Source organism: Dyella solisilvae, assembly GCF_003351225.1.
Taxonomy (GTDB): Bacteria; Pseudomonadota; Gammaproteobacteria; order Xanthomonadales; family Rhodanobacteraceae; genus Dyella; species Dyella solisilvae.
The window spans coordinates 137,051-191,456 of the sequence record NZ_QQSY01000004.1; the positions used below are offsets into that span (position 1 = coordinate 137,051).

The 54,406-nt window shown below is 67.1% G+C and carries 57 protein-coding genes; 30 read left to right on the forward strand and 27 right to left on the reverse strand.

Annotated elements, in window-relative coordinates; all coding sequences use genetic code 11:
* The coding region (locus DVT68_RS15195; protein ID WP_233523504.1) for a DUF3418 domain-containing protein at positions 1–2,093 on the forward strand (2,093 nt) is incomplete at its 5' end.
* An 88-nt stretch (positions 2,094–2,181) separates the two neighbouring features.
* On the opposite strand, the gene DVT68_RS15200 is transcribed toward DVT68_RS15195, so the two are convergent.
* Positions 2,182–2,670: a hypothetical protein gene (locus tag DVT68_RS15200; RefSeq protein WP_114825955.1), complete on the reverse strand. Its 489-nt coding sequence runs from the start codon at positions 2,668–2,670 to the stop codon at positions 2,182–2,184.
* A gap of 112 nt (positions 2,671–2,782) precedes the next feature.
* Between DVT68_RS15200 and DVT68_RS15205 the strand changes: the two genes are divergently transcribed.
* From DVT68_RS15205 to DVT68_RS15225, 5 genes are all read left to right on the forward strand, one after another.
* Positions 2,783–4,918, forward strand: coding sequence for a bifunctional (p)ppGpp synthetase/guanosine-3',5'-bis(diphosphate) 3'-pyrophosphohydrolase (locus tag DVT68_RS15205; RefSeq protein ID WP_114825956.1), 2,136 nt, complete (start codon positions 2,783–2,785; stop codon positions 4,916–4,918).
* Between the two features lie 77 nt (positions 4,919–4,995).
* Positions 4,996–6,741: a hypothetical protein gene (locus tag DVT68_RS15210; protein ID WP_114825957.1), complete on the forward strand. Its 1,746-nt coding sequence runs from the start codon at positions 4,996–4,998 to the stop codon at positions 6,739–6,741.
* A gap of 10 nt (positions 6,742–6,751) precedes the next feature.
* Positions 6,752–7,594: an SDR family oxidoreductase gene (locus DVT68_RS15215; protein ID WP_114825958.1), complete on the forward strand. Its 843-nt coding sequence runs from the start codon at positions 6,752–6,754 to the stop codon at positions 7,592–7,594.
* A 227-nt stretch (positions 7,595–7,821) separates the two neighbouring features.
* Positions 7,822–10,149 carry a penicillin-binding protein 1B gene (mrcB, locus tag DVT68_RS15220; RefSeq protein WP_425477514.1) on the forward strand — a complete coding sequence of 776 codons (2,328 nt, stop codon included), beginning with the start codon at positions 7,822–7,824 and terminating at the stop codon, positions 10,147–10,149.
* 2 nt (positions 10,150–10,151) lie between these two features.
* Positions 10,152–10,682 carry a tetratricopeptide repeat protein gene (locus DVT68_RS15225; protein WP_114825959.1) on the forward strand — a complete coding sequence of 177 codons (531 nt, stop codon included), beginning with the start codon at positions 10,152–10,154 and terminating at the stop codon, positions 10,680–10,682.
* A gap of 68 nt (positions 10,683–10,750) precedes the next feature.
* On the opposite strand, the gene DVT68_RS15230 is transcribed toward DVT68_RS15225, so the two are convergent.
* Entirely contained in the window at positions 10,751–11,128 is a 378-nt protein-coding gene (locus DVT68_RS15230; RefSeq protein ID WP_114825960.1) for a VOC family protein, read from the reverse strand.
* Positions 11,129–11,202: 74 nt separating this feature from the next.
* Between DVT68_RS15230 and yoaA the strand changes: the two genes are divergently transcribed.
* The 5 genes from yoaA to DVT68_RS15255 all read left to right on the forward strand — a co-directional run bounded on the left by yoaA (position 11,203) and on the right by DVT68_RS15255 (position 16,171).
* Positions 11,203–13,137 carry a DNA repair helicase YoaA gene (yoaA, locus tag DVT68_RS15235; RefSeq protein ID WP_114825961.1) on the forward strand — a complete coding sequence of 645 codons (1,935 nt, stop codon included), beginning with the start codon at positions 11,203–11,205 and terminating at the stop codon, positions 13,135–13,137.
* A 105-nt stretch (positions 13,138–13,242) separates the two neighbouring features.
* Positions 13,243–13,611 (forward strand): VOC family protein, encoded by a 369-nt coding sequence (locus DVT68_RS15240; RefSeq protein ID WP_114825962.1) that lies wholly within the window; start codon positions 13,243–13,245, stop codon positions 13,609–13,611.
* A gap of 214 nt (positions 13,612–13,825) precedes the next feature.
* Positions 13,826–15,175 carry a cell envelope integrity protein CreD gene (gene creD / locus DVT68_RS15245; protein WP_114825963.1) on the forward strand — a complete coding sequence of 450 codons (1,350 nt, stop codon included), beginning with the start codon at positions 13,826–13,828 and terminating at the stop codon, positions 15,173–15,175.
* The gene (tsaB, locus tag DVT68_RS15250) at positions 15,172–15,861 is read left to right on the forward strand and encodes a tRNA (adenosine(37)-N6)-threonylcarbamoyltransferase complex dimerization subunit type 1 TsaB (RefSeq protein WP_114825964.1); all 690 of its coding nucleotides are present in this window, start codon (positions 15,172–15,174) and stop codon (positions 15,859–15,861) included. The genes creD and tsaB overlap by 4 nt, the downstream gene beginning before the upstream one ends.
* A 61-nt stretch (positions 15,862–15,922) precedes the next feature.
* A complete protein-coding gene (locus DVT68_RS15255) occupies positions 15,923–16,171 on the forward strand; it encodes a dodecin (protein ID WP_233523505.1) in 249 nt (82 codons plus the stop codon).
* Positions 16,172–16,199: 28 nt separating this feature from the next.
* Here the strand turns inward: DVT68_RS15255 and DVT68_RS15260 are convergent, their stop codons facing one another.
* The gene (locus DVT68_RS15260; protein ID WP_114826134.1) at positions 16,200–16,577 is read right to left on the reverse strand and encodes an ArsR/SmtB family transcription factor; all 378 of its coding nucleotides are present in this window, start codon (positions 16,575–16,577) and stop codon (positions 16,200–16,202) included.
* Between the two features lie 114 nt (positions 16,578–16,691).
* Between DVT68_RS15260 and DVT68_RS15265 the strand changes: the two genes are divergently transcribed.
* Together DVT68_RS15265 and DVT68_RS15270 are read left to right on the forward strand one after the other, a co-directional pair.
* A complete protein-coding gene (locus DVT68_RS15265) occupies positions 16,692–17,438 on the forward strand; it encodes a glucose 1-dehydrogenase (RefSeq protein WP_114825965.1) in 747 nt (248 codons plus the stop codon).
* Between the two features lie 123 nt (positions 17,439–17,561).
* The gene (locus tag DVT68_RS15270; RefSeq protein ID WP_114825966.1) at positions 17,562–17,978 is read left to right on the forward strand and encodes a DUF302 domain-containing protein; all 417 of its coding nucleotides are present in this window, start codon (positions 17,562–17,564) and stop codon (positions 17,976–17,978) included.
* 53 nt (positions 17,979–18,031) lie between these two features.
* Here DVT68_RS15270 and DVT68_RS15275 read toward each other — a convergent pair whose 3' ends face one another.
* The 3 genes from DVT68_RS15275 to DVT68_RS15285 form a co-directional block, all read right to left on the reverse strand.
* Positions 18,032–18,451 carry a GFA family protein gene (locus DVT68_RS15275; RefSeq protein ID WP_114825967.1) on the reverse strand — a complete coding sequence of 140 codons (420 nt, stop codon included), beginning with the start codon at positions 18,449–18,451 and terminating at the stop codon, positions 18,032–18,034.
* Positions 18,452–18,572: 121 nt separating this feature from the next.
* Positions 18,573–18,842: a hypothetical protein gene (locus DVT68_RS15280; protein WP_114825968.1), complete on the reverse strand. Its 270-nt coding sequence runs from the start codon at positions 18,840–18,842 to the stop codon at positions 18,573–18,575.
* Between the two features lie 83 nt (positions 18,843–18,925).
* On the reverse strand, positions 18,926–19,951 hold the full coding sequence (locus DVT68_RS15285) for a YeiH family protein (RefSeq protein ID WP_114825969.1): 1,026 nt from the start codon (positions 19,949–19,951) through the stop codon (positions 18,926–18,928).
* 87 nt (positions 19,952–20,038) lie between these two features.
* On the opposite strand from DVT68_RS15285, the gene DVT68_RS15290 reads away from it, so the two are divergent.
* Positions 20,039–20,926, forward strand: a complete 888-nt coding sequence (locus tag DVT68_RS15290; protein ID WP_114825970.1) for a LysR family transcriptional regulator — start codon at positions 20,039–20,041, stop codon at positions 20,924–20,926.
* Positions 20,927–21,078: 152 nt separating this feature from the next.
* On the opposite strand, the gene ptsP is transcribed toward DVT68_RS15290, so the two are convergent.
* The 12 genes from ptsP to DVT68_RS15350 all read right to left on the reverse strand — a co-directional run bounded on the left by ptsP (position 21,079) and on the right by DVT68_RS15350 (position 31,474).
* The gene (ptsP, locus tag DVT68_RS15295) at positions 21,079–22,809 is read right to left on the reverse strand and encodes a phosphoenolpyruvate--protein phosphotransferase (RefSeq protein ID WP_114825971.1); all 1,731 of its coding nucleotides are present in this window, start codon (positions 22,807–22,809) and stop codon (positions 21,079–21,081) included.
* 155 nt (positions 22,810–22,964) lie between these two features.
* Positions 22,965–23,234, reverse strand: coding sequence for an HPr family phosphocarrier protein (locus DVT68_RS15300; RefSeq protein WP_114825972.1), 270 nt, complete (start codon positions 23,232–23,234; stop codon positions 22,965–22,967).
* Positions 23,227–23,619, reverse strand: coding sequence for a PTS sugar transporter subunit IIA (locus DVT68_RS15305; RefSeq protein ID WP_114826135.1), 393 nt, complete (start codon positions 23,617–23,619; stop codon positions 23,227–23,229). Before DVT68_RS15305 ends, DVT68_RS15300 begins: the two co-directional genes overlap by 8 nt.
* Positions 23,620–23,662: 43 nt before the next feature.
* Complete coding sequence (rapZ, locus tag DVT68_RS15310) at positions 23,663–24,562, reverse strand: RNase adapter RapZ (protein ID WP_114825973.1); 900 nt, start codon at positions 24,560–24,562, stop codon at positions 23,663–23,665.
* A gap of 3 nt (positions 24,563–24,565) precedes the next feature.
* Positions 24,566–25,516, reverse strand: coding sequence for an HPr(Ser) kinase/phosphatase (hprK, locus tag DVT68_RS15315; protein WP_114825974.1), 951 nt, complete (start codon positions 25,514–25,516; stop codon positions 24,566–24,568).
* 146 nt (positions 25,517–25,662) lie between these two features.
* Positions 25,663–25,986, reverse strand: a complete 324-nt coding sequence (gene hpf, locus DVT68_RS15320) for a ribosome hibernation-promoting factor, HPF/YfiA family (protein WP_114825975.1) — start codon at positions 25,984–25,986, stop codon at positions 25,663–25,665.
* Positions 25,987–26,267: 281 nt separating this feature from the next.
* The gene (locus tag DVT68_RS15325; protein ID WP_114825976.1) at positions 26,268–27,728 is read right to left on the reverse strand and encodes an RNA polymerase factor sigma-54; all 1,461 of its coding nucleotides are present in this window, start codon (positions 27,726–27,728) and stop codon (positions 26,268–26,270) included.
* Positions 27,729–27,923: 195 nt separating this feature from the next.
* On the reverse strand, positions 27,924–28,643 hold the full coding sequence (lptB, locus tag DVT68_RS15330; RefSeq protein WP_114825977.1) for an LPS export ABC transporter ATP-binding protein: 720 nt from the start codon (positions 28,641–28,643) through the stop codon (positions 27,924–27,926).
* A gap of 3 nt (positions 28,644–28,646) precedes the next feature.
* Positions 28,647–29,276, reverse strand: coding sequence for a lipopolysaccharide transport periplasmic protein LptA (gene lptA, locus DVT68_RS15335; RefSeq protein WP_114825978.1), 630 nt, complete (start codon positions 29,274–29,276; stop codon positions 28,647–28,649).
* Positions 29,233–29,835, reverse strand: a complete 603-nt coding sequence (gene lptC / locus DVT68_RS15340; protein WP_114825979.1) for an LPS export ABC transporter periplasmic protein LptC — start codon at positions 29,833–29,835, stop codon at positions 29,233–29,235. The genes lptA and lptC overlap by 44 nt, the downstream gene beginning before the upstream one ends.
* Positions 29,832–30,371 (reverse strand): KdsC family phosphatase, encoded by a 540-nt coding sequence (locus DVT68_RS15345; RefSeq protein ID WP_114825980.1) that lies wholly within the window; start codon positions 30,369–30,371, stop codon positions 29,832–29,834. The genes lptC and DVT68_RS15345 overlap by 4 nt, the downstream gene beginning before the upstream one ends.
* Positions 30,372–30,463: 92 nt before the next feature.
* On the reverse strand, positions 30,464–31,474 hold the full coding sequence (locus tag DVT68_RS15350; protein WP_114825981.1) for a KpsF/GutQ family sugar-phosphate isomerase: 1,011 nt from the start codon (positions 31,472–31,474) through the stop codon (positions 30,464–30,466).
* 254 nt (positions 31,475–31,728) lie between these two features.
* On the opposite strand from DVT68_RS15350, the gene DVT68_RS15355 reads away from it, so the two are divergent.
* The gene (locus tag DVT68_RS15355) at positions 31,729–31,968 is read left to right on the forward strand and encodes a BolA family protein (protein WP_114825982.1); all 240 of its coding nucleotides are present in this window, start codon (positions 31,729–31,731) and stop codon (positions 31,966–31,968) included.
* 45 nt (positions 31,969–32,013) lie between these two features.
* Positions 32,014–33,273, forward strand: coding sequence for a UDP-N-acetylglucosamine 1-carboxyvinyltransferase (gene murA / locus DVT68_RS15360; protein WP_114825983.1), 1,260 nt, complete (start codon positions 32,014–32,016; stop codon positions 33,271–33,273).
* 126 nt (positions 33,274–33,399) lie between these two features.
* Here murA and DVT68_RS15365 read toward each other — a convergent pair whose 3' ends face one another.
* The 3 genes from DVT68_RS15365 to purM form a co-directional block, all read right to left on the reverse strand.
* Positions 33,400–34,119 (reverse strand): DUF3108 domain-containing protein, encoded by a 720-nt coding sequence (locus tag DVT68_RS15365; protein ID WP_114825984.1) that lies wholly within the window; start codon positions 34,117–34,119, stop codon positions 33,400–33,402.
* 55 nt (positions 34,120–34,174) lie between these two features.
* On the reverse strand, positions 34,175–34,840 hold the full coding sequence (gene purN, locus DVT68_RS15370) for a phosphoribosylglycinamide formyltransferase (protein ID WP_114826136.1): 666 nt from the start codon (positions 34,838–34,840) through the stop codon (positions 34,175–34,177).
* Positions 34,841–34,961: 121 nt separating this feature from the next.
* Positions 34,962–35,990 (reverse strand): phosphoribosylformylglycinamidine cyclo-ligase, encoded by a 1,029-nt coding sequence (gene purM, locus DVT68_RS15375; RefSeq protein ID WP_114825985.1) that lies wholly within the window; start codon positions 35,988–35,990, stop codon positions 34,962–34,964.
* Between the two features lie 163 nt (positions 35,991–36,153).
* On the opposite strand from purM, the gene DVT68_RS15380 reads away from it, so the two are divergent.
* The 3 genes from DVT68_RS15380 (at position 36,154) to hda (ending at position 39,105) form a co-directional block, all read left to right on the forward strand.
* Positions 36,154–37,134 carry a DUF2066 domain-containing protein gene (locus DVT68_RS15380; protein ID WP_114825986.1) on the forward strand — a complete coding sequence of 327 codons (981 nt, stop codon included), beginning with the start codon at positions 36,154–36,156 and terminating at the stop codon, positions 37,132–37,134.
* Positions 37,135–37,228: 94 nt separating this feature from the next.
* Positions 37,229–38,410: an AI-2E family transporter gene (locus DVT68_RS15385; protein WP_114825987.1), complete on the forward strand. Its 1,182-nt coding sequence runs from the start codon at positions 37,229–37,231 to the stop codon at positions 38,408–38,410.
* Positions 38,407–39,105: a DnaA regulatory inactivator Hda gene (gene hda / locus DVT68_RS15390; RefSeq protein ID WP_114825988.1), complete on the forward strand. Its 699-nt coding sequence runs from the start codon at positions 38,407–38,409 to the stop codon at positions 39,103–39,105. Before DVT68_RS15385 ends, hda begins: the two co-directional genes overlap by 4 nt.
* An 89-nt stretch (positions 39,106–39,194) precedes the next feature.
* Here the strand turns inward: hda and DVT68_RS15395 are convergent, their stop codons facing one another.
* Positions 39,195–39,998 carry an inositol monophosphatase family protein gene (locus DVT68_RS15395; protein WP_114825989.1) on the reverse strand — a complete coding sequence of 268 codons (804 nt, stop codon included), beginning with the start codon at positions 39,996–39,998 and terminating at the stop codon, positions 39,195–39,197.
* Between the two features lie 146 nt (positions 39,999–40,144).
* Here DVT68_RS15395 and DVT68_RS15400 point away from each other — a divergent pair, with 146 nt between their 5' ends.
* Complete coding sequence (locus tag DVT68_RS15400) at positions 40,145–40,915, forward strand: RNA methyltransferase (protein WP_114825990.1); 771 nt, start codon at positions 40,145–40,147, stop codon at positions 40,913–40,915.
* An 85-nt stretch (positions 40,916–41,000) separates the two neighbouring features.
* Here DVT68_RS15400 and DVT68_RS15405 read toward each other — a convergent pair whose 3' ends face one another.
* Positions 41,001–42,323, reverse strand: coding sequence for a hemolysin family protein (locus DVT68_RS15405; protein WP_114825991.1), 1,323 nt, complete (start codon positions 42,321–42,323; stop codon positions 41,001–41,003).
* A gap of 173 nt (positions 42,324–42,496) precedes the next feature.
* Here DVT68_RS15405 and DVT68_RS15410 point away from each other — a divergent pair, with 173 nt between their 5' ends.
* Positions 42,497–43,126, forward strand: coding sequence for a DUF47 domain-containing protein (locus DVT68_RS15410; protein ID WP_114825992.1), 630 nt, complete (start codon positions 42,497–42,499; stop codon positions 43,124–43,126).
* 78 nt (positions 43,127–43,204) lie between these two features.
* Complete coding sequence (locus DVT68_RS15415; RefSeq protein ID WP_199536082.1) at positions 43,205–44,326, forward strand: inorganic phosphate transporter; 1,122 nt, start codon at positions 43,205–43,207, stop codon at positions 44,324–44,326.
* Positions 44,327–44,436: 110 nt separating this feature from the next.
* Here the strand turns inward: DVT68_RS15415 and DVT68_RS15420 are convergent, their stop codons facing one another.
* The gene (locus DVT68_RS15420) at positions 44,437–44,841 is read right to left on the reverse strand and encodes a type III secretion system chaperone family protein (RefSeq protein WP_114825993.1); all 405 of its coding nucleotides are present in this window, start codon (positions 44,839–44,841) and stop codon (positions 44,437–44,439) included.
* A gap of 76 nt (positions 44,842–44,917) precedes the next feature.
* On the opposite strand from DVT68_RS15420, the gene DVT68_RS15425 reads away from it, so the two are divergent.
* A complete protein-coding gene (locus DVT68_RS15425; protein ID WP_114826138.1) occupies positions 44,918–45,262 on the forward strand; it encodes an MGMT family protein in 345 nt (114 codons plus the stop codon).
* Positions 45,263–45,328: 66 nt separating this feature from the next.
* A complete protein-coding gene (gene recQ, locus DVT68_RS15430) occupies positions 45,329–47,143 on the forward strand; it encodes a DNA helicase RecQ (RefSeq protein ID WP_114825994.1) in 1,815 nt (604 codons plus the stop codon).
* Positions 47,144–47,317: 174 nt separating this feature from the next.
* Here the strand turns inward: recQ and DVT68_RS15435 are convergent, their stop codons facing one another.
* Together DVT68_RS15435 and DVT68_RS15440 are read right to left on the reverse strand one after the other, a co-directional pair.
* Positions 47,318–47,608 carry a hypothetical protein gene (locus DVT68_RS15435; protein ID WP_233523507.1) on the reverse strand — a complete coding sequence of 97 codons (291 nt, stop codon included), beginning with the start codon at positions 47,606–47,608 and terminating at the stop codon, positions 47,318–47,320.
* 202 nt (positions 47,609–47,810) lie between these two features.
* Positions 47,811–49,478, reverse strand: coding sequence for a M28 family metallopeptidase (locus DVT68_RS15440; RefSeq protein WP_114825995.1), 1,668 nt, complete (start codon positions 49,476–49,478; stop codon positions 47,811–47,813).
* 281 nt (positions 49,479–49,759) lie between these two features.
* Between DVT68_RS15440 and DVT68_RS15445 the strand changes: the two genes are divergently transcribed.
* The gene (locus DVT68_RS15445; protein ID WP_114825996.1) at positions 49,760–50,158 is read left to right on the forward strand and encodes an HU family DNA-binding protein; all 399 of its coding nucleotides are present in this window, start codon (positions 49,760–49,762) and stop codon (positions 50,156–50,158) included.
* A 122-nt stretch (positions 50,159–50,280) separates the two neighbouring features.
* On the opposite strand, the gene DVT68_RS15450 is transcribed toward DVT68_RS15445, so the two are convergent.
* Entirely contained in the window at positions 50,281–50,703 is a 423-nt protein-coding gene (locus DVT68_RS15450; protein ID WP_233523508.1) for a PepSY domain-containing protein, read from the reverse strand.
* Positions 50,704–51,409: 706 nt separating this feature from the next.
* On the opposite strand from DVT68_RS15450, the gene DVT68_RS20475 reads away from it, so the two are divergent.
* The 5 genes from DVT68_RS20475 to DVT68_RS15475 all read left to right on the forward strand — a co-directional run bounded on the left by DVT68_RS20475 (position 51,410) and on the right by DVT68_RS15475 (position 54,279).
* On the forward strand, positions 51,410–51,580 hold the full coding sequence (locus DVT68_RS20475; protein WP_158543518.1) for a hypothetical protein: 171 nt from the start codon (positions 51,410–51,412) through the stop codon (positions 51,578–51,580).
* A gap of 42 nt (positions 51,581–51,622) precedes the next feature.
* Positions 51,623–52,081: a phasin family protein gene (locus DVT68_RS15460; protein WP_114826140.1), complete on the forward strand. Its 459-nt coding sequence runs from the start codon at positions 51,623–51,625 to the stop codon at positions 52,079–52,081.
* A 384-nt stretch (positions 52,082–52,465) separates the two neighbouring features.
* Entirely contained in the window at positions 52,466–53,134 is a 669-nt protein-coding gene (locus DVT68_RS15465; RefSeq protein WP_114825999.1) for a DUF1045 domain-containing protein, read from the forward strand.
* Complete coding sequence (phnN, locus tag DVT68_RS15470; protein WP_114826000.1) at positions 53,131–53,679, forward strand: phosphonate metabolism protein/1,5-bisphosphokinase (PRPP-forming) PhnN; 549 nt, start codon at positions 53,131–53,133, stop codon at positions 53,677–53,679. The genes DVT68_RS15465 and phnN overlap by 4 nt, the downstream gene beginning before the upstream one ends.
* Positions 53,680–53,820: 141 nt before the next feature.
* The gene (locus DVT68_RS15475) at positions 53,821–54,279 is read left to right on the forward strand and encodes a host attachment protein (protein ID WP_158543519.1); all 459 of its coding nucleotides are present in this window, start codon (positions 53,821–53,823) and stop codon (positions 54,277–54,279) included.
* Positions 54,280–54,406: the final 127 nt, after the last annotated feature.

Genomic DNA, 54,406 nt, shown 5'->3' on the forward strand with positions numbered 1-54,406 from the left:
GTCCGGGCGAGCACCCGCCCCTCACCCCAGCCCTCTCCCCACAGGGGAGAGGGAGCGACGAGGACGAGGCCGCGCGCCAATACGAAGCCATTCACCGCAGCCTGCTCGCCGGACTGCCCACCCAGGTGGGCCACAAGGACGAGAAGGGCGTTTACCGCAGCACGCGTGAACGTCGCTTCCAGGTCTTCCCCGGCTCATCGCTCTCCAAGGTTCCGCCGAACTGGGTCTTCGCCGCGCAGATCCTCGACGTGGGCGGCCGCGTGTGGGGCATGATGTGCGCCCGCGTCGAGCCGCTGTGGATCGAACAGCAGGCGGCGCACCTGTTGCGTTCCTCATGCCGCGATGCGCACTGGTCGCGCAAGCGTGGCCACGTGGTGGCCTACGAGCAGGTGAGCCTGTTCGGCCTGACCCTGGTCGAACGTCGCCCGGTGACTTTCCAGCAGCAGGATCCGGTGCTGGCCCACGAGATCTTCCTGCGCGAGGCGCTGGTCCGTTGCGACATCGATGCGCGCGCCGATTTCGTGCGCGCCAACCAGCGTGTGCTGGAGGATGCGCGCGGCATCGAGGCCAAGCAGCGACGCGAAGGCCTGCTGCGTCATGAGGACGAACTGGTCCGCTTCTTCGAGGGCAAACTGCCGCAGGATGTGGCCGACAGTCGCGCGCTCGATGCGTGGTATCGCAAGGCGCGCCCCGCCGAGCAGGCCGCACTGCGCTGGTCGCTCGATGATGTGATGAGCGGCGGCGCCGGGCTCGATCCCAAGGCGTTCCCGGCGTCGCTCGATGTGCCCCCGCAAAAATATCGCCTCGAATACCGCTTCGTGCCGGGTGATGACGCTGATGGCGTGACGCTGCACCTGCCGTTGGCGATGTTGAACGCCTTGCCGGCTGCGCGTTCCGAGTGGCTGGTGCCGGGACTGCTGGCCGAGAAAGTGGCCGAGCTGATCCGCGGCCTGCCCAAGGTGCTGCGCCGCAACTTCGTGCCGGCGCCGGATTTCGCGCGCGCCTTCGCCGAGGCGGAAGCACCGCGCGACGAATCTCTCACCAAGGCGTTGGCTGCGTTCCTCAAGCGCGCCACCGGGGTGGAAGTGAGCGCCGCCGAGTTCGACGTGGTGGAACTGCCGGCGCATTTTCGCATGCGCTATCGCCTGCATGACGAACAGGGCAAGACGCTGGCAACGGGCCGTGATCTCGCCGCGATCCGCGCGCAATGGGAGGGGCAGGCGCGCGAGGCGTTCTCTCGCAAGACCGACATCGAGCTGACCCGCGAGGACATCGCCAGTTGGGATTTCGAGGAGATCCCTGCGCAGGTGCGCTCGGCCGGTGGCCTGCTGGCCTATCCCGCGCTGGTGGATCTCGGCGATGCGGTGGCGTTGCGCGTGTTCGAGCGCAGCGACGAGGCGCGTGAGGCGCATGTGCAGGGCGTGGTGCGCCTGCTGCGCAATGCGCTGGCCAGCGACATGAAGCAGGCGCGGCGACGCTTGCCGGTCGGCAATCCGCTGGCCCTGAAGTACGCGCCGCTCGGTGGCGTTGATGGGTTGCGTGAAGACCTGGTGGAAGGCGGCTTCAGCGACCTGCTGCAGCGCCATGCGCTCGACGTGCGCACTGCCGGCACGTTCCAGGCCTTGCACACGCAGGCGGCACGCGAGCTGTTCGGCGCGGCGGTGGAGCGGCTGAAACTGGCCGAGCCGATCATCGAGGCGCAGGCGGATCTGAAGTCCTGGCTGCAACCGCCGCTGATGGGCTTCGCACGCGCCAGCTACGACGACCTGCGCGAACAGTTTGACGCCTTGCTGACGCCAGGCTTCCTGCGCGAGTTGCCCACGTCACGCCTGGCCCACTATCCGCGTTACCTCAAGGCCATGCGGCTGCGCGCCGAGCGGCTGCGCCAGGACCCGGTCAAGGACCAGCAGCGCATGCTGCAGGTGCTGCCGTTCTGGCGCGACTACCTCAAGCATCGTGCGGCCGGCACGGAGGGGCTCGACGAACTGCGCTGGCTGATCGAGGAGTGGCGTGTGTCGCTGTTCGCGCAGGAGCTGAAGACGGCGGAGCCGGTGTCGGCGAAGCGACTTACCCGCGCGCTGGAAAACCTGTAGCAACTTCTCATTCAGCGTCATCCCTGCTTCCGCAGGGATGACGGTGAAGCTGGCGATAAAGCTGGCGATAAAGCGCCTTGCAGTGCGCTTACTTCACCCGCACCACGCTGGTCGTGTCATTGCAGCCATCGACCGCCATCATCCAGTTGCCCAGCAGCGAGCGACGGATCTGCACTTTCGGGTTGGTGCTGGTCATGCACGAGATGCGCGTAGAGTCGGCCTGCTTCCAGACCTGGCCGTTGTCGAGGGTGAATTCGCCATGGCCGTTGAAGCCTGCGAACTCACCCTGCACGCGCGCCTGCACCGGGCCGGCCTTCTCCTTGCTGGGGTAGAACACCGGCTTGCCGGACTCGTCGACCGTCTTGGTCACCTCCTTGGTCACTACCTTGGGGTGGCCGCTCAGCCAGGCGTCGAGGTTCTTGAGTTCGTCCGGGCTGAGCTTGTCCAAACCGGCCGCCTTGAATTCCTCCGGGCTCATGCGCTGCTGCAACGGCACGTACTGGTCGGCAGCGAAGGACAGCGCGGGAACGGCGAGGGCGGCACTTATCAGCAACGGCAGCAGGCGGACCAGACGCATGGGGCAATCCTCTCGAACGGGGAAGAAACGTCGCCGGCGCAGCATACACGGCATGAACCGCCGGTTCATGCGCGGGCGGGGGCAACTGCCCTGCCTGCACTAGAATGACGTCATGGTCCAGGCCGCCCTCACCACCAGCTCGGGTCTAACCCCATGGCGCGATCGTGCCGGCAGCGTGTCGCCCGTGCTGGGCGCAGCGCTGGAGGCGTGCGCCAGCGTGCCGGTGAACCAGGCGCAATGCGCGGACATCCTCGATCTGCTGGCCATGCTTGGCTGCGACGCGCAGACCCAGGCCGCCGCCCTGTGGTTCGAAGTGTCACGAGTGGATCCGGCGCTGTGGGCGCAGCGCGAGGCGAGTCTGCCGGCTGAACTGCAGCGCTTGGTCGCCGGTCAGGTGGCCGCCGAGCGGGTGTGGGCGCTGCACGCCCAGCATGGCGCCGACCGCGGAGCCGAAGGCCTGCGGCGCCTGCTGCTGGCGATCATCCGCGACCTGCGCGTGGTGTTCATCCTGCTGGCGCGCCAGCTCGCCCGCATGCGCGCGGCCAGCACGATGCCGGAAGCCGAGCGGCAGGCGCTGGCGCGGCTCACCCGCGACATCCATTCGCCGCTGGCCAACCGCCTCGGCATCTGGCAACTGAAGTGGGAGCTGGAGGACCTCAGCTTCCGCTACCTGCAACCGGACACCTACAAGCGCATCGCGCGCCTGCTCGACGAACGGCGTGTGGACCGCGAGGACTTCATCCGCGAGTCGGTCGACGTGCTGCGCACCGCGCTCGAGGCCGCCGGCATCCATGCGGATCTGGCCGGCCGCCCGAAGCACATCTATTCGATCTGGAAGAAGATGCAGCGCAAGTCGCTGGAGTTCTCCGATCTCTACGACATTCGCGCGGTGCGCGTGCTGGTGGGCAGCGTGGCCGACTGCTACGGCGCGCTTGGGGTGGTGCACACGCTGTGGCCGCACCTGCCGGGCGAGTTCGACGACTACATCGCGCGCCCCAAGGGCAACGACTACCGCTCGCTGCACACCGCGGTGATCGGCCCGCGCGGCAAGACGCTGGAAGTGCAGATCCGCACCCACGACATGCACCGCGTCAACGAGCTGGGCGTGGCCGCGCACTGGCGCTACAAGGAAGGTGGCAGTGGCGACAGCGAGTTCGAGGCGAAGATCGCCTGGATGCGTCGCCTGCTCGAACCACGTCCGGACAGCGAGGGCGACCTGGCCGCGGAGCTGCAGACCGAGCTGCTGGAAGACCGCGTCTACGTGCTCACCCCCAAGGGCGAGGTGGTCGACCTGCCGCATGGCGCCACCGTGCTGGATTTCGCCTACCACGTGCACACCGAGGTGGGGCACCGCTGCCGCGGCGCCAAGGTCAACGGGCGCATCGTCCCGCTGACTTTCCAGCCCAGCAGTGGTGATCGCGTCGAGGTGCTCACCGCCAAGGTGGCCGAACCCAGCCGCGACTGGCTGTCGGCACATCACGGTTACCTGCATACCTCCCGCGCGAAGGAGAAGGTTCGCACGTGGTTCCGGCGCATCGCGCACGACGCCAACCTGGCGGCGGGCCGCGCGATGTTCGAAAAGGAGATCAGGCGCCTGGCCCTGCCGGCGGCGGATATCGGCAAGCTGCCTGCGCATTTCCACCTGAAGACGCATGACGAGCTGCTGGTCGCTCTCGCGCTCGGTGAGGTGGCTCCCGGCCAGATCGCGCGCGTGCTGCAGGAGGCTGCTGCCCCCGCGCCGGCGGTCACGCAGTCGGCGACGCCGACGGCGCAACGGCATTCGGTGCGCGATCAAAGCGCACTGAGCATCGAGGGCGTCGGCAACCTGCTCACCACGCTGGCGCGCTGCTGCCAGCCGCTGCCTGGCGACGCCGTGCGCGGCTTCGTCACCAAGGGGCGCGGCGTATCCGTGCACCGCGCCGACTGCGCCAGCCTGGCCCGCCTGGCCAAGCGCGATCCCGATCGCGTGATCGAGGTGGAGTGGGGCAAGGCGGCCGCGCAGGCCTATGAGGTGGACATCGAACTGCGCGGCTACGACCGCAAGGGCCTGCAAAAGGACGTCACCAGCCTGATCAGCAACGCCAGCGTCCACATCATCGCCTCCTCCAGCCGGGTGTTCACCCGTACCGGTGAAGTGGAGATGCGCTTCACGCTGCGCGTGCGCGATTTCGAACAGCTTTCCGGCCTGCTGGCCCGGCTGGCTGCCTTGCCCAACGTGGTCGACGCCCGCCGCATCAGCGCCGGCTGAATACCGCGCGCAGACCGCACAGTGGCGGCCCTTCGCAATGCTAAGCTGCCGGCGATTGATCCCAACCCAGTGAACCCATGAACGGACGCAAAGACCAGCACGACCACGGTTCGCAGGGCCGCACTGAGCCCACGCTGGGTGACCTCGACCATCTCGAGACTCAGGCTCCGTCATCCAGGCCGGCGCCGTCATCCAGGCCGGACCCTTCCGCCAAAGAAGACAATGGCCTGCCCAGGTTCACGCTCGAACCGGAGCTGCGCCGAAAGACGACGGCGCGCCCGACGGCCACGCGTCCGCGCCGCCGCGGATGGCTGATCCCGGTGGCGCTGCTGGTGGTGATCGGCGTCGGCACCTCGCTATGGCTTGGGCAGGACCGGCTGCGCGGTCTCGTGCCCAGCACCGAACTCGACGGCGTGCTCGGTCGCGCCGAATCCGCGTTGCAGGAAGGCCATCTGGACGGCAATGACGGCACCAGCGCCCGCGAGCTGTTCGAGGCGGCCCGCGCCTTGCAGCCGGACAATGACCGCGCCCGTGACGGCTTGCGCAGGGTGGGGCAGGCCGAAATCGCCCGCGCCGATGCCGCCCTCCAGGCAGGCAAGCTGGACGAGGCCGACCAGGCCCTGGCGACGGCGCGCGAGCTTCTTGGCGGCGGCAGCGACGTGGACCGCCTGGCCCAGGCGCTGGCCACCGCACGCAATGGCTCGGTGAAGACTGATCAGCTGATCGAACAGGCCCAGGCGGCGTTCGATGCAGGCAAGTTCGATGGCGACGATGGCGCCGGCGCGCTTTATCGCAAGGTGCTCAGCGCCGATCCCAACAACGCCGTCGCGCAGCATGGCCTGGACAAGGTCGGCGATGCGCTGGGCGAGCAGGCGCACAAGGCGCTGGACGCGGGCGATCGCGCCACGGCTTCAGCGCTGGTCGATCGCCTGGCCGTGCTGCTGCCCAACTACGGTGAACTGCCGGCATTGCGCGCCGCGCTGGTGCAGGCCGGCGAGCAGGACAGCGGCCAGCTCAGCGACGCCCTCAAGGCGGGCCAGGATGCGCTGCGCGCCGGACGCATCGCCGGCGATGGCGGCGACACCGCACTGGCGCATTTCAAGGCGGCGCTGACGATTGACCCGGAAAACGCCGACGCCAAGGCTGGCCTCGGCCAGGTGGCGCAGGCCCTTATCGTGCAGGCCAATGCCGCGCTCGATGGCGGTGACACCACGCACGCGCGCCAGTTGCTCGATCAGGCAGCGGAACTGGCGCCGCATGCGCCGGAACTGGCGGAGGCCCGTGCGCGCATGGGCGACGAACACAAGACTGCCGGGGGCCAAGCCACTGGCGTGGTGGCCTCCGGTGAAAGGGGCGGACTGGTGCACCCGCCGTTGACGCCGCAGCAGGCGAGCGACCTGGCGCGCACCATCCAGCGCGCTGACGCCGCCGCGCAGCAGGGCAAGTTCATGTTGCCGCCCGGCGAAAGCGCCTACGACCTGTACCGCCAGGCGCTGGAAGTGGACGCCAACAACGAAGCGGCCCGCCGTGGCCTGGAAGGCCTGCCCTCGCTTGTGCAGGCGCAGTTCAACCAGGCGCTTGCAGCCGGCCGCCTGTCGGTCGCGTCCGATCGCCTGGCCGACCTCAGCGACCTGTCGCCCGGCGATGCCCAGCAAGGCGTGTTGCGTCAGCGGCTGGCCGGCGCCTGGATGGACCAGGCCGAGCAGCAGCTGCAGAGCGGCGACCGCGCTGGCGCCGCCCAGTCGCTGGACAGTGCGCGCAAGCTCGCTCCGGGCAACCCGCGCCTGACCGCGCTGGTGGCGCGGCTGCAGGCCGGCACCTGAGGGCGCGCGCATGAGCGTGGTGGTCTTTGGAGCCAGCAGCCAGATTGGACGTTTCCTGCTGCCGCGCCTGCTGGCGCGCGGCGAAACGGTGCGCGCGCTCAGCCGCCGGGCCCACGCCAATGAGCTCGGTCTCAGCTGGGTGGAAGGGAAATTGCCTGATCGCGTGCCCGATCTGGGGCGGCCGCTGGTGCTGGTCAGCTTCGGTCCGTTGCTGCCGTTCGCCCAATGGCTGGCCGCCACCACGCTGTCGCCGGGAACGCGGGTGATCGCCACCAGCTCCATGAGCGCGGAAACCAAGCAGGCCTCGGACGTGCCGGCTGAGCGTGCGATCTCGCAGGCGCTGCGTGATGGCGAAGCGGCTCTCGCCGCCGCCTGCGAACGGCAGGGCGCCCTGTGGACGATCTTTCGTCCCACCCTCATTTACGGCGCCGGCCTGGACAAGAGCCTCACCCCGATCGCCCGTCGGGCGATGCGCCTGCATGTGTTTCCGCTGCCGGCCGGTCGCGGCCTGCGCCAGCCTGTGCATGCCGACGATATTGCCGCGGCTGTGGTTGCGGCGCTGGACCATCCCGAGGCGGCCGGCCGCGTGCTGCCCCTGGGCGGCGGCGAGCGGCTCACCGCCGGTGAGATGTTCGCCCGGGTGCAGCGCAGCCTGCCGGTGTCTACGCTGCCTGTGCCGGTGCCGGCGTGGGTGCTGCGCCTGGGCCGCCATGCCGTGCCGCGCCTGCGCGGTCCGCTGACCCGTCTGGAAGCCAATCTGGTGGCCGACAACGGCGAGCTGCAGCGATTGCTCGGCGTCACGCCCCGCCCGTTCCGCCCCGATGCCGCCTGCTGGACTCCACCGGTAGTTTAGGGAGCCGAAGAATCACCCTTCTTGGCCGCTGTCCTGGGCAATCCGGTCCGCTCAAAGACACTAGATGCCAGCCTTCGCTGGCATGACAGGGCTTGAGGGGCGTCGCCGCGCCAGCCTTGAGCCCCGCCGCCGCCCGTACACCGCCACAAATCGGGGCTGGCGTTCAGATGCCCGCCGGGCTGCAGGTCCTATGATCCCGTGGCCTTCCTGTTCAGGAATCCTCCTCTTTGTCCTTTTTCGCCCGCCTTCGAGAGTTCGCCAGCGCCGTATGGCCCTGGGTGCGCATCCCGTTCTGGATCTGCATGGGCCTGCTGTTCGGCTTCGTGCTGCCCTACACACTGGTGTTGAACAAGCGCGTGCAGGACCGCTTCAACGACCTGGTGTTCGCCGTGCCCACGCGCGTTTACGCGCGCCCGCTGCCGCTTGCCGCTGGCACGCCGATGACGCCGGCGGCGCTGGAGCTCGAGCTCACCTTCGCCGGCTACGGCAATGATGGCCACGGCCAGGTGGCCGGGACCTGGGCCAAGGACGGCGGCAGCTACACCATCGCCTCGCGCGGCTATGCCGGCCCCGATGGCGGCGAAGTGCCCAAGCGCATCCGCGTGACGCTGGGCAAGGGGCAGGTGGCCAACGTCAAGGACGTGGCCTCCGGCAAGCCGCTCGAGATCACCCACCTCGACCCCGCGCGCATCGCCACCGTGTACGGCTCGCAGCAGGAAGAACGTCGCATCGTGCGCCTCGCCGACGTGCCGCCGCTGCTGCTCGGCGGCCTGCAGGCGGTGGAAGACCGCGACTTCAAGCATCACTTCGGCATCGACCTCACCGCGATCCTGCGCGCCTCCTTCGCCAACCTGCGCGCGGGCCACACCGTGCAGGGCGGCTCCACGCTGACCCAGCAGCTGGTGCGCAACCTGTTCCTCGACCGCGAGCAGAACTTCACGCGCAAGTTCAACGAAGCGCTGATGTCGATCCTGATCGAGGCGCACTACGACAAGAGCCGCATCCTCGAGGCTTACGTCAACGAAGTGTTCCTCGGCCAGCAGGGCAGCCAGGCGGTGCACGGTTTCGCGGCGGCGTCGGAGTTCTACTTCGGCCGGCGCATGGAAGACCTCAAGCCGCAGGAGATGGCGCTGCTGATCGGCATGGTGAAGGGACCCAGCTATTACGATCCGCGCCGCTACCCCGATCGCGCGCTGTCGCGCCGCAACCTGGTGCTGGACCAGTTCCAGGAGACCGGCCTGATCACCGCCGATCAGACCGCCGCCTACAAGGCCACACCGCTGGGCATCGTCACCAACGGCCAGCTGCCGCACAACCGCTTCCCGGCCTTCATGCAGCTGGTGCGTGAGCAGATCACCGGCGACTTCGATGACGAGATGCTTTCCCAGGGCAACCTCAGCATCTTCACCACGCTCGATCCTGCCGCCCAGCTGTATGCGGAGCAGGCCATCGCCACGACCGCGGCGGGGCTGGGCAAGCGCGGCGAGGCGGCGCAGGCCGCGGCGGTGGTGACAGAAGCGCAGACCGGCGCCGTGCTGGCCATCGTCGGCAGCAAATCGCCGGGCGACCAGGGCTTCAACCGCGCGCTGGATGCGCGTCGCCCGATCGGTTCGCTGGTGAAGCCGCTGGTGTACCTGGTGGCGTTGACCAATCCTGAGCGCTGGAACCTGGGCAGCCCGGTGGAGGATTCACCGATCAGCATGCGCCAGGCCGACGGCAGCTACTGGACGCCCAAGAACGACGAAGGCGACGTGCATGGCGCCGTGCCGATGATCGATGCGCTGGTGCACTCGTGGAACCTGGCGACGATCAACCTCGGCATGAACATCGGCGTGTCGCGCATCAAGGCCTTCCTGGAGTCGTTTGGCCTGACCGACGTGACCCCGAGTCCGTCGCTGCTGATTGGCGCAGTCGACCTGTCGCCGCTGCAGGCGACTCAGCTCTACCAGTACATCGCCGCGGACGGCCACGCGTTGCCGTTGTTGGCGGTGCGCGGCGTGGTCGATGGCAATGGCCAGACGGTCAAGCGCTACGAGGTGAAGACCGGCGCCGGCGAATACCAGCCGGCCGTGCGCCTGGTGAAGTGGGCCATGCAGCAGGTGGCGCGCTCGGGCACGGCCGCTTCGATCGGTACCTCGGGCCTGGCCTATCTCAACGCGGCGGGCAAGACCGGTACCAGCAACGACATGCGCGACAGCTGGTTCGCGGGCTTCACCGGCGATCACCTCGCGCTGTTCTGGATGGGCCGCGACGACAACAAGCCGAGCGGCCTCTATGGCGCCACGGGCAGCTTGCGCGCGTGGCAGGAGTTGTTCCGCAAACTGCCCACGCGGCCGCTGTCCGCTGCGCCGGGCGAAGGCCTGGAGATGGCCTGGATCAATACCGCCGACGGCAAGCGTTCGGAGGAAGGATGCGAAGGGGCGCGTCTGTTGCCGGTCGTCGCCGGTACACTGTCACAGGACGCCGAAGGCTGCTTCTGGCAGCACGTCGGCAATCTCTTTGGCGGCGGTGAGTCCTCCCCCGCGCCAGCCCCCGCTCCACCTGTCCAGGATTGAACATGTCCCGTCGCTCCCGTCATCTCATTGCCGCCCCTGCCGCGCTCGCCGTGGCGCTGCTGGCTGCGTGCAGCCAGCCCGTGGCGCCCTCGCAGGCCACGCGCCCCTCGGTGTCCGACGAGCAGATGCTGTCGTCCATCCATGCCGCGGGTGACAAGGAGAAATCGGTGATCGACGTGAACCCCCTGCGTGATCCTGGCGTGGCGGCGCTGCAGGATGCCGCCGACGGCGACTTGCGCACGGGCCAGTACCAGGCCGCGGCGGTCAAGCTCGACCAGGCGCTGAAGATCAGCCCCAATTCGCCGGACCTGCTGCAGGACCGCGCCGAACTGGCGATCCGCCTGAGGGATTACGCCAGCGCGGAGCAGTTCGCGCATCGCTCGTGGGAGCTGGGTCCCAAGCTTGGGCCGCTGTGCGCGCGCAACTGGCAGACCATTGCCGAGCTGCGCCAGCGCGCGGGCGACGAGGCGGGCGCTTCCAACGCGATCAAGTCGGTCACGCAGTGCCACGTTGAAGGGATACAGCGTTACTGAGCCGCTCCTTCTTCGTGCAGGAGCGCACGCTGCGCGCGCTCCTGCAGAGATGGCCGGCTGCGTGACGGCTAGCGCCGCCGCTCCTCCATCAGGCCCACCAGGTTTCCATCCGGATCGCGCAGGAAGGCCAGCCACAATGTGTGGTCGGACAGCTCGGCGGTAGCCTGCGGCTCGCGTTCGCCCACCGCGCCCCGGTCGAGCAGGGAGGTGAAGGTCTTTTCGATGTCGGCGACCTTGAAGTACAGGATGGAGTTGGCTCCCACCGCGCCTGCGCCCTGTGGCGTGGACAGCATCAGGCGCACGCCGCCGCTGTCGAGGAACGCGAGGTTGGGCGCCGGACGGAACAGGAATGGCAGCCCGAGAATGTCGCGATAGAACGACAGCGCCGCATCGACGTCGCTGACCGTGATGGCGATCTGGCCAATGCCGGTAATGGCGGTGGACATGGCGCGGCTCCGCTGGGCATCGCGAGCAGTCTAGGGCATTCGCGGCCCGGCCGAAGCTCGGCCATACTTGCCGGATGATCGATCACGAGGACGTCGCCGCGCTGCTGGGCACGGAAGGCCCGTTTGCCCGCGAGTTGCCCAATTTCGCCCCGCGCGCCGCCCAACAGGCGATGGCGCGCGCGGTGCAGCACGCCATCGCCGAGCGCGAGACGCTGATCGCCGAGGCCGGCACCGGCACCGGCAAGACGTTCGCCTATCTCGTGCCGGCGCTGCTCTCCGGCGAACGCGTGATCGTCTCCACCGGCACCAAGGCGCTGCAGGACCAGCTCTTTTTCCGCGACCTGCCGCGTGTGCGCTCGGTGCTCGATGCGCGCCTGAAGACCGCGTTGCTGAAGGGGCGCTCGAATTACCTGTGCCTTTATCGCCTGGACCAGACCGTGCGAGAAGGCGCCAGCTTCGATCGCACGCAGGCATCGCAGCTGGCGGCGATCCGCGCGTGGTCGGCGCGCACGCGCCGCGGTGATCGAATGGAACTGGCCGAGGTGCCGGAGGAGTCGCCGCTGTGGCCGCGCGTCACCTCCACGCCGGAGAACTGCCTGGGCGTCGAATGCCCGTTCTACGACGATTGCCATGTGATCAAGGCGCGGCGCGAGGCGCAGGAGGCGGACCTGGTGGTGGTCAACCACCATCTGCTGTTCGCCGACATGGCGCTCAAGCAGGAAGGCTTCGGCGAGATCCTGCCGGGCGCCAGCGCCTTCATCCTTGACGAGGCCCACCAGATCCCTGAGCTGGCCGGACAGTTCTTCTCGCAGAGCATCAGCGCGCGCCAGATCAGCGAGCTGGCCCAGGACAGCCTCGCCGAATGCAACGGCGTGACCGGCGCCATCGGCCTGGTGCTCGAGCCGGCTGAGGCAGTGCAGGACGCGGTGCGCAAGTTGCGCCTGGCCATGGACGTGCTGCCGGAGCGTGGACCGTTCCACGCGCTGGAAGCGCAGCGGCCCATGGTCGAAGCCCTGCATGAGCTGCGCGAGGTGCTGGCCGACTTCACCGATGTGCTGTCCTCGCAGGCCGAGCGCTCGCGTGGCTTCGCCCATGCGCACGAGCGTGCGGCGCTGCTCAGCGAACGCCTCGACCGCATCGCCGAGCGCGAGGGCGAACGCGACGTGCGCTGGTTTGAGCTGTATCCGCGCGGCTTCGCCCTGCATGCCACGCCGCTCGACCTGGCTGCTCCGCTGCGCGCCATGCGCGAACACACCCAGGCGGCGTGGATCTATACCTCGGCCACGCTGTCGGTGGCCGCCAGTTTCGACCACTTCGCGCGCCAGCTCGGCCTGGATGATCCGCAGACGCTGCAGGCGGAAAGTCCGTTCGACTACGCCAAGCAGGCGCTTTGCTACTTGCCGCCGGCCTTGCCCGATCCGTCCGCCCGCGATTACACCGACCGGGTGATCGAAGCGGTGTTGCCGGTGCTGCACGCCTCGCACGGGCGTGCCTTCCTGTTGTTCACTTCGCATCGCGCGCTGCGCCGCGCCGCCGAATTGCTGCACCAGCGCGTGCCCTGGCCGCTGTTCGTGCAGGGCTCGGCGCCACGCCACCAATTGCTCGAAGAGTTTCGCGCCAGCGGCCACGGCGTCCTGCTCGGCGCCGCCAGTTTCTGGGAAGGCGTGGACGTGGCGGGCGAGGCGCTCAGCGTGGTGGTGATCGACAAGCTGCCATTTGCCGCCCCCGACGACCCGGTGCTGCAGGCGCGCCTGGAAGCGCTGGAGCAGGCCGGCATCAATCCCTTCATGGGCTGGCAGGTGCCCAGCGCCGTCATCGCGCTGAAGCAGGGGGCGGGGCGCCTCATCCGCGATGTGCACGATCGCGGCGTGCTGGTGCTGTGTGACCCGCGATTGACCACCAAGGGTTATGGACGGCTGTTCCTGGCCAGCCTGCCGGGCATGCCCCGTACGCGCGAGCTGGCGGAGGTGCAGGCGTTCTTCGACGGCGAGATCAAGGAGACGGCCTAACGGACAGTCGAGCTTTGCGCCTGCCGCCGCGTCCCATGGCACTGGTGTTCGGAGCTCGCCAGGTCGACCATGGGCGGGCTTTTTCCGCATGAGGAGGGCAGGCGCATGGCCAAGGTCATCGGACTGGGCGGCATCTTCTTCAAGGCACGCGATCCCGAAGCGTTGGGCAAGTGGTACGCCGAGCACCTCGGATTGTCGGTCGACGACTGGGGCGGCGTACGTTGGAGCGAAGAGCCTGCGCGCCCCGGCTACACCCTGTGGGCGCCATTCGCGGCCGATACCAGCTACTTCTCGCCGAGCACGCAGCCGTACATGGTCAATTTCCGCGTCGATGACCTGCACGCGCTGCTGGCGCGACTGCGCGCGGCGGGCGTGACGGTCGACGATCGCGTCGACGAAAGCGAGTACGGCCGGTTCGGCTGGATCATGGACCCGGAGGGCACGCGCATCGAGTTGTGGCAGCCTCCGCTGTGAGCGCCCTTTGATGGCGGCGCCGTGCCTGAGTTGAGTTCCAGCTGGCCATCGTGCGTTCGTCGATGGTTTGCCATGCATGGAGGCAATGACGCTCTCGCGTCATGCTGCGCGGCCCGGCTTTCGCCACAAGTGGATGGCGTAGTGCCCCGGGTTCGCCCGGCCGCTTGCCGCCTGCGGTGTTTCGATGGCAACTCCGTCATGAGGAGATCGGCCAATGGGACACTGGATGCGCAGCTGGACGGCCAAGGTGCTTGGCCTCGGGTTGCTCGCGCTGTTGATGTTGATTCCCTTGTACAAGGTGCAGTCGCTGGTGGAGGAACGCCAGGACATGCGCCAATCCGCCGTGCAGCAGATCGCGCAGGGCTGGGGCGGCGAACAGGTACTTGGCGGGCTGGTGCTGGCGGTACCAACCCGCGAGCAGGTATCCGACGCCCAGGGCGTCGCGCGGGTGCATGGCGATACCGTCATGGTGCTGCCGGATACCGCCAGCATCGATGCCGCGATGTTGGTGGAGAAGCGGCGATACGGCATCTATGAGGCGCCCGTGTTCAGCACCTCGGTGCAGTTGCGTGGACGCTTCCTGCCCGAGGAAATCGCGCAGCTTCGACAGCTCGACAGCGCGAGCTGGCAAACCGACAAGGCCGAGCTGCGCCTGGTGGTGGCAGACCTGCGTGGATTGCAGGAAGTGAGTGAGCTGTTGGTCAATGGCAAGCCGCAACGCTTCTCCTCATCGGCGGCATCGTTTGGTGGACGTTGGGCGACCGTGACGGTTCCACTGGATTTGACGGCGCTTGACGGCCAGCCCATCGACTTCGCCATCCGCCTCCAACTGGCCGGTACCCAGTCGCTGCAGCTGCTGCCGCTGGCGCGCACGGTCGACGCGAGGCTGCGTGCGCCGTGGCCGGATCCCAGCTTCACTGGCGCCGCGCTGCCGGTGGAGCGGCGCGTGGATGCCCAGGGCTTTTCCGCACGCTGGCACATGCTCGACCTCAATCGGAGCTTCGGACAGTCATGGCATGCAAGCGACGAGCGCGTCGAAGAGGCCGTGCGTAACTCGAGTTTCGGCGTTGCGCTGTACCAGCCAGTCGACCTGTACCAGCGCAATGTGCGCGCCGGCAAATACGGCCTGCTGTTCGTCACGCTGACCTTCGTCGCGTTCTTCCTGTTCGAGGTGCTCAAGCGGATGCGCGTGCATCCGGTGCAGTACCTGTTGGTTGGCGCGGCGCTCAGCGCGTTCTACGTATTGCTGCTGGCGCTGTCGGAGCAGATCGGCTTCGCGCCGGCGTACGTCGTGGCTTCGTTGTCGGTGGTGGTGATCATCGGCGGCTATGCGGCCGCGGTGCTTCGCGCGCGACGTGCCGGCCTGCTGCTGGGCGGAACGCTCGCCCTGGTCTACGCGATGCTTTACGTCGTGCTGGCGGCGGAAGCGTACGCGCTGCTGATCGGCGCGGTGGTGCTGGTGCTCACGCTGGCCCTGCTGATGTACCTGACCCGTCGCATTGACTGGTACGCCAGCGTGCCTGCCGCAGTGGAGTCAGCAGCCGTTATCATGGAGCGGCCATGAACCTGCTTGCCCTCGAAACCTCCACCGAAGCCTGCTCCGTCGCCCTCGTCCACGGCGACGAAGTGATCGCGCGCAGCGAGATCGCGCCCCGTCGACACGCCGAACTGGTGCTGCCCATGGCGGACACCCTGCTGGCGGAAGCCGGGCTCGGACGCCATGCGCTGGACGCCATCGCCGTGGGCCGCGGTCCCGGCGCCTTCACCGGCGTGCGGCTGGGCGTGTCGCTGGCGCAAGGCATGGCGCTGGCGCTGGGCCTGCCGGTGGTCACCATTTCCTCGCTGGCGGCGCTGGCGCTGGAAGCGCCGGAGGACGACGCGGCCATCCTCGCCGTGATCGATGCGCGCATGGGCGAGATCTACGCGGCCAGCTACCGTCGCGACGAGAACGGTGGTCTGGTCGCGCTGGATGAGGAGCGCGTCTGCACGCCGGATGCTCTGGAACTGCCGATAGCTACGCACTGGCATGTGGTCGGCACGGGTTGGGGCACGTATGCGGAGGTGTTGCGCGGGCGATTGACCGGCACCCTGCGCTCGGCCGACGGCCTGCGTTACCCGCAGGCGCGGCACGTTGCGGAGCTGGCGGCGCGCGAAGTCGCCGCTGGCCGAGTGGCCAGCCCGGAGCATGCTTTGCCGGTGTATCTGCGCGACAAGGTCGCCCTGACGCTGGTCGAGCAAGGCAAGGCCTGAAACCCGCTTGAGCTTCGCCAAGGGAGCGCGATGTCTTCACGCCCCCTTGGCGAGTTCGGGTATGCACTTCCATGCGCCCACGCCACCCGAGGCCACGCGCATGTCCGAGCACATCTACAAGACCGTGGAGCTGACCGGCTCCTCGAAGATCAGCAGCGACGAAGCCATTCGGGCCGCCATCGAGCGCGCCTCCAAGACCATCCGTGACATCCGCTGGTTCCACGTGACGGAAGTGCGGGGCCATGTGGACGGCGGCAAGGTCGCCTACTGGCAGGTCACCCTGAAGATCGGGTTCACCCTGGAGGGCTGACGGCCCCGCCACAGGACGCAGGTAAGGCTCAGCCGGCCTTGGCGGCGGGCGCCTTGCGCGTGGCCGTGGGCGGCTTGCCGGCTGACTGGGCGGTGTGCGCCTTGAGGATCGCCGGCAACAGGCCGGGGAAGCGCTGCTCGATTTCCTCGAAGCGGGAGGTGTTGAGCATCTCCACTCCGCGGCGTTCACTGCGGATCAGCCCCGCCTCGCGCAGGGCGCGGAAGTGCTGGGACAGGGTGGACTTGGGGATGGCGCGATCCTGCATCTGCAGGAAGGCCGAGCAGGTGTTGGCGCGATCGGCGCAGGTCAGCCGGGCGTAGATGGCTGCACGCACCGGGTCGGAGAGCGCATGCAGGATGCCCTCTACCGTGATGTCCTCGATGGAAGGGTGGGTCAGCGGCCTCATGGCCACATTTTAGCAGCCCTTGAAATCTTGTTCTAAAGTTCGCATGTCGCGAACTATGGGAGTTATGAACTCCCAGGGCAGCAACTTTCATCCCCTATCCAGGCAGATCCCATCATGAGCAAGCTCAAAGGCAAAGTGGCCCTCGTTACCGGCGCATCCAAGGGCATCGGCGCCGCCATCGCCAAGGCGTTGGCCGCCGAAGGCGCGTCGGTGGTCGTGAACTATGCATCCAGCAAGGCCGGCGCCGAGGCGGTGGTCGCGGAGATCGCCAAGGCCGGCGGCAAGGCCGCCGCCGTGGGCGGCGACGTCTCCAAGGCGGCTGACGCCAAGGCCATCGTCGACGCCGCGGTCGGGCAATTCGGCCGCCTCGACGTCCTGGTGAACAACTCCGGCGTGTACGAATTCGGCGCCATCGAGGACATCACCGAGGAGCACTTCCACAAGCAGTTCAACGTCAACGTGCTCGGCCTGTTGCTGACCACCCAGGCGGCGACAAAGCACCTGGGCGAGGGCGCCAGCATCATCAATATCGGTTCGCTGGTCACCCGTGTCGTGCCGACAGCGAGCGCGGTCTACTCCGGCACCAAGGGCGCGGTGGACGCGATCACCGGCGTGCTCTCGCGTGAACTTGGCCCCCGCAAGATTCGCGTCAACGCGGTGAATCCGGGCATGGTGGAGACCGAGGGCACGCATACGGCTGGCTTCATCGGTTCGGACTTCCAGGCACAGCTCGTCGAGCAGACGCCGCTGGGGCGCATCGGACAGCCGAACGATATCGCGTCGATCGTGACCTTCCTGGCTTCGGACGACTCGTACTGGCTGACCGGTGAGCATCTGTTTGCCGGTGGCGGCATGCGCTGATGGTCCGCGCGCCACGCCAGGGCAGCCGTGACCTGGCGTGGCGTGCCGCGGCCGGCAATGCATCGCGTTGACGGCGGCGGTCGGAGCATGGGGACTCGATCCTTGAATGAACCGGGTATCTCCATGCCTCACGACGTCACTGAACTTGGTAGGCCGCATTACGGCGTGATTCGCTTCCGTTCGAAACTTGATGTGGCGAAGACGCTCGAGGGCATCGAACAGGCGCTGGTGTCGCATGGTGTCACCGTGTTCGCGCGCATCGATTTCAGTGGCGACGCCGCACGCGCGGGTCTCAGCATGCGGCCCGAGCAGATGCTGATCTTCGGCAACCCCAAGGCAGGGACACCGCTGATGCAGGCCGAGCCGGCCGTGGGGCTGGACCTTCCACTCAAGGTGCTGGTGTGGGAGGACGAGCAGGGCGACGCGTGGATTGCCTGCAACTCACCCGACTACATCGTCGGCCGCCACGAGCTGCCGCCCGAGATGGCCACCCCGCTCATGCCGCCCATGGCGATCCTGCAGCAATTCGCACACAGCTAGTCGCTCCACCTGACGGCGGCGCGGCGAACGAGCGCGGCGCTGGGCGTCTCGGCTCAGGCAAACGTGACGTCGCCGATCCAGCGGCTCTTCCGGCGCGCCAGTCGCGCCTCGAGACCCTCATTGCTGAAACTGGCGGAAACGTGTTGCAGCAGCGCCGGATCGACATCGTCGAAGGCGCGTACGTTGACCACCGCATAGAGCACACCGTCGACGCGGCAGGTCACCAGCGGAACCACGCCGCAACGCATGCAGACATGGAAATCGGAGCTGCCGGTGCCGAAGGCGTAGTGGGAAACCGCCGCCGCATCGTCCACGACCACCTGCAAGCGGGCGTCAGGATCGGATGTCCAGGCCGCGCCATGCTTGGTGCAGAACGAACAATCGCAGGCGCGCGCGGGTATCGCCGTGGGATCAGACGCCCAGGCAAGCGTGAAACGGATGTTGCCGCAATGGCACTTGCCGTGGATCAGCATGGGTATGAGCGCTCGATGAGTGTCGCAGTCTGCGCGCACGAGTGGCGGAGCAGCGTAGCGCGCGATGGGCGCCATGACGAGGCTGGCCTGCGGGAGCGCGCGGCTCCCGCAGGCCGGCCGATCAGGCAGTCGCGTTCTTGTGGCGATCCGGCAGGAAGACGAGCACGAGCAGGCCGATGATCGACAGCAGCCCCAGGGCTCCGAGCCAGCGCGTATAGCCCTTGCCAAAGGCGTATTCGCAACAGCCCCAGATAAACAGCACGGCGGCGGCGAGGGTGATGATGGCTCCCAGGCCAGGCGATCCCCCGGTGAGCATGCTGCGGCCAGCGATCTGGCCGATGATGCCCAGCCCCACCAGGATATTGGTGTTCCTCTTCTGCTCTGGTAACACGGCGTTTCCCCCTGTGTAAGGCGCCCTCCCGGCGCCGCGGCCATGCTGCCATGGCCGCCAAGGGGATGTCTCCCGCAGGGTGGTCAGAGCTGGCCGATCACCAGCTGCACCAGCAGGCTGCTGACCGACACCGCCGCCCACACGCCCAGGCCCAGCAGGATCGGGCGGGCGCCGGTGGAGGCCATCTTGCGCAGGTTGGCCGACAGGCCGATCGCGGTCAGCGCCACGATGATCAGGAACTCCGCGGCCATGTGCAGCGCCGGCTGGATCGCCACCGGCACCAGGCCGGCCGTGCGCACCGCGGAGGCCACCAGGAACCACAGGATGAACCAGGGGAAGATGCGGCGCAGGCTGAAGTCGGTCGCACCCTGCTTCTTCTGCTTCCACGCGGTGGCCAGGGCCAGCACCAGGCAGATCGGGATGATCAGGGTGGCGCGGGTGAGCTTGACGATGGTCGCGTAGTCGCCTGCCTGCTTGCTGAAGCTGTAGCCGGCAGCGACGACCGAAGAGGTGTCGTTGATCGCCGTGCCCGCCCACAGGCCGAAGCCCAGGTCCGACAGGTGCAGCATGTGCCCCAGCAGCGGGAACAGCAGCACCGCCACCAGGTTGAACAGGAAAATGGTGGAGATGGCGAAGGCGGTGTCGTGCTCATCCGGCTTGATGATCGGCGTGACCGCAGCGATCGCCGAGCCGCCGCAGATCGCGGTGCCCACGCCGATCAGGATCTTCAGCTTGTCATGCACGCCCAGCGCGCGGCCCAGCGCCCAGGCGGCCAGGAAGGCGACCGTCATCGTCACCAGCGTCACCGACAGCGACTCCAGCCCGGTCTTCGCCACCTGGTTGAGGCTCAGGCCAAAGCCCAGCGCGATGATCGACCACTGCAGCACCTGTTTCCCGGCGAACTGGATGCCGGGCGTGTAGGTACCGCCCGGCGACACCGTATTGCGCACCAGGATGCCAAGGACGATGCCGAACACCGGGCCGCCGATCAGCGGAACGACCCGGCCGAGCCCCAGCGCCACCAGGGCGACGGTGACCGCCAGCAGCAGGCCGGGCAGGCGCTGCAACAGGTTGGGGGTGGCAAGGGTGGGGACGGCTGTGGCGTTCATGGGTAGCTCCTGCTTCGGGCAGGATTGTCCGCTCCCGGGTCAATCAATAAAACTTTGAATTATTGATGCATGTAATAAGATAAATTGATGATCAACATCAGTCCTCGCCAGCTTGAGGTGTTCGTGCAGGTCGCGCGCCTGGGCAGCGTGCGGGCCGCGGCCGAGCTGCTGCACCTCACCCAGCCCGCGGCAAGCATGGCCCTGGCCGAAATGGAGCGTCAGCTCGACGGGCCGGTGTTCGCGCGTGAACGCGGCCGCCTGCGCCTCAATGTGCGTGGGCGCGAGCTGCTGCCGCTGGCGCAGGAACTGCTCGAGCGCTATGCCGAGTTCGGCCGGATCGGCGGGGGCGGGGCGGATGCGTTGGGTGGCGAGCTCCGCGTGGGGGCCAGCAATACGGTGGGCAACTACCGGGTTGGCGAGCTGCTCGGCGGTTTCGTGCGCGCGCACCCGCACGTGGCGGTGCGCCTGCGGGTCTCCAACACCGCGGAGATCGCCTCGGCCATGCTCGACCACGAGCTGGAGCTGGGCTGCGTGGAAGGGCCGGTGGCGCACCCCTCGCTGGAAGTGCGGCCGTGGCGCGACGACGCCCTGGTGGTATGCACATCGCCCGACCACCCGCTGGCCCGCAAGCGTCACCTGCAGCCGGAGGATTTCGCGGGCGCCCGCTGGGTGCTGCGCGAACCGGGTTCGGCCACGCGCAGCCTGAGCGAACGGGCGCTGTCGATGCTGCCGCCGGGGGAGACCGTGCTGGAGCTGGACCAGGCCGAGGCCATCAAGCAGGCGGTGATCGCCGGCCTGGGCATCGCCTGCCTGCCGGAGGTGGCGGTGGTCGACGCGGTGTCGAGTGGCCGCCTCAAGGTGCTGCACACCCCGTTCCTCGAGCTGCAGCGCAAGCTGTCGCTGCTGCTGCACAAGCAGCGCTACCGCGGAGCCTTGATCGAAGCGTTTCTGGACAGCGCGGGAAGCCTCCGCTGACCGATTTGCTTCGCGCCTTGCTCGTCATCCCAGCGAACCCCAAAAAGGGGGCGTCGTGCTGGGATCCAGCGCCTTTGCTGGCAGGTCTGAAAAGACGCAGGGCTGCCGCATCCACGGGAATGGCCAATCAACCCAGGTTTCCCCCCAAGGGATCAACCCGTGATCTGCGCCAGCAACGCCTCGGCTTCCTCGTGCGTGCGTGCACGCAGGATGCGTGGCGCCTGGCCGCGCAGGGCGCCGTGGTCGAGCGCGGCGATGCGGTCGCGCACATGCAGCAGCTGGCTGGGGTGCATGCTGAATTCGTTGAGGCCCAGGGCCAGCAGCAAGGCGGTGAAGTTGGTGTCGCCGCCGATCTCTCCGCACAGGCTCACCGGCTTCTTCGCGCGGCGGCCTTCGGCGATCACGTAGGACAGCAGGCGCAGCAGGGCGGGTTGCAACGGGTTGTAGATGTTGTCCAGCGCGTCGTTGCCGCGGTCGGCGGCCAGCACGTATTGCGCCAGGTCATTGGTGCCGATGGCGAGGAAGTCGGCGTGCTCGAGCAGCGCGCGTACGTTGATGGCGGCGGCGGGCACCTCGACCATCGCCCCCAGCGCGAGCTTCTCGGGAAGGTCGACGTTTTCGCGCTTGAGTTCCTGGCGCGCCAGCTTGAACAGCGTGCGCACCGCGATCAGCTCGTCCGGCTGGGTCACCATCGGCACCAGCACGCGCACCGGGCCATAGCAGGCGGCGCGCAGGATGGCGCGGATCTGCGTGGTGAACACGGCGGGGTAGCGCAGCGACAGGCGCACGCCGCGCACGCCCAGCGCCGGATTGTCCTCGCCGCGCAGCACCAGGCCGGCGGCGTCGGCCTTGTCGGCGCCAAGGTCCAGCGTGCGGATGGTCACCGGCAGGCCGCCCATGCCGAGCACCAGATCGCGGTAGGCGATGAACTGCTCGTCCTCGGTGGGCAGGCCCTTCTGGCGCAGGAACAGGAATTCGGTGCGGTACAGGCCTACGCCATCGGCGCCGCGCGAGCGGGCCATGGCGATGTCCGGCGGCATCTCGGCATTGGCCAGCAGGCGCACGTCCACGCCGTCGATGGTGCGCGTGGGCGCGTTGGCCAGCGTGGCCAGGCGGCGTCCCTCCAGGGCGGCCTCGCGCTGCCACGAGCGGTAGCGCGCCAGGTCCTGCGCGGTGGGATGGACGACCGCTTCGCCGCGCTCGGCGTCGAGCAGGATCAGGTCGTCGTCATGGATGGTGGACAGCGCATCGCGCGCGCCCACCAACATCGGCAGGTCCAGGCTGCGGGCGAGGATGGCGCTGTGCGAATAAGGGCTTCCGGAGCTCGCCACCACGCCCAGCAGGCCGGCGCCGGCCAGGTGGGCCATGTCGGCCGGAGCGATGGTGTCGGCGATCAGGATTTCGCCCACGCGTGCGGCCAGCTTGCGTTCCTCGCGGCTGGTCTGGCGCTGCAGGGCGGAGATGACGCGGCTGATCACCTGGTCGACGTCCTCCTTGCGCGAACGCAGGTAGGGGTCGTCCATCGCCTCGAACACGGCGGCCAGGCGGTCTCGCTGTTTCTTCAGGGCGGCGCCGGGGCGGTAGTGGCCGATGCGCACCAGGTCGTCGAGGCCGCGCAGCAGCTCCGGGTCGTCCAGCAACAGGCTGTGCGCATCGATGAATTCGTTGACCTCGCGCGCCAGCGCGCCGTGCAGTTTGCCGCGCAACTCGCGCAGCTCCTGCCGGGCGGTCTCCAGCGCGCGATGCAGGCGCTCCAGCTCGACGTCGACTTCGCCCTCGTTGAGCGGGCGGGTGTCGACCAGATAGCGGCTGGGCTGCACCAGGCGGGCGCGGCCCAGGGCCATGCCTTTGGCTGCCGTGGTGCCTGCCAGTATCTGCCTCATGCATACCCTCCGTGGTGGGATGGCCGTTCAGGCCACGGTTGACGCCGGCATCCGTCCAGCGCGTCGAATCCCGATAGCGAAAGATCGCACGACGCAGCCCACCGGGCCGTGAATACGGCCGCAGGGTGGAACATGCGGGCAATCGTTCCGGCCACTCAGGCTCCTTCGTCGAACTTGCGGTTGAACAGGTCCACCACCGCATCCAGCGCGGTGGCCTCGTCCGGGCCGTCCGCACGGACGGTCAGCGACGTGCCGATGCCCGCCGCAAGCATCATGACGCCCATGATGCTCTGCGCGTTGACTTCGCGGCCCCGGCTGACCAGCCATACGGTGGATTTGAACCCCTGCACCAGTTGCACCAGCTTGGCCGATGCGCGGGCGTGCAGGCCCAGCTTGTTGGAAACGACAATCTCTTTTTCAAGCATGATCGATGAAGATTCCCCCGCGACCACCGCTGGCCGCTATTTCCGCCAGATCATCCAGCGGTTTTTCAGCATAGTTGAGCACGCGCAGCAGCATCGGCAGGTTCAGTCCCGACACGCAGCGCAGGCGCACGCCCAGCGCGCCCAGCGACAAGCCGATGTTGCACGGCGTGGCGCCGTACAGGTCGGCGAGCACCAGCACCCCGTCGCCCTGATCGAGTTCGCGCGCATGCCTGGCGGTCAGCGCGCGCATCACGTCGGGATCGGCCTGCGGTGGCACTTCCACGGCTTCCACCTGCAGGGGAAGCTTGGGCAGCACATGGTGGGCGGCCGAGATCAGCGCCTTGCCGACCGCCTCGTGGGTCATCAACAGCACGCCGACGCTCATGATGGCGTACCGCTGCGGCGGCATCGTGTCGAGATCATGGCGGTCACTCGAGTTCGCGATGGAAGGTGAGCACGCCGCTTCGCAGCGCGCGGTAATGGGCGGCCAGTTTCTCGACCAGGTAGACCGAGCGGTGGCGACCGCCGGTGCAGCCGACGGCGATGGTCACGTAACTGCGGTCTTCGACTTCGAAGCGCGGCAGCCAGGTGTCCAGCCAGCGCGAAGTGTCGGCGAAGTATTCGGCCACGATGGGTTCGGCATCCAGGTATTCACGCACCGGTCCATCCTTGCCGGACAGCGGCCGCAGCCGGGGATTCCAGTGCGGATTGGGCAGGCAGCGCGCATCGAACACGAAATCGGAATCCAGCGGCAGGCCGCGGCGAAACGCGAACGACTGGAACATCAGGGTCAGCCCCTCGGTCGCCTCGGCGTAGCCGGTGGCGATCAGGCGACGCAGCTGGTGCACGTTCATGTCGCTGGAGTCGATCACCTTGTCGGCGATCGACGAAAGCGGGCGCAGTACGCGGCGCTCCTCGGCGATCGCATCGGCCAGCGACAGTCCGCGCCAGGACAACGGATGGCGGCGACGCGTTTCCGAATAGCGCTTGATCAGCACGTCGTCGCGGCAGTCGAGGAAGATCAGGTGCGCGTGCACTCCAGCCGCGGCCAGCTCGGACAGCATGGCTGGCATGCGCTGCAGTTCTTCACCCGGATTGCGCACGTCCACACCCACCGCCACATTGCGGCGCCGGCCGGTCGCGTCGCGGCTGACAGCGTCCACCAGTTCGGGCAGCAGGACCGTGGGCAGGTTGTCCACGCAATAGAAGTCGAGGTCTTCCAGCGCGCGCAGGGCCACGGTCTTGCCACCGCCCGACATGCCGGTGAGCACGACCAGGTGGATCGCGTCAGTGGAGCCGAAGGTAGCGCCGAGAGTGGGCTCGCTCATGGATCACCAGGGAGGCAGCCGGCGCATCTGGTGCGCCTGGCGGTCGATGAAGGTCTGCGCCGGGTCGATGCCCTTGCTCTTGAGCACATGGTTGCGCACGGCCGCCTCGACCAGCACGGCCAGGTTGCGGCCAGGCGCCACCGGGATGGTGATCATCGGCACGGGCACCTCGAAGATCTCGCGGCGACCGATGTCGCCGGTGAGACGGGTCAGGCCGTCAGTGTCCTCGCCCTCGCGCAGTGGCTTCAAGTGCACCACCAGGCGAAGGTACTTGGATGGTTTCACCGCCGTGTGGCCGAACATCTCGCGCACGTTGAGCACGCCCAGGCCGCGCACCTCCAGCAGGTCCTGCAGCAGCTCCGGGCAAGTGCCGTCGATCACGTCGGGGGCGATCAGGGTGAACTCGGTGGCGTCGTCAGCCACCAGGCGATGGCCGCGGCTGATCAGTTCCAGCGCCAGCTCGCTCTTGCCCGAGCCCGACTCGCCGGTGATCAGCACGCCGATCGAAAACACTTCCAGGAACACGCCGTGCAGGGTGATCTTCGGCGCCAGGATGCGCGCGAGGTGGTACTGCATCCAGGTCAGCAGCTCGTGGCCGCGCTTGGAGCTGATCCACAGCGGCGTATTGGTCTCCTCGGCCACCTCGCGCAGGTCGGTGGGGATCGCCTGGTCCTTGGTCACGATCATCGCCACCGGCTGGTAGGCGGCGATCTTGTTGATCGCTTCCCAGCGCTGGCGCGATTCCAGGCTGTCCAGGTAGTTCAGCTCCTCGGAGCCGATGATCTGGATCTTGTTGGGATAGATGACGTTGAGGTAGCCGATCAACGACGGGCGGCGCGTCGTGGTGGCGGCCTGTTCGAGCACTCGCGATTCGCCGCGCATGCCGGAAACCCAGCGCAGCGCCATGCGCTCGTGGACACCATCGTAGAGTTGTCGGGCGGTCAGCCGGTCCAAGTAAAACGTCCTTTGCGCCGAGGTATCAGGCCGGCTTGGCCCGTCGTGGCGGTGCGGACATTGTGCCAGTTCGTATCGGCGGGTGCCTCGGCGAGGTGAAATCGGGGGGAGGAGAGGCCCGCCCGGGAGCGGGCGGGCCGGTGGGATCAGCCGTACATGCGCTCTTCGCGCGCGGCGCGCTGATGCTTGTCGCAGATCTTCTCGCGATGCTTGCGCAACTGGGTGACCAGCTTGTCGAACAGGACATCGATGGAGACGTACATGTCGTTTTCCGTGGCCTCTGCGTGGAGGTTGGTGCCGGAAATCCCGAGCGTGCCTTCGGCGCGCTGCTGCAGCTTGTTGACGGAAAGGACGATATTGAGAGTGAGGATCCTGTCGTCGAGGCGGGTTAGGCGGTCGAGCCGGCTATTGACGTGGTCGCGAAGAGCCGGAGTGACTTCAATCTGCTGACCGCTGATCTGAACTTGCATGTTGCGCCTCCTCTGGTACTTGCCGCAGACGCGGCTGGGGTCGGTGCCTTGGCCGCTTATGGCGCGGTCACACACCTTAAAAAGCCCGGGATTTTTTTCCGATGGGATGTCCGGCCTCCTCACCAAGTCGGGTTAGTCACTATGCGCTTCCAGCGTTTGCTTCGCGTTATGAAGACCTTCACGCGTTGGACATGACAGGTTTCCCGTCGGATCGACTTACCTTGATTATGGGGACGGCTTTTGCGCCGCCAAGTTCCCCGAGACCGTTTGCCGCAGCGTGATCAACCGGCGCGCTGCCGCTCGCTGGAGCTGGGAATACGCATCGCCTCGCGATACTTGGCGACGGTGCGGCGGGCAACCTGAATGCCCTTGCGGTGCAGTTCCTCCGCGATGGCCTGGTCGGACAGCGGCTTGCGCGGGTCTTCGGCATCGACCAGCTTGCGCAGCATGGCCTGGATGGCGGTGGCCGAGGCGCTGCCACCGTCTTCGGTGGACACGCCGCTGGAGAAGAAGTGCTTGAGTTCGAACGTGCCCCGCGGCGTGTGGATGTACTTGCGGGTGGTTACGCGTGAAATGGTTGACTCGTGCATGCCCACTTCCTCGGCAACCTCGCGCAGCACCAGCGGGTGCATCGCCTCCGGGCCGTAGTCGAGGAAGGCGCTCTGCCGGCGCACGATGGCTTCGGCCACCTTGAGCAGGGTCTCGGCGCGCGATTCAAGGCTCTTGATCAGCCAGCGCGCCTCCTGCAACTGGCCGCGCATCCAACTGGCGTCGGTGCCGCGCGCCTGCGCGATCAGGCCGCAGTAGTGCTGGTTGAGGCCCAGCCGCGGCTGGCAGTCCGGGTTGAGGCTGACGCGCCAGCGCCCGCTGTCCTTGCGCGCGTAGACGTCAGGCGCGACGTATTCCACCGGCGTGACGTCCAGCGCCGCGCCCGGGCGCGGGTCGAGGCTGCGGATGAGCACCGCAGCGGCCGCGGCATCGTCCTCGTTCGCGCGTAGCTTGCGTGCGAGGCGCGCGATGTCATTGCGCGCCAGCAGTTCCAGTTCGCTGTCGACGATGCGCAGCGCCAGCTCGCGCTGAGGCGTGTCGACATCGAATTGCTCCAGCTGGACGCGCAGGCAATCGCGCAGATCGAGGCTGGCTACGCCTGTCGGGTCGAAGCGCTGCAGCATGCGCCGCACATGCTCCATCTCGGCGGCGCTGGCCTTCACGTCATGCGGCAGCGCGGCGATCAGTGATTCGATGTTTTCGGTGAGATAACCGTCGGGGTTGAGCGCGTCGATCAGCACCGTGGCGATGGTGCGCTCGCGCACGCTCAGGTGCGTGAGGTTGAGCTGCCACAGCAGATGTTCCTGCAGTGTCTCCGGCGCGGCGCTCTGGGGTTCGAAGCCTTCGTCGTCGGCGCCATTGCCATTGCGCGACGAGGCACCGCCGCTGGAGAAATCGATCGGGTCCTCGCCGGCGCCGTCGCCATCGCTCCACTCCGGCGCTTCGCTGTCGTCGACGCTGTCGCTGCTGGTGGTGCTGGCGCTGCTGGTGGGAAGCTCGATCACCTCATGCTCATCACCGTCCGGCGACTCCGGGTTGTCCTCGGAGAACTCCAGCAGCGGATTGCTCTCGGCGATCTGCCTCAGCTCCGCCTCCAGTTCCAGCTGCGACAGCTGCAGGAGGCGGATTGCCTGCTGCAGCTGCGGAGTCAGCGTGAGCTGCTGATTGAGTCGAAACTGCAGTCCGGGTTTCATGCCAGCTGGGTCGTATGAACGCGTAAGGCATCGTAACCCCTTGTCAGGGGAGCGGCCATAGCGCCGTTCGCAGATTGGGGTATCCCGTAAGGCTTACGGCGCGGCGCCATGACGCGAGGTTGTAAGGCCGCTGACACAGCGGCGCCGGCCGCCCCAGGGAAGGCCAGACGCCATGCTTGCGTGGAACTGGCGAGCTTACAGGCGGAACTCGCGCCCCAGGTACACCTCGCGCACCTTCTCATCGGCAAGGATGTGCGCGGGCGTGCCGCGCGAGAGCACTTCGCCGTCGTTGAGGATGTAGGCGCGGTCGCAGATGCCCAGGGTTTCGCGCACGTTGTGATCGGTGATCAGCACGCCGATGCCGCGCTCCTTGAGATGGCGCACGATACGCTGAATTTCGCCCACGGAAATCGGGTCCACGCCGGCGAACGGTTCGTCCAGCAGCATGTAGCGCGGGTGGGCCGCCAATGCGCGCGCGATCTCCACGCGGCGTCGCTCACCACCGGAGAGGCTGATGCCCTTCTGGTCGGCGATGTGCGAAATCTTCAGCTCGTCCAGCAGGCTTTCCAGCTCGTTGGCGCGGCGCTTCTCGTCCCAGCCTTCGCGCAGCTCCAGCACGGCCATGATGTTGTCGGCCACGCTGAGGCGGCGGAACACCGAGGCTTCCTGAGGCAGGTAGCCGATGCCGAGCTTGGCGCGATGGTGCATGGGCAGGCCGGTGATGTCCTGCTTGTCCAGCTTGATCACGCCGGCATCGGCCTCGATCAGGCCCACCACCATGTAGAAGCAGGTGGTCTTGCCGGCGCCGTTGGGGCCGAGCAGCCCCACCACTTCCCCCTCGCGGATGGAGAAGGCGAAGTCGCGCACGACCTGGCGCGCCTTGAAACTCTTTTGCAAACCTTCAGCGGAAAGCATCGATCACTTGCCCTCGGGCTTGCCGGCCGGCGGGGTCGCCGGAGGCGTGGCGGGCGTGGCGGGCGTGGCGGGCTTGGCGGCGGCTGCCGGCGCGCCCGGTTTGGGCTTGGGCAGGATCACGCCGTGCACCAGTCCTTCGCCGCCGGCTTCGCCGGTGATCAGGCTGGTGTCGGTGTTGTAGGTGAGCTTGTCGCCGTGGAATTCACCGCGACCCTGCTGGCGCACCACGGCATTGGTGATCAGCACCGCGATGCCGTTGATGTTGTCGTAGTCCAGCGTCAGGGCGTCGCCCTGCATCAGGTTGTTGTTCTCGTCGAGCTGCTGGATATGGGCCGGGTTGCCGGTGACCACCACGCGGGCAATCTGCTGGTCGGCATCGAGGTAGATCTTGGCGAGGTCGCCGGTCAGCACCATGGTGCCCTGCACGACCTTCACATTGCCCTTGAGCGTGCTGATGGTGTTGGGTGCATTGAACGCCTCGGTGTACTTGGCGTCGTAAGTCATGGGCTGGTCGCGGTCCGACTTCTTCGCCAGCGCCAGGGACGGCAGCAGGGCGATCAGGCCCAGTGCGAGGAGGCCGACAGAAAGCTTAGGACTTGTTTTTGCGCGGCGGGTAGGTGCCGTGGCTTTCATCGAGCAGCTCCAGGTGATTGGTGTTGAGGTTGGCACGCATGCCCACCCCGCTAAGTTTACTGTCGCCCTGCACCATGTGGGCCGCGGCGGCCGTTTCCATCCGGTTCTCCTTCGGCCAGGCGGTCACGTCGGAGGTGTGCATCTCCGTCTCCGGGGTATCGCCGAAGGCGGCGCGATGCATGAACACCGGCCCTTGCAGCTTGAGCAGGGTGCCGCTCTTGTCGACCCAGGCATACAGCGAGTTGCCCAGCCAGGGCGGCACGCCCTCCCGGTTGGAGGGCAGCTCGAAGTTGGGCGTGTTGATGTACAGCGACTCGTCGTTCTCGCGTCGCTCCAGGTGGGGGGCGACCATCTGGAAGCTGGGCTGGCCGTCTTCGTTGAAGGACCACAGCTTGAAGTTGGTCAGGGTATAGCCGGAGCGAGGCGGGCCAACGAATTCGCTGACCTTGGGGGCGGGCGCCAGCCACCAGTACAGCATCTGGGCTGCGCCGGTCGCCAGGCCAACCAGGACAATCGCCACCGGCAGGCCCCGGTCGCGGAAGTAGGTGCGCAAACTCACTGCCAGCGCCCCCGTTCGGCTTCGGTCTTGCCCTGGGCGTGCAGGATCATGTCGGCGATCTCGCGGGCGGCGCCCAGGCCACCGGACAGCCGGGTACGCCAATGGGCCTTCTCGGCCACCCAGGGATGGGCGTTGGCCACCGCGACAGACAGGCCGGCCACCCGCATCGGCGGGAGGTCCGGCAGGTCGTCGCCGACGAACGCCACCTGCTCGGGTGTCAGCGACAGCGCTTCCAGCAGTTGTTCGAGGCAGGCGCGCTTGTCGCCTTGGCCCTGGTAGACGTGGGCGATATCCAGCTCCTCGGCGCGCAGCGCCACCGGGTGGCTGATGCGGGCGGACATGATCGCCACCTGCACGCTGTTGGCCATCAGCAGCTTCAGGCCCAGGCCATCGTGCACGTGGAACACCTTGGTCTCATGGCCGTCCTCGGCGTACCACAGGCGGCCATCGGTCAGCGTGCCGTCCACGTCGAACACGACGAGGCGGATCTTGGCGGCACGGGCGAGTACGTCAGCGGGGATGTCTGCCAGATACATGGGGACGGTCGGTAAGGGGGCGGGGGCAGTACGTCAAACGCCGGGCGGACCCGACGGTGGACGCACTCATGGTTAACAGCAGAACCTTTCGATCAGACCACGCGCGCGCGGAGCAGGTCGTGAATGTTCAGGGCGCCCACCACGCGGTGCTCGTCGTCGACGACCAGCAAGGCGTGGATCTGGTGCTTCTCCATCAGCTGGGCGGCCTCGATGGCCAGCTTGTCGGCGCCGATGGTCTTGGGGCCACGGGTCATCAGTTCGGCCACGGTGGCGCCGCGCAGGTCCACGCCGTCGTCGTCCAGCGCGCGGCGCAGGTCACCGTCGGTGAAGACGCCGAGCAGGCGCCGGTTGGTGTCGATCACCGCGGTCATGCCCAGGTGCTTGCGGGTCATCTCCATCAGCGCCTGGGTCAGCGTGGCGTTCGGCGGCACCGCCGGGATGCCTTCGCCGGTATGCATGATGTCGCTGATGTGCAGCAACAGGCGGCGCCCCAGGCTGCCGGCAGGGTGCGAACGGGCGAAGTCTTCCGAGGTGAAGCCACGGGCCTCGAGCAGGGCGATCGCCAGCGCATCACCGACGACCAGCGCCGCCGTGGTGCTGGCGGTGGGGGCTAGGCCCAGCGGACAGGCTTCGGCCGCAATGCTGGCGTCCAGGTGCACGTTGGCCTGGTCGGCCAGCGAGGAATACGCATTGCCGGTGATGGCGATCAGCGGAATGCCCTGGCGCTTGATCACCGGCAGGATGAACAGCACTTCGTCGGTCTCGCCGGAGTTGGACAGGGCCAGCACCACGTCCTGCGGCAAGATCATGCCCAGGTCGCCGTGGCTGGCCTCGCCCGGATGCACGAAGAAGGCCGGGGTGCCGGTGGAGGCCAGGGTCGCGGCGATCTTGCGCGCCACATGGCCGGACTTGCCCATGCCGGTCACCACCACGCGCCCGGCGCAGCCCATGATCAGGCGGCAAGCCTCGACGAACTCCGGGCCAACGCGAGGCTCCAGCGCACGGATGGCGGCCGCCTCGGTGGCGATCACGGTGCGCGCGCTTTGCACGATGGCGTCGGCGTCAAGCGTGTGCTGACTGGCTGGGGCGACGTGGGCGTTCATGCGTCCTCGAAAGTTGGCGCCGGAATTCCGTCATAACCCTGAAGGGTCATTGGGGTGATGGAAATGTCCGTTAAATCATTAAGTTGTGCAGAAAACCGACCGGGGAGCCAGGGTCTCCGCGAACCCGTGTCGTTTCTGCGACAGAGGTTTTCCATTAACATGGCATATTCGCATTTTAACGTCATAGTCGGTGCCATTGGGTCCGGTTGCATTCCGGATCGCTGCACTGACCACTCCCTGTTACTGGAATAACCATGGACTCTGCCACCATCCAGGCAATGATCGAACAGGGCCTGCCCGGTGCGCAGGCCTCCGTGAACGGTGAAGACGGCGTGCACTTCGAGGCTGAAGTGGTGGCCGAACAGTTCGCGGGCAAGCTGCCGCTGGCGCGGCATCGCCTGGTTTACGCCACGCTCGGGGATCTCATGGGTGGTGCGATCCACGCGCTCGCCCTGAAAACCCTCACCCCGCAGGAGGCCGCGGCGCGCCGTTGAGGGCTGCGCGGCGACTCCCAAGCACGACTTTCGCAAGGACTTTTGATGGCCAAGATCCTCATCAGTGGCGGCGAGCCGCTCCACGGTGAAGTAGGCATTTCCGGCGCCAAGAACGCCGTGTTGCCGATCCTCGCTTCCTGCCTGCTGGCCGACGAGCCGGTGGCGATCAGCAACGTGCCCCACCTGCACGACGTCACCACCTTCATCGAGCTGTTGGGCCAGATGGGCACCCAGCTGGTGCTGGACGACCGCATGAAGATGCACGTCGACCCGCGCTCCACCGACAAGTACTTCGCCCCCTATGACCTGGTGCGCACGATGCGCGCCTCGATCCTGGTGCTGGGCCCTCTGGTGGCCCGCTTCGGCGAGGCCGAGGTGTCTCTGCCTGGCGGCTGCGCGATCGGTTCGCGTCCGGTCGACCAGCACATCCGTGGCCTGCAGGCGCTGGGCGCCGACGTGGTCGTGGAGAACGGCTACATCAAGGCACGCGCCAAGCGCCTGAAGGGCGCACACATCGCGATGGACATGGTTACCGTCACCGGTACCGAGAACATCATGATGGCCGCCGCGCTGGCGCAGGGCACCACCATCATCGAGAACGCCGCGCAGGAGCCGGAAGTGGTCGATCTGGCGCACTGCCTGATCGCCATGGGCGCGCAGATCGAGGGCGCCGGCACCTCCACGCTCACCATCCACGGTGTGGAGCGCCTGCACGGCGCCGAATACGAAGTGCTGCCGGATCGCATCGAGACCGGCACGTTCCTGGTCGGCGCCGCAATGACCGGCGGCAAGGTGCGCGCCCGCAACGCGCGCGCCGACACGCTGGACGCCGTGCTGTGCAAGCTGGAAGAGGCCGGCGCCCAGATCTCCACCGGCGCCGACTGGATCGAGCTGGACATGCGCGGTCGCCGCCCGAAGGCGGTGAACATCACCACCGCGCCGTACCCGGCGTTTCCCACCGACATGCAGGCGCAGTTCACCGCGCTCAACTGCGTGGCCGAAGGCGTTGGCGTGATCACCGAGACGGTGTTCGAGAACCGCTTCATGCACGCGCTGGAGCTGCAGCGCCTGGGCGCGGACATCCGCCTGGAAGGCAACACTGCCATCATCAAGGGCGTGGAGAAGATGAGCGGCGCCCCGATCATGGCCACCGACCTGCGCGCCTCCGCCTGCCTGGTGCTGGCCGGCCTGGTGGCCCAGGGCGACACCGTGGTCGATCGCGTGTACCACATCGATCGCGGCTACGAGAACATCGAGGAAAAGCTCGGTACGCTCGGCGCGAAGATTCGTCGCCTGCCGTCGTGAGGCAGGAGTGAGTCAAGAGGAGCGAGAAGTGAGAGTGGTTTGCCACCGCTTCTCGCTTCTGGCTACCCACGGTTCACTTGAAGCAGGGGCGAGAGTGGCTCTCTCTCACTCCTCACTTCCATTCACTCACTTCTCGCTCTTGTAACTCACCAGCTGCAATTCCAGGTTGCCGCCGTCGCTCTGCGCCAGCTTCACCGGCACCGGGTATTTCTGCGGCGCGTACCAGGCGTTGAACGCGCTCTCGTTGTCACTACGCACCACGCGCTCGGTCTGGAAGCTGCCGGCCGGCACCTTCACCGCGTCCTTCCCGGTGACCTTGAATTCCTGGGTTTCCACGTTGCGCTTCACCGCGACCGGCAGGGCCACGGCCTGCTTGCCCGAGCGCAGCGCCAAGCCGATGGCGTAGGGGGCCGTGTTGCGGTCCACCAGGCCGGGGGTGCTGGCATAGGTCATCGGGCCCTTGCCCTCGTCCACGGTGACCTGGCCGGTGCCCCAGTTCACCTCGGTGTGGCGCTGCTTGGTCTTGAAGCCGGCGTCCATGCTGTAGTGGTAGCTGACGGTTTCCGGCGCGTCATTGTTCCAGCGGAACTTGGTGGTCTCCGCCGAATTGGCGCCCAGCGCGGCGGCGATGCCCGCGGTGCCCTTGGTCTGGTTGCTGTACACCCACTGGCCGTTGCCCGCGGACTTGAGCGTGATCACCGCTTCACCGATCACCTGTCCGCCCTGCGATACCTGGTAGGTCGCGGTAAACGGCGTCGGCGCGGGGGCGGCGGCGAAAGCGGCCGTCGTGGAAAGGACCAGCACAAGGCCGGCGGCGAGCGTACGGAGGGAGTTTGAAGCGGTCATGGGGACCGCAGTCTACGTGTTCATCCTGAACGAGCCGTAGAGGCGCGTGCGGCGCTCAGTCAACCAAATGACCGTCGCGCAGTTGCAGCGGCTGCTGGCGCGGCAGGCCGTCGAGCGCGACCCCGTCCGGCGGCGACAGCGCCAGCCGCCCATCGGCGATCAGTTGCAGCACGGCCGGCAGCAACTGGTGCTCGTGGCCGAGCAGACGTTCGGCGAGCGAGTGCTCGTCGTCTCCTGGCTGAATGGCAAGACGGGCCTGCGCGATCACCGGGCCACCATCCAGTTCGGCGGTCACGTAGTGCACGCTGGCGCCATGCTCGGCGTCGCCCGCTTCCAGCGCGCGGCGGTGGGTGTGCAGGCCGCGATACTTGGGCAGCAGGGAAGGGTGGATGTTGATGATGCGACCCACCCAAGGCCTGAGCGCTTCACCATCGATGATGCGCATGAAGCCCGCCAGCACCAGCAACTGGGCGCCGCTGGCATCGAGACGGTGGAGCAGTTCGAAGTCGAACTCGCGGCGGCTGGCGTAGGCCTTGGGGTCCAGCGTGAAGGTCGGGATGCCGGCGTCGCGAGCGAGCTGCAGCGCGCCGGCGCTGGCCTTGTCGCTGCCAACCAGCACGAAGTCGACCGGCAGCCGGCCAGCATCGCGTGCGGCGATCAGGGCCTGCAGGTTGCTGCCGCGCCCGGAGGCAAGCACGGCGACGCGAAGACGGCTGGACATGTCGGTGGAAATCTCGTCATCCCGGCGCAGGCCGAGATCCAGTGGCGAACCGTTGGAAGCGCCCGACGGCGCCACCGTCACCCCTTCCATCAGGGCCGGAGCGACGGCGGCAAGCGGGGTTTCAGCCGATGTGGACGCGCTCGTCGCCCTGCGCCGGCACGATCTCGCCGATCACCGAGCTGGCCAGGCCGTGCTTGGCCAAGAGAGTCGAGGCGGCGCTGACGGCGTCACGCGGCAGGATCACGGTGAAGCCCACGCCGCAGTTGAAGGTGCGCCACATTTCCTCGCGCGCCACGTTGCCTTCGCGCATCAGCCACTCGAACACGGGCGGCAGCACGATGGCGGAGGCTTGCAACTGGATGCCCAGGCCATCGGGCACCACGCGGATGATGTTTTCCTTGAGGCCGCCGCCGGTGATGTGGGCCATGCCGTGCACCGGCTGGCTCTTCATGAGCTCCAGCATCGGCTTCACGTAGATGGTGGTCGGCGCCATCAGCGCGTCGGCCAGCTTCACGCCGCCGACGTCGAGGTCCAGCGGGTTGCCGGCGCGCTCGAGGATCTTGCGGATCAGCGAGTAGCCATTGGAGTGCGGGCCGGAGGAGGCCACGCCCAGGATCACGTCGCCAGCCACGATGGCGTCGCCGCTGAGCAGCTGCGACTTTTCCACCGCGCCCACGGTGAAGCCACCCAGGTCGTATTCGCCCGGCGGATACATGTCCGGCATTTCAGCCGTCTCGCCGCCGATCAGCGCGCAACCGGCCAGCTCGCAGCCCTTGGCGATGCCGCCGACCACGGCCACGGTGGTGTCCACGTCCAGCTTGCCGGTGGCGAAGTAGTCGAGGAAGAACAGCGGCTCGGCGCCCTGCACCAGCACGTCGTTGACGCACATGCCGACGAGGTCGATGCCGATGGTGTCGTGGCGGCCCAGCTGCTGGGCCAGCTTGAGCTTGGTGCCCACGCCGTCGGTGCCCGAGACCAGCACCGGCTCCTTGTACTTGCCAGACAGGTCGAACAGGCCGCCGAAGCCGCCCAGGCCACCCATCACTTCGGGACGGGAAGTGCGCTTGACCAGCGGCTTGATGCGTTCGACCACGGCATTGCCTGCGTCGATATCGACGCCAGCGGCGCGGTAGGTGAGGGCGTCGGACATGGGGGCAACCCGGCGTGGAGAAACGCCGGATTGTAGCAGCCCCGGCGCGCGCCTGCCTGAGCGCGCGCCGGGGCAGTCAGGCGCCGAAAGGCGGAGCGGTTCGATGGACGCTGGGGGCCGGATTGGGCAGACTTCCAGCGTTTCCCTCCGGATATCGCTCTCCATGCGTCTGTCCCGCCTGCTGCTCGTCTGTTTCATGCTGGGGCTTGCCCCGCTGTTGTCCGTGCACGCGCAGGGACAGGTTTCGCCGTACACGGTGGTGGTGTCGGTGGCCGACACCAGCGACGCCGCCCGCGATAGCGCCTTCGCCGACGCCCTGGCTCAGGTGCTGGCGCGCACGGCAGGCGGCCAGGACCTGAGCAGCAAGCCGGGCTACGGCGACGCCCTCAAAGACGCCGCGGGCATCGTGCAGCAGTTCCAGTACCAGCGCGCCGCGACCGGGCTCAGCCTGCAGGTGACCTTCGACCAGGCCGCGGTGCAGCGCACCGTGGCCCAGCTGGGCGTGTCGGCGTCCGGCCCGCGCCCGCCGGTGCTGCTGCTGGTGCGCGACGAGGACGGCAGCGTGCTCACCCGCGACGCTTTGGCCACGCTGACCCAGGCAGTAACGGCGCGTGGCTTCAGCACCGTGCTGGCCGATCCGGGCAAGACCGGGGATACCCCGAACCTGACCAGCGCCGAGCCGGACCAGCTGGCCGCGTTGTCCCGCCAGTACAAGACCGGCCTGATCCTGCTTGGCCAGATGCACGGCAACGCCGCCGACTGGGTGCTCGTGTCCGGTGGCCCGCAGCAGCGCTGGAGTTCCACGGGCGCCAATGCGGCGGCGGTGCTGACCGACGCCGGCAACGGTCTGGCCGACCGCCTTGGCAAACAGCTGAATGTGATCGGCTCGGCCACCGTGGACGGCAAGCTGTGGGTGTCGCAACTCAATTCGGCGACCGATTTCGCCAACCTGCTGGGCTTGCTGCGCGCCGACCCCAACGTGCGCCAGGTCACCGCCCTCAGTGCGCAGGGCGACGGCATGCTGTTCGCCGTCAAGGCAAGCCTGCCGATGGACGCGCTGGCCAACAGCCTCGCCGCCGGCGGCCGCCTGCTGCGGGGCGAGGCGCACACCGAGGCGGACGCCAGCCTGCGCTGGGTTCACTGAGCCACGCACAAGCGAGTTCGTGACGGGGCTGCCGTGCTGGCAGAGGGCCCGTCGCATCGGTCACACTGACCCATCCGCCCGATGAGCCACCTCGATGACTCATGACACCTCCCGCCGCTGGCAGATGTTCGCGATCACCGCGGGCATCCTTTATGTGTTCTGGCTGATGGCGCCGGTGCTGATGCCGTTCGCGTTCGCGGCGATGCTGGCCTACCTGGGCAACCCCATGACCGACCGCCTGCAGCGCGTGGGCATGGGCCGCACGCTCGCGGTGAGCATCGTGTTCATCGTGCTCCTGCTGATGGCGGTCGGCGCGCTGCTGCTGCTGATCCCGCTGATTTCGCGCCAGATCGACAACCTGGTGCAGAACCTTCCGGACTATGTGGACTGGACGCGCAACACCGCCTTGCCATGGCTGCAGGCCAAGCTGCACCTGGACCCCAGGGCCTTCGACACCGATCAGCTGATGGAGCAGATCAAGTCCCACCTGGGCTCGATCAGTGGCGCCGCCTCCACCCTGCTGGGCAAGCTGTCCCGTTCCAGCCTCGGCGTGATCGCCTGGCTGACCAACCTCGTGCTGATCCCGGTGGTGGCGTTCTACCTGCTGCGCGACTGGTATCGGCTGGTGGCCTGGATCGACGGGATTCTCCCGCGCTCGATCGAGCCCACCATTGCCCATCTGGCCCGCGAAGCCGACAGCGTGCTGGGCGCCTTCGTACGCGGCCAGCTGGCGGTGATGCTGGCGCTGGGTCTGTTCTATGGAGGCTCCCTGACCCTGATGGGATTGTCGGTGGGCCCGCTGATCGGTATGGTCGCCGGCCTGCTCAGCTTCGTGCCCTATCTCGGCTTCATCGTCGGCTTTGGCGCGGCGCTGGTCGCTGCGCTGGTGCAATTCGGGGACTGGAACCACCTGCTGATCGTCGTGGGCATTTTCACGGCCGGTCAGCTGCTGGAAGGTTACGTGCTGGTGCCGCGGCTGGTGGGTGAGAAGATCGGGCTCCATCCGGTGGCGGTGATCTTCGCGGTGCTGGCGGGCGGCTACCTGTTCGGGTTCCTGGGCGTCCTGCTGGCGTTGCCGGCGGCCTCGGTGATCCTGGTGCTGTTGCGCTACCTCACCGAGCGCTACCGTCAGAGCGATTTGTACACGCAGCAGGGCGCCGGCGACCCGGTGCTCGCCGAGGTGGATGTGGTGGTCGACGTGGTGCATGGCGCAGTGGACGCCAACCCCATCGTCGGGCGCCAGGACGACAAGAAGGACGCAGTACCCCCTACATGATTCCGCAGTTGCCGCTCGCCTTGCGCTGGCCGCGTCGCCAGCGCTTCGAACATTTCCACCCCGGCGCCAACGCCGCTGCGCTCGCCGCCGTCGAGCAGCTGGCGCATGCGCCGGGCATGCCCTGGCTGTACCTGGCGGGCGCCGCCGGCAGCGGCAAGAGCCATCTGCTGATGGCGGCCTGCCAGGCGGCGATCGCCGGTGGCCGCACGGTGCAGTACCTGCCCCTGGCGAGCCTGCGCGACAAGGCCGCGGCGATTCGTGGTGTGGCCGGCAGCGAATTCCTGGCGCTGGACGATCTAGGCGCGATTGCCGGCGATCGCGACGCCGAGCATGCCCTGTTCGATGTGTACAACCGCGCCAAGGCCGAGGGCGCGGCCCTGCTGTTCGCCGCCGAGGCGCTGCCTTCGCAGCTGGGCCTGGGCCTGCCCGACCTGCGCTCGCGCCTGGGCGCCTGCCAGCAGGCTCTGCTCAAGCCATTGGACGACGCCGAACGCCGCGCGGTGCTGCGCCAGCAGGCCGCATCGCGTGGCATCGAGCTGGATGACACGGTGCTGGACTGGCTGTTCAACCGCTACGCGCGCGACCTCGGCGCCCTGTTGGACCTGCTGGATCGCCTGGACCAGGCCTCGCTGGCGGCGCAACGGCGCATTACCGTGCCGTTTCTGCGCGGGCTGCTGCGTGAAAAGCAGGAGTGAGTTGAAAGGAGTGAGAAGTGAGAGAAGGGCTCGGGCGCGCGAGCGCTTGCTCTCTCTCACTTCTCACTCCTGTTCACTCATTTCTCGCTCTACGCCATCAGCAGGCGCGGCGTGGCGTTGGCGCTGATCGCGTCCGTCATGGCCTGGGCCACGTGCAGGTTGCCGGCGATGATGTTGCCGCTTTCCGGGATGCCGTCGCGGCCGGCGAAGTCGCAATAGCGGCCGCCCGCTTCACGCACCAGCAGGGCGCCGGCGGCCATGTCCCAGGGCTTCAGGCCGATCTCGAAGAAGCCGTCGTAGCGACCGGCGGCAGTGTAGGCGAGGTCCAGCGCGGCCGAGCCGGAGCGGCGGATGTCCTCGGCCTGGCCGAGCAGGGCGCGGGTCATGGCCAGCTGGGCATCCAGGTGCGAGCGCTGGCGGTACGGGAAGCCGGTGCCGATCATCGCGCCGCCCAGGTTCTCGCGCTTGCTGACGCGGATGCGGCGGTCGTTGAGGTAGGCGCCATCGCCCTTGCTGGCGGTGAACAGCTCGTCGCGCAGCGGATCGAACACCACGGCATAGACCGGCTCGCCCTTGTCGAGCAGGGCGATGGACACGCAGAAATGCGGGATGCCGCGCAGGTAGTTGTGGGTGCCATCGAGCGGGTCGATCACCCACACCAGCGGACCCTTGCCCGTGGCGCCGCTTTCCTCGGCGAGGAAGGCGTGCGTGGGGTAGGCGCGCTTGAGTTCCTTGACGATCTCGGCTTCGGCCAGGCGGTCGACTTCCGAGGCGAAGTCCATGCGTTGCTTCTCGACGACATTGAGTCCGTCGATCCGGTTCATGTAGCGCAGGATGATGTTTCCTGCGGAGCGCGCGGCGCGCACCGCGACGTTGACGGCGGGTCTGGGCATGGCTTCGGCTTTCAAAAGAGCGGGGTTTCGGCGGGAAAGTCTAGCAGACATGGCGCCCGTCTTCAGGTTCGCCGGGCCGGCCCGTTTGACAGGACGGCCGCCAATTTCCAAGCTTTGCCCCCGTTTGCCCGAGTTTTTCACCCCCAATGACCGCTGAATCGGACCTCGCCGCCCGCATCCGCTACGTGCTGGTGCGCACCTCGCACCCCGGCAATATCGGCAGCGCTGCCCGGGCGATCCGCACCATGGGCTTCGACAAGATGGCCCTGGTCGCCCCGCACAAGTTCCCGGACCGTGAGGCTTCGGCCCTGGCCGCCGGCGCGGACGACGTGCTGGAAAACGCCACTGTCAGCGAGGGTCTGGTCGACGCCCTGGCCGGGACCAGCCTGGCGCTGGGCCTGTCGGCACGCCGCCGCGGGGTAGATCTGGAGGAGATCACCCCCCGCGAGGCGGCCAGCCGCGCACTGGCCGCGGCCGGCCGCGGCGAGCAGGTGGCCCTGGTGTTCGGCAACGAGCGCACCGGCCTGGAGAACGAGGAGCTGGCGCGCTGCCATGCGATGGTGCGCATCCCCAGTGTGGACGACTTCAGTTCGCTCAACCTGTCGCAGGCGGTGCAGGTGATGGCCTACGAACTGCGCGTGGCCTCACTGGGTAAGGTCGCCGCGCCCGTGCGGACCGACGCCGAGCCACCGGCCGACGCGGCGCGAATGGAGCGCTTCTTCGAGCACCTTTCGCAAATGCTCGATGACATCGATTTCCACAAGGGGCGCGCGCCGACTACGATCATGCTGCGCCTGCGCAAGCTGTTCCAGCGCGCCCAGCCCGACGAGCGCGAGTTGCGCGTGATGCATGGCATCTTCGCCGACGCGCAGCGCATGGCGGCCATCGCCAACGACAAGCTCAAGAGCGGGAAGTGAGTTAACAGGAGCGAGAAGTGAGAGTGAACGCCCGCGCTCTTGGGCACTTCTCTCACTTCTCCCCACTCACTCCCGCTGCAAAGGCCTAAAAGCCGTCTTCCTCTACGTCGATGTGCGACTGGCGGGCGATCAGCAGCTTGTCGATGCGCGCGCCGTCCAGGTCCACGACCTCCACCCGGAAGCCCTTCCATTCGAAGGTCTCGCCGGTTTGCGGGATATGTCCCAGCGCCGCCATCACCATGCCCGCGGCGGTGCGGTATTCGTGTTCTTCCTCGCCGGGCAGGGCGTCGACCTGCAGCAGTTCGCGCAGGTCGTCAGTGGAGAGCGAGCCATCGACCAGCCAGCTGCCGTCCTCGCGTTGCACCACCAGCTGGGTTTCCTCCGGACCACTGCCGCCCAGCTGAGTGGCGCCGACGATCGCGGCCAGCAGGTCGTTCAGGGTGACCAGGCCCACGATGTCGCCGTATTCGTCCACCACCAGCGCGAGCTGGGTGTCGGCGTCGCGGAACTCTTCCAGCAGGTCGAGCGCGCGGGCGGTGGCGGGCACGTAAAGCGGCTTGGCCAGCTGGCCGAACACGTTCGGCTTGCCTTCGGCGAAACCGCGCAGCAAGCGCTTGACCTCGACCACGCCGAGGATGTCGCTCTCGTCGCCGCGGAACACCGGATAGCGCGAATAGGGCGTGCTGCGCAGGATCTCGGTGTTTTCCTCGGTGCTGGCGGCCGCATCCAGCCACACGATGCGCGTGCGCGGCGACATCACGCTGTCCACGGTGCGGTCGCCCAGGCGCAGCACGCGGTTGACCATGTTGTGTTCGTCGCGATCGAGCACGCCGTGTTCGGCGCTTTCGGCCACCAGTAGGCGGATTTCCTCTTCCGTCGCCACGTCGCTGCCGCGCTGGCGCACGTTGAGCACGCGCAGCAGCATGCTGCTGGAGAAGTTGAGCAACCACACGAAAGGCGCGGCGATGCGCGAAAGCACCATCATCGGCATGGCCACGTAGCCGGCGATGACCTCCGGCGCCGCCAGGGCCAGCCGCTTGGGCACCAGTTCGCCGACCACGATTTGGATGAAGGAGATCAGGGCAAATCCCAGCACCAGCCCGATGACGCGCGCGTACGGCTCCATCCAGGCCGCCCGACCACCGTGGATGGCGTTGGCGATGTGGATGCCCACTGCATCGCCGGCCAGGGCGCCGGTCACCAGGATCACCAGGGTCATGCCGACCTGAACGGTGGACAGGAAGCGCTCCGGCGCTTCGGCGTTGCGCAGGGCGGTGCGGGCGCGCCGGCTGGTGCGGGCCATGTTCTTCAGGCGGGTCTTGCGCGAGGCGACCAGGGCCATCTCGGACAAAGCAAAGAAGCCGTTGAACAGCGAAAGGACGATGACGATCGCAAAGTCGGTCAGCATGGCGGCCGCTTGCGGGGGAGGTCGCGTGGGTACATGAGACGCAGTGTAAGGCCTATGGCGGGTAGGGGGACCAAGGAGCTGCGGCAGGCTGTCCACGCCCCGTGATGCGGCGCCACACGGGCGTCCTGTAACATATCCGTCATTTCAGCCCCCGCACCCCAGGCAATAACCGCATGTTTTCATTGCAAACGATTTTCGGCAAAGGCGACAAGTTCTACGGCCTGCTCGAGCAGAGCGCCGAGGCGGCGCGCGAGAGCGCCAAGGCACTTCATGAACTGGTGACGGGCAAGGACCACGCCCCGGTGATGGCTGCCTTTGCTTCCGCGCGTGCGCGCGAGAAGGCGCTTGCCGGGCAGATCAGCGAGGAGCTGGTGAACACCTTCGTCACCGCGCTCGACCGCGAGGACATCGAGGCGCTCAATTCGGCGCTGTACAAAATCCCCAAGACCATCGAGAAGTTTGCCGAGCGCTACGAGATTGTCGTTGATCGCATTGCCGACGTGGATTTTGCCGCGCGCGCCCTGGTGCTCGAGCGCGCCACGGCGGTGGTGTCGGAGATGATTGGCGAGCTGCGCCGCGGCCTGCGCATCGATCCGGTGAAGAAGCTGCAGGACCGCATGCAGACCCTGGAGTCGGAGGGCGACCGCATGCTGCTCTCGCCGTACCGCACGCTCTACGTGGAAGGCAACGACGCCATGCGCGCGATGCTCGCCAAGGACTTGTTCGAGCTGCTGGAGAAGGCGATCGACAAGTGCCGCGACGTGGGCAACATCGTCTACTCCATCGTGCTGAAGAATTCCTGAGACCGGCACGATGACCTCCCATTCTATGAGCGGCCCGGCCGCGTTCCGGGCCGCCGTCCTTGTGCGCGAGGTGCGCGCATGAGCATCGGCCTTGCCATTGCCGTCGTGCTCATCGCGCTGGCCTTCACGTACATCAACGGCTTTCACGACACCGCCAACTCCATCGCCACGGTGGTGGCCACCAAGGTGCTCACCCCCGGCCAGGCCGTGCTGATGGCCGCGGTGACCAACCTGATCGGCGCGCTATGGGGCACGGCGGTGGCCAAGACCATCGCCGCCGGACTAATCGACACCCAGGTGATCGCCGCCGGGCCGCAGCTGCTGATCTGCGCGCTGCTGGCGGCGACGGCATGGAATCTCATCACCTGGTGGTTGGGCCTGCCGTCCAGTTCCAGCCACGCGCTCGTCGGCGCCCTGGTGGGCGCGGCGATCGCCGCATCGGCCAACAATTTCGCCGCGGTGATCTGGTGGCATCCCGGCGGGCACTGGTGGCAGGGCAGCGGTGTGGTGCCGAAGGTGATCCTGCCGATGGTGGTGTCACCGTTGGCGGGCTTCATCATCGGCTTCGTGCTGATGGGCTCGCTCTATGCGCTGCTCAGCTGGTTCTCCAGCCGTACCGGGTTCCTGCGTCGGCTGGGCCGCACGCCCTTCGTCAACAGTTTCTTCGGCAAGGCGCAGATCGCCTCGGCCAGCGCCATGGGCCTGGCCCATGGCATGAATGACGCGCAGAAGAGCATGGGCATCATTGCACTGGCCCTGGCTGGCGCCACGGCGACGGGCCAGTTCGAGCATCTGCCGCACTGGCTGGGATTCCTGCGCATCCACGGTTCGGCCGACGGCGGCTTCGATGTGCCCTCGTGGGTCGCGGTGCTGTGCGCGTTGACCATGGCGGCCGGCACCGCTGGCGGTGGCTGGCGCATCATCAAGACGCTGGGCCACAAGATGGTCAAGCTGCACCCGATCAACGGCTTCGCCGCCGAAGGCAGTTCGGCGGCGGTGATCCTCACCGCGTCCGCGTTCGGCATCCCGGTGTCCACCACGCACAACGTGTCGGCCTCGATCATGGGCGTCGGCGCCGCCAAGCGCTGGAACGCGATCCGCTGGTCGGTGGTGGAGCGCATGGTGTGGGCGTGGATTCTCACCCTGCCGGTCACGGCCGTGCTGGCTTACGGCATGGTGCGCTTGTCCGCGATGTTCTGAAACAGGCTTCGCTAGGAGGGCGCCTCGCGCGAATGCTTGCGTCGCGGTGACAACGGCGCCGCGGCGCTCGCGCTCAGTGGATGCGCCTGCGCGCTGCTGGCGGGGCGTTTCTAGAGGGCGTCGCCGCCCGCTGCGACGATGCGCTCCAACTGGTCGCCCAGGGAGCCCAGTTCATCGATCAGCCGCTTCAACTCAGCGGCGTCGAGCAATTCATAGGGGCGGTTCTCGCACAGGTGCAGGTAGGGCGAGCCGTCCAGGTCCGCCACCGCGAGGAAACCCTTGCGCTGCTCCCAGTTGAAGCGCAGGCAGCGGCGCGGGTCCGCGCCGGCGAGTGGACCCACCGGCGTGGAGATTCTCAGGTAGCGATTACCTGCTTCGTCCTCCAGTTCGGCCAGGTAGATGCCCTGGTGGCGATCGTGCGGCAGGGTGAGGTCGAAGCTGATCAAGTAGGGGTCGTTGTGGCGCAGTTCGTGCAGGCTGCCGATGTGGGAGCGCACGGCTTCGAAATGGCGCATGGGTGCGGTCTCCTTGGCAGGCGATTCCAGCCCCGTTACTGTGCCACGACCCGGTGTAAAGAGCCTGTTCAAGATCATGGACCGCGACGAAGCGCGCACCCGAATTTTTGCCGCCATTGCCGCGATTCCGCGTGGTCGCGTGGCCAGCTATGGCGCCATCGCCTCGCGCGCCGGACTGCCGGGGCGCGCCCGTCTGGTGGGGCGGGCATTGGGCGAAGTACCTGAGGGTATGGAACTGCCCTGGTTCCGCGTGCTGCGGTCCAGCGGGCAGATCGCCTTTCCGCCGGGCAGCCGCGGTTTTCGCGAGCAAAGCCGGCGACTGAAGGCCGAAGGCGTGGAGGTGCGCAACGGTCGCGTGCCGCTCGCCACGTTCGGGTTGGACGCCGATCTTGATCGCGCGTTGTGGGGCCTGCCGGGTTAGCCACAACAGGTGAGCGTGGCGTACTTGCGGGCGGCGGTTGCTTGACCCATTTGCTAGCATCTCCCGATGCTTCCTTCGCCCCACGACATTCTTCATAGCGTTTTCGGCTACACCCAGTTCCGCGGCCAGCAACAGGCGATCGTCGAGCAGTTGATCGACGGTGGCGATGCGCTGGTGCTGATGCCTACCGGCGGCGGCAAGTCGCTGTGCTACCAGATTCCGGCCCTGGTGCGTCAAGGCACCGGTATCGTGGTGTCGCCGCTGATCGCGCTGATGCAGGACCAGGTGGATGCCCTGCGCGAGGCGGGCGTGGCTGCGGCCTACCTCAACTCCAGCCTGGGTGCGGAAGAACAGCGCGAGGTGGAGCGGCGGTTGCTGGCCGGTGAGCTCAACCTGCTGTACGTGGCGCCGGAGCGCCTGCTGACACCGCGTTTCCTCAGCCTGCTCGAGCGCACCGAGGTGGCCCTGTTCGCCATCGACGAGGCGCATTGCGTGTCGCAGTGGGGACACGATTTCCGCCCGGAATACCGCGAGCTGATGGTGCTGCACCAGCGCTTTGCTCAGGTGCCGCGCATCGCACTTACAGCCACCGCGGATGAGCGCACCCGCGACGAAATCGTCGAGCGGCTGGCGTTGCAGCAGGCGCGCCAGTTTGTCTCCAGCTTCGATCGCCCCAACATCCGCTATCAGGTGGGCCTGCGCCACAACGCGCGCCGCCAGCTGCTGGATTTCCTGGAGCGGCGCCGTGGCGAAACCGGCATCGTCTACGCGCTGAGTCGCCGCAAGGTGGATGAGACGGCGGCCTGGCTGACCGAAGCGGGCATCGAGGCGCTGCCGTACCACGCCGGACTGGACTCGGCCACGCGCAACGCCCACCAGCGGCGCTTCCTGCGCGAGGACGGCCTGGTGATGGTCGCCACGGTGGCGTTCGGCATGGGCATCGACAAGCCCGACGTGCGCTTCGTCGCTCATCTGGATCTGCCACGCAGCATGGAGGGCTACTACCAGGAAACCGGGCGCGCGGGTCGCGATAGCCTGCCGGCCGATGCCTGGATGATCTATGGCCTGTCCGACGTGGTGACGATGAGCCAGATGATCGCGCAGTCCGAATCGGCCGATGAGCGCAAGCGCATCGAACGCTTGAAGCTGGAGTCACTGCTGGCCTATGCCGAGGCAACGCAATGTCGCCGCGAGCTGTTGCTGGCCGCGTTTGGCGAGACCTTCCACGGCCCGTGCGGGCGCTGCGACAACTGCATCGAGCCGCCAAAGACGTGGGACGCCACGGTGCCGGCGCAGAAGGCGCTGTCGGCGGTGTATCGCAGCGGGCAGCGCTTTGGTTCGGGCCACGTCATCGACATCCTGCGTGGTGATGACAGCACGCGCATGACTGATCTTGGCCATGACCGCCTGTCGACCTTCGGCATCGGCGCGGACATGGACGAGAAGCAATGGCGCTCGGTATTCCGGCAGTTGCTGGCGATGGGCCTGCTGGAGGCGGATGCGGAGGGCTATGGCACGCTGCGTCTCACCAAGACGAGCCGCGACGTGCTGGTGGGCAACCGCGAGGTTCGACTGCGCGAGGATGCTCGCCCCGTACGCGCCTCACGCAAACGACGCGACAGTCAGCTGGTGACCGGTGGCAGCCTTGGCGTGGAAGCCTACGAGCAGCCGCTGTGGGATGAACTGCGCAAGCTGCGCACCCAGCTGGCGAAACAGCATGGGGTGCCGCCATACGTGATCTTCCATGACGCCACGCTTCTGGCGATGTTGCGCGCCTTGCCCTCGAATGAGGATGAGCTGGCGGCAATCAGTGGCGTGGGCGAGGCGAAGCTCAAGCGCTACGGTCGTGACTTCCTCGCAGTGATCAACGCGCACGAGTGAGCGCGCTCTTTTTCCCTCTCCCCATTGGGGAGAGGGGAGGGTGAGGGGCCAATCTTGCGGCAGGCTTAGATCAGTGCGAACTCTGTAGCCACCTCGCCGCGAGCACACACCCCTCACCACCGTAAAGGTGGCAATGCCCCAACCCTCTCCCAAAGGGGAGAGGGAGAAATGCGGTCAACCCGTGAGCTGCCAGCGAGTCCCTTCGCCCGATACACGCGAATGCGCCAGCGCCAGTTCGGGGACATAGCGCCAACGGTCCAGTTCACCAGGCAGTCGTGCCTGGGGGCAGGCGATGCGCGCGGCGATCAGCGCCACTTCCGGCGTGTCGTGGCGGCCGATTTCCTGTTCCTCGCACAACACGCGCCACTGGCGACCGTGGCGGATGATGCGGAACAGGCCGGATTTCGAGGAATAAACGTATTGCGCCAGCATGGAATAGGACAGCGTTCTGCGGGGATGCTGCATAGACTGCCCATCACAGATGACTCCCCGATGATTTCGTCGCGACGGTTGCATGGCTGCCGGCTGGCCCGGGGATGACTGCGATGCTGCAGATTTGTTGCATGCGTCATCAACATAAGCACCGCGTGAAAGCGGGGTTGGCGCGTTGTAAAACAAACGGCCCGCATTGCTGCGGGCCGTTCGGGCGACGAAAACTTCGTCGTATTTACTTGTTGGCGCTGCGCTGCGCGGCGGTGGCGTCGCGGGCTGCGCGGAACTCCGAGTCCTTGCTCCAGTTCGGCCAGGTGTCGGAGTTGGCGAGGTCGTAACCCAGCGTGTAGAGGATCTGCAGGTCACGCGCCATGCCGGTGAACGGCCAGTTGGCCTGCCATTCATCCGACGGCTGGTGGTAGTGCTTGGCCACGTATTCGTCCGCGGCGGCCTTGCCGGCGGCTATGCCGCCGTCCACCCAGTCGTCGCCGGACTCGAACGAGATCGCCGGCACGCCGCGCTTGGCGAAGGAGAAGTGATCGGAGCGGAAGAAGTGGCCCGCTTCCGGCTTCGGATCCGGCGAGTAGGTCAGGCTCCACTTCTTGGCGGTGTCGGTCAGCTCATCGAGCAGGTCGAGCTTGGCGTTGCCGGAGATGCTGAAGTTGCGCGTGGGACCGTGCGGATCCAGCGCATCCATGTTGATGTCGGCCACCGTGGTCGCCAGCGGGTAGAGCGGCTTGGCGGCGTAGTACTCCGAACCCAGCAGGCCCTTTTCTTCCGCGGTGACATTGAGGAACACCACCGAGCGCTCCGGCTTCGGCCCGCTGGTGAAGGCGCGCGCGATCTCGATCAGCGCAGCGGTGCCGGTGGCGTTGTCCACCGCGCCGTTGTAGATCTTGTCGCCCTTCGCGTCAGGCGCGCCCACGCCGAGGTGGTCCCAGTGCGCGCTGTAGATCACCGTCTCGTTCGGGCGCTTGGTACCCTCGATGCGGCCCACGATGTTGTGGGAGACGATCACCTTGGAGTTGATCTTGTAGTCGGCCGTGAAGGTCTCACCCTTCAGCTCCACCGGCTTGAACTCGCGCGTCTGCGCCTGCTTCTTCAGCGCCTCGAAATCCAGGCCGGCGGCCTTGAACAGGTCGACCGCGACGTCGCGCTGGATCCAGGCCTCCACCGGCGTGTGCACGCTGGAAGGATGGTCGCGCACGATGTCGAACTGGGTGTTGGTGTTGGAGTTGGCCACGGTGGCCCAGCCGTAGGAGGCCGGCGCGGTCTCGTGGACGATCAGCATGCCGGCGGCGCCCTGGCGGGCGGCTTCCTCGAACTTGTAGGTCCAGCGGCCGTAGTAGGTCATCGCCTTGCCGCCGAAGTCGCCGACGCCGGTCTCGAAGTCCGGATCGTTGATCAGCACCACGGCGATCTTGCCGTGCAGGTCCACGCCCTTGAAGTCGTCCCAGTTGCGCTCCGGCGCCTTCACGCCATAGCCGATGAAGACCAGCGGCGCATCCTTGATGGCCACCGCCTTGGAACCGTCCAGCGCCGAGCGCACGGCGATTTCCTTGCCCTGGGTGAGGTTCTCGACCTTGCCGTTGACGTTGAACGACAGCTGCGGCGAACCGGCGATATCCGATTGCAGCAGCGGCACTGCCTGGGTCCACTCGCGCTTGCCGCCCTTGAGGTCGCCACCCGGCTGCAGGCCCGCGGCCTTGAACTGGGCGATCATGTATTCGACGGTCTTGGTTTCGCCTTCCGTGGCGGGCCCGCGACCCTCGAAGGCGTCGGAGGACAAGGTCTTGACCTCATCCGACAGCCGGTGGGGATCGATGGTCGGGGCGGTCGGTTCGGCGGCGAAGAGCGCGGCCGATACCGACAGGGACAACAGGGTGAAGGCCAAACGCTTCATGGAAGGCACCTAACGGGGAAACGAGGCTCGATAGTAGAGAGCGTTGCCGGCGCCGGTCCATAGCGTCAATGTGCCGGGGTGGGGGAGAGGTGGTCAAAAAAGCCTCAAAAACAGCCTTCCCGAGGCCGCTTCCGTGACTTTTTTCACCCCAATGCGGCCCAGGATGCAAAAAAACCGCATTTTTTCCGTATTGCAGCTTGGCGAGGCGGGCTGGCATGCCATACATTCCGCATGCCGAGAGGCATCCAAACACCATCATCTTGATGACCACGGGGAAATGTATGGCGAAGGCGCAGAAAGCCGCAGCAAAGAAGAAGGCCGCTCCGAAGGCCGCTCCGAAGACCGCCGCCAAGGCAGTCGTTCAGAAGCCGATCAAGGAAGCACTGAGCAAGTCGGGCCTGGTTGCCCACATCGCTGAAGCCAGCGGCGTGGTTGCCAAGGACGTGCGCGCGGTGCTGGCCTCGCTCGAGGCTGCCGTGACGAACTCGGTGCACAAGAAGGGCGCTGGCCACTTCACCCTGCCGGGCCTGCTGAAGATCACCGCCGTTAGCGTGGCGGCCAAGCCGAAGCGCAAGGGCATCAACCCCTTCACCAAGGAAGAGCAGTGGTTCGCCGCCAAGCCGGCCACGGTGAAGATCAAGGTTCGCCCGCTGAAGAAGCTCAAGGACGCTGCGCTCTAAGCGCAGGGTTCTTCCAGAGCCTCACACGTCAGGTGCGGCGTTCGCGCCGCACCTGACGGATCGGTCGGTGCGGATTTCCCGACTGCCAGGTCCAGGCCTGGGCCATCTACCCATCGCAACGCTCAATGCCTGTCGGTACCGATGATCCTGCCGGTGTCCGGGTCGAGCTGCAGGGCCACGCCTCTCCCCGCCGGATTGTCCGCCCTCGCGGTCCATACGCCGTCCTTGAAGTCCACGTCGTGCACGTGGGTATAGCCTTCGGTCGATAGCTCCGCACGTACGTCCGTTTCGCTCAGTCGCGAAACCTGCTTGTTGGGGAAGACCCGGCCGGTACGCGGATCGACCCGCACGTTCACTTTTTCGCCGTCGGCACTGCGCGCCTTGGCCGTCCATATGCCGTCGTGGAAGGCAATGTCGCGGACCTTGCTGTAGCCCTGCTGCTCGAGTGACGCCTGAATTTGCGGCTGAGTCAGCGCTTCCTGCGCCGCGACCGCGGTGGAGATGCCCAGTGCCGCCGTGAGCGCCAGTGAAGTGATCGCCTTCATGGACATGCCTCCGCGTTGGTGGGGGTCTCCGAGTCTGTTGGTACGTTCCCAACTTGCGGTGAATGACCGCGCCGGTGTGATGGCTTCGCTTCAGCTTGGGAAGCGCATGGGCTGGGCGGCGACGTGTCGTCGGCTGATATCGGAGCGACGCGCAGCCTCCCAAAATTCAGCCGATCGTGCTGGGTGAGGTGAGCGGGTCCGTGTTGCGTGACCGCGGTTCAAGCCCACTAACGGCAGGCCCGCCATTCCCCGCACGCTTCAATCCATCCGCGGAGAAAAGGTGGATCGGACGGCTGAAGCAGCTCATCGACAACGCCACCATGCTCTCGTTCATCCTGATCGGTCGTCCCTGATTCGCGACCGCGATGACGGCGCCATCAGGCCTTTGCGCGTCATGCCGGTGACACCTGCCCAGATCATGCTCGCTCCCGTTTGGTCGATGGGCTTGGTGGCGCCGGTGGCCGCCGGGGTGTGGTTGAGCTTCGTGGCGCCCGGCCTGCTGCAGGCGCCGGTCAAGGGGGGCGATGTTCCTGGTCGGGGCGGCGCTGTGCCTGTTAGCGACCACCACCCAGGTGGCTCAGGGCGGCGGTGGCTCGCAGCATGCCGCGGTTCGCGATGTTGCTGATCCTCACCCCCAATTCCGCTGCAGGTGCTGGTCGGGGGCGCTGCGCCCCGGGAGAGCATGCCGGCGTCGGCGCGGAACCTGATGCCGGCTGCGCCCACGACACATTTTGTTGAACTGGGGCAGTCCATCCTGTACCGCGCCGCCGGATTGTTGGTGGTGCGGAAACAATTCCTGGCGCTGCCGGTCATTGGCAGTGTGTTGTTCAGCTTGTTGTTGAGGCGTTTTCACTCGGCCATTGGCCAGACGGCTTGAAACTTCCATTGCACAGAGGCGCCACCCACTGAGGGCATGAACATGAGCAATCCTGGTGACTTGCCGTTGGCCCTGTACAAGGCCAACACCGAATTCCAGCTGCGGGTGAACAAGCTGGTGATGGAGAACTGGAGGAAGTGGCTGGAGATGTCCACGCGCGCGGTTGATGACGGCATCGCCGAGTCGCAGGCGCGGGTGGAGCAATTGCTCAAGGCCCAGGATTGGGTGGGCTTGGCGACCATTCCGGCCGATACCTTCTGGCGTCAGCTGCAGCAGCGCATGGGTGACGCCAACGTCACCAACCAGATCGCCGCCAACGTGCAGCAGCACTTCGCGCAGGGCCTGCAGGATGCGTTCGAAACCTGGCAGAAGGACACCGCCCGCGCCTTGAGTGGCCTCGGCGAAGGCGCGCTCTCCACAACGCAGTGGAGCGACATGATGGGGCAGTGGGGACACCTGTGGCCGTGGGCCAACAGCAAGGGGCCGACGCAGGGTAAATGAGCCGACGCACGGGCGTCGGCGCCCGACGGACTGATCTGCACACCGCATCGCGTTATGCGCCCTCGGTCCATGTTCAACTGGGGAGCGTTGCCGCGCATGGCGAGGCCAGGGGGTAGCCATGAGTGCGACACGTTCCCGCGAAGGCGAAGTTTCCCCGTCTTGTCACAAAGGTCTAGTTATCTAGGCGGATTGGGAAAGCGGCGCGCCCGGCTGCCATGGCTTGGGTAGGGCGCTTTCGGAAGGTCGAGGCTCAGACGGGTGGGGTGGGGCAGGGGGTATGAGTAATCAGAAGGGACGGGGCAGGCGCGGTGGTGGCGACTGCCTGCAGGGTGAGCCCTTCGTGGCCGCCTCCGACGCCGAGTCGCCACGGGCGGTGCACGGGTAATGCGGTATGCGATCTACTTCTGCCCGGCGCCGGCAAGCGCCTTGGCCTCGTTGGGGCGCGATTGGCTCAATCCGGCCTCCGCGCCGAACGGCATCCCCGGGATTCCACTGCCCCGATGGAATGCACTGCTGGCTGACGTGCGCCGTTACGGTTGGCATGCCACCCTCCGCTCACCATTCACGCTGTCACCGGACCATGACCTGGCCGATCTGCGTCGCGCCATGACCGACGTGGCTCATGCGCATGCACCCATACAGCTTTCCATGCGATCCGGCCGCCTGGCCGGATTTCCGGCGTTGCGGCCGGTCGGCGATTGCCGGCTGGTGAACGCGCTGGCCACTGCTTGCGTGGAGGCGGTCGAGCCGTTGCGCCTGCCGCTCGCCGAGCATGACTTCCAGCGTCGCGCCTCTGACCTCGACGCCATCGAAACCCATTACCTCGGACGTTACGGGTATCCCTACGTGTTTGAACGCTATCGTTTCCACATGACGTTGTCGGCGCCGGCCAGCGTCGATGAAGAGCGGGCCCTGCAGCGCTGGCTCTCGGTGCGCGCGGCGATGTTGCCGGCGGCACGTGTCGACGCACTGACCCTGTGCGTGGAGAAATCGCCTGGCGCGGCTTTCGAGCCACTGGAGCGCGTGGCGCTGCGCAAGGCCTCGGCGGCATGAGGCAGGGCCGGCTCTATTACGTGATGGGCCCCTGGGGCGCTGGCAAGGACAGCGTGATCGAATGGGCGCGCGTGAATGGTCCTTCCTACGACGTGGCCTATGCGCATCGCTATGTCACGCCATCACTTGAGTCCCTGGGCGGCAACCACGTCGCCCTGACCCCGGTCGAGTTTGACCTGCGCGAACGCCGCGGCCTGTTCGCCCTCACCTGGCAGGCCCATGGCCTGCGCTGTGGACTCGGCAAGGAGATCGAGCATTGGCTGCGCCAGGGCGTGGACGTACTGGTCAACGGCTCGCGCGGGGCGTTCCCGAGCGCGCAGGCACGCTTCAACGACATGGTGCCCGTGCTGATCACGGCAAGCCGAGAGTCGATCGTGAGCAGGATGCTGTCGAGCGGCCCGGAAGCCGCCGAGCAGATCGACCAGCGGCTGGCCCGGCATGACAGTTACGTCGTGCCCGAGAAGACCGTGACCATCGTCAATGAAGGCAATTTGCCCGAAGCGGGCATGAGCTTGCTCAAGGCGATTCGCAATCACTCTGCCTGAATCCGGCGCGGACTCACGCCGGATTGACGTACAAACGTGGAATCTCGATGCACACGTCCGTGTGACGGAGCCTCCCGCGCACTGCTAGCGCCAAGCGACGCGCCGTCCCGCATTCCTGGTGAGACCTCCTGGGAGCGCATGATGAAAAAGACCGTGTGGATCGTGGTTGCCAACCGTGCTGTGGCGCGGCTGTTCCGGGCGAGCCAACCGTTGGGGCCTTTGGAAGAGATGGATTCGTTTATTCATCCCGAGGGACGCCTCCCCGAGCACGAGCTGGTCTCCGACCGCGCCGGGCGTGGTCTTGAGCGCATGGGTGTCGGCGGCTATGCCGAGGACCAGGACACCACCGTCGCCGCGCACGAAACCGCGAGCTTCGCCCTCGAACTGAGTCGCTTCCTGCAGAAGGCGCGGACGGCCGGGCAGTTCGACGCCCTGGTGCTGATCGCGGCGCCGGCCTTCCTTGGAGCCATGCGAGAACGACTCGACGGAAGCACGCGCGGTCGCGTGACGTTGGAGGTGGACAAGAACCTGGTCCACCTGGACGCCGCCGCGATCCGGGGATACCTGCCCGAACGCCTGTATTCGGGCGTGGCGGCCTAGGTCGCTGGCGCCATCTCTCGATCCGCTGGGATACCGGCGTTGCTCAGGACGCCGCCGCCCAAGGAAGGACGGCCGTGTAAACGTCCGGTCGCATCGGGGTGCCGTCCCGGCCGAAGGGACGGCCCGG

Bases quoted from the DNA above. Each gene is read 5' to 3' on its own strand.
- hda (WP_114825988.1), top strand. From the start codon at position 38,407: ATGATTCCGCAGTTGCCGCTCGCCTTGCGCTGGCCGCGTCGCCAGCGC.
- DVT68_RS15365 (WP_114825984.1), bottom strand. From the start codon at position 34,119: ATGACCGCTTCAAACTCCCTCCGTACGCTCGCCGCCGGCCTTGTGCTG.
- DVT68_RS15230 (WP_114825960.1), bottom strand. From the start codon at position 11,128: ATGTCCACCGCCATTACCGGCATTGGCCAGATCGCCATCACGGTCAGC.
- DVT68_RS15425 (WP_114826138.1), top strand. From the start codon at position 44,918: ATGGACCGCGACGAAGCGCGCACCCGAATTTTTGCCGCCATTGCCGCG.
- DVT68_RS15475 (WP_158543519.1), top strand. From the start codon at position 53,821: ATGAAAAAGACCGTGTGGATCGTGGTTGCCAACCGTGCTGTGGCGCGG.
- DVT68_RS15240 (WP_114825962.1), top strand. From the start codon at position 13,243: ATGGCCAAGGTCATCGGACTGGGCGGCATCTTCTTCAAGGCACGCGAT.
- yoaA (WP_114825961.1), top strand. From the start codon at position 11,203: ATGATCGATCACGAGGACGTCGCCGCGCTGCTGGGCACGGAAGGCCCG.
- phnN (WP_114826000.1), top strand. From the start codon at position 53,131: ATGAGGCAGGGCCGGCTCTATTACGTGATGGGCCCCTGGGGCGCTGGC.
- DVT68_RS15400 (WP_114825990.1), top strand. From the start codon at position 40,145: ATGACCGCTGAATCGGACCTCGCCGCCCGCATCCGCTACGTGCTGGTG.
- DVT68_RS15440 (WP_114825995.1), bottom strand. From the start codon at position 49,478: ATGAAGCGTTTGGCCTTCACCCTGTTGTCCCTGTCGGTATCGGCCGCG.
- DVT68_RS15325 (WP_114825976.1), bottom strand. From the start codon at position 27,728: ATGAAACCCGGACTGCAGTTTCGACTCAATCAGCAGCTCACGCTGACT.
- lptA (WP_114825978.1), bottom strand. From the start codon at position 29,276: ATGAAAGCCACGGCACCTACCCGCCGCGCAAAAACAAGTCCTAAGCTT.
- DVT68_RS15415 (WP_199536082.1), top strand. From the start codon at position 43,205: ATGAGCATCGGCCTTGCCATTGCCGTCGTGCTCATCGCGCTGGCCTTC.
- DVT68_RS15225 (WP_114825959.1), top strand. From the start codon at position 10,152: ATGTCCCGTCGCTCCCGTCATCTCATTGCCGCCCCTGCCGCGCTCGCC.
- DVT68_RS15260 (WP_114826134.1), bottom strand. From the start codon at position 16,577: ATGAGGCCGCTGACCCACCCTTCCATCGAGGACATCACGGTAGAGGGC.
- DVT68_RS15290 (WP_114825970.1), top strand. From the start codon at position 20,039: ATGATCAACATCAGTCCTCGCCAGCTTGAGGTGTTCGTGCAGGTCGCG.
- recQ (WP_114825994.1), top strand. From the start codon at position 45,329: ATGCTTCCTTCGCCCCACGACATTCTTCATAGCGTTTTCGGCTACACC.
- DVT68_RS15405 (WP_114825991.1), bottom strand. From the start codon at position 42,323: ATGCTGACCGACTTTGCGATCGTCATCGTCCTTTCGCTGTTCAACGGC.
- DVT68_RS15215 (WP_114825958.1), top strand. From the start codon at position 6,752: ATGAGCGTGGTGGTCTTTGGAGCCAGCAGCCAGATTGGACGTTTCCTG.
- DVT68_RS15345 (WP_114825980.1), bottom strand. From the start codon at position 30,371: ATGTATCTGGCAGACATCCCCGCTGACGTACTCGCCCGTGCCGCCAAG.
- DVT68_RS15395 (WP_114825989.1), bottom strand. From the start codon at position 39,998: ATGCCCAGACCCGCCGTCAACGTCGCGGTGCGCGCCGCGCGCTCCGCA.
- DVT68_RS15435 (WP_233523507.1), bottom strand. From the start codon at position 47,608: ATGCAGCATCCCCGCAGAACGCTGTCCTATTCCATGCTGGCGCAATAC.
- rapZ (WP_114825973.1), bottom strand. From the start codon at position 24,562: ATGAGCGAGCCCACTCTCGGCGCTACCTTCGGCTCCACTGACGCGATC.
- DVT68_RS20475 (WP_158543518.1), top strand. From the start codon at position 51,410: ATGCCGGCTGCGCCCACGACACATTTTGTTGAACTGGGGCAGTCCATC.
- DVT68_RS15210 (WP_114825957.1), top strand. From the start codon at position 4,996: ATGAACGGACGCAAAGACCAGCACGACCACGGTTCGCAGGGCCGCACT.
- purM (WP_114825985.1), bottom strand. From the start codon at position 35,990: ATGTCCGACGCCCTCACCTACCGCGCCGCTGGCGTCGATATCGACGCA.
- DVT68_RS15305 (WP_114826135.1), bottom strand. From the start codon at position 23,619: ATGAGCGTCGGCGTGCTGTTGATGACCCACGAGGCGGTCGGCAAGGCG.
- DVT68_RS15350 (WP_114825981.1), bottom strand. From the start codon at position 31,474: ATGAACGCCCACGTCGCCCCAGCCAGTCAGCACACGCTTGACGCCGAC.
- DVT68_RS15270 (WP_114825966.1), top strand. From the start codon at position 17,562: ATGCCTCACGACGTCACTGAACTTGGTAGGCCGCATTACGGCGTGATT.
- creD (WP_114825963.1), top strand. From the start codon at position 13,826: ATGGGACACTGGATGCGCAGCTGGACGGCCAAGGTGCTTGGCCTCGGG.
- murA (WP_114825983.1), top strand. From the start codon at position 32,014: ATGGCCAAGATCCTCATCAGTGGCGGCGAGCCGCTCCACGGTGAAGTA.
- tsaB (WP_114825964.1), top strand. From the start codon at position 15,172: ATGAACCTGCTTGCCCTCGAAACCTCCACCGAAGCCTGCTCCGTCGCC.
- DVT68_RS15265 (WP_114825965.1), top strand. From the start codon at position 16,692: ATGAGCAAGCTCAAAGGCAAAGTGGCCCTCGTTACCGGCGCATCCAAG.
- DVT68_RS15445 (WP_114825996.1), top strand. From the start codon at position 49,760: ATGGCGAAGGCGCAGAAAGCCGCAGCAAAGAAGAAGGCCGCTCCGAAG.
- DVT68_RS15410 (WP_114825992.1), top strand. From the start codon at position 42,497: ATGTTTTCATTGCAAACGATTTTCGGCAAAGGCGACAAGTTCTACGGC.
- DVT68_RS15450 (WP_233523508.1), bottom strand. From the start codon at position 50,703: ATGAAGGCGATCACTTCACTGGCGCTCACGGCGGCACTGGGCATCTCC.
- DVT68_RS15465 (WP_114825999.1), top strand. From the start codon at position 52,466: ATGCGGTATGCGATCTACTTCTGCCCGGCGCCGGCAAGCGCCTTGGCC.
- purN (WP_114826136.1), bottom strand. From the start codon at position 34,840: ATGTCCAGCCGTCTTCGCGTCGCCGTGCTTGCCTCCGGGCGCGGCAGC.
- DVT68_RS15255 (WP_233523505.1), top strand. From the start codon at position 15,923: ATGCACTTCCATGCGCCCACGCCACCCGAGGCCACGCGCATGTCCGAG.
- ptsP (WP_114825971.1), bottom strand. From the start codon at position 22,809: ATGAGGCAGATACTGGCAGGCACCACGGCAGCCAAAGGCATGGCCCTG.
- DVT68_RS15275 (WP_114825967.1), bottom strand. From the start codon at position 18,451: ATGCTGATCCACGGCAAGTGCCATTGCGGCAACATCCGTTTCACGCTT.
- hpf (WP_114825975.1), bottom strand. From the start codon at position 25,986: ATGCAAGTTCAGATCAGCGGTCAGCAGATTGAAGTCACTCCGGCTCTT.
- DVT68_RS15285 (WP_114825969.1), bottom strand. From the start codon at position 19,951: ATGAACGCCACAGCCGTCCCCACCCTTGCCACCCCCAACCTGTTGCAG.
- DVT68_RS15355 (WP_114825982.1), top strand. From the start codon at position 31,729: ATGGACTCTGCCACCATCCAGGCAATGATCGAACAGGGCCTGCCCGGT.
- DVT68_RS15385 (WP_114825987.1), top strand. From the start codon at position 37,229: ATGACTCATGACACCTCCCGCCGCTGGCAGATGTTCGCGATCACCGCG.
- DVT68_RS15200 (WP_114825955.1), bottom strand. From the start codon at position 2,670: ATGCGTCTGGTCCGCCTGCTGCCGTTGCTGATAAGTGCCGCCCTCGCC.
- lptB (WP_114825977.1), bottom strand. From the start codon at position 28,643: ATGCTTTCCGCTGAAGGTTTGCAAAAGAGTTTCAAGGCGCGCCAGGTC.
- DVT68_RS15380 (WP_114825986.1), top strand. From the start codon at position 36,154: ATGCGTCTGTCCCGCCTGCTGCTCGTCTGTTTCATGCTGGGGCTTGCC.
- DVT68_RS15420 (WP_114825993.1), bottom strand. From the start codon at position 44,841: ATGCGCCATTTCGAAGCCGTGCGCTCCCACATCGGCAGCCTGCACGAA.
- DVT68_RS15300 (WP_114825972.1), bottom strand. From the start codon at position 23,234: ATGCTTGAAAAAGAGATTGTCGTTTCCAACAAGCTGGGCCTGCACGCC.
- DVT68_RS15205 (WP_114825956.1), top strand. From the start codon at position 2,783: ATGGTCCAGGCCGCCCTCACCACCAGCTCGGGTCTAACCCCATGGCGC.
- DVT68_RS15460 (WP_114826140.1), top strand. From the start codon at position 51,623: ATGAGCAATCCTGGTGACTTGCCGTTGGCCCTGTACAAGGCCAACACC.